Origin of the sequence: Streptomyces sp. NPDC005784 (genome assembly GCF_042871525.1) — a bacterium.
Lineage (GTDB): Bacteria > Actinomycetota > Actinomycetes > Streptomycetales > Streptomycetaceae > Streptomyces.
This window is the reverse complement of the sequence record NZ_JBIAIQ010000012.1, coordinates 57,672-114,475: the sequence shown is the minus strand read 5'-3', so window position 1 is coordinate 114,475 and position 56,804 is coordinate 57,672. Positions and strand designations below refer to the sequence as shown.

The 56,804-nt window shown below is 70.9% G+C and carries 49 protein-coding genes and 2 pseudogenes (2 of these 51 cut by a window edge); 19 read left to right on the top strand and 32 right to left on the bottom strand.

Annotation, left to right across the window (positions count from 1 at the left end; translation table 11 throughout):
* The 3 genes from ACFYR3_RS20940 to ACFYR3_RS20930 form a co-directional block, all read right to left on the bottom strand.
* Positions 1-1,322: the 5' portion of a DUF2252 domain-containing protein gene (locus tag ACFYR3_RS20940; RefSeq protein ID WP_389284274.1), read on the bottom strand. Its footprint begins 109 nt before the window's first position; 1,322 of the gene's 1,431 nt are visible here — the first part of the coding sequence; the start codon lies at positions 1,320-1,322; its stop codon lies off the left edge, out of view.
* A 121-nt stretch (positions 1,323-1,443) separates the two neighbouring features.
* Positions 1,444-1,770 (bottom strand): carboxymuconolactone decarboxylase family protein, encoded by a 327-nt coding sequence (locus tag ACFYR3_RS20935; RefSeq protein ID WP_355840522.1) that lies wholly within the window; start codon positions 1,768-1,770, stop codon positions 1,444-1,446.
* 298 nt (positions 1,771-2,068) lie between these two features.
* Positions 2,069-2,578 (bottom strand): DUF1269 domain-containing protein, encoded by a 510-nt coding sequence (locus ACFYR3_RS20930; protein WP_355840521.1) that lies wholly within the window; start codon positions 2,576-2,578, stop codon positions 2,069-2,071.
* A gap of 313 nt (positions 2,579-2,891) precedes the next feature.
* On the opposite strand from ACFYR3_RS20930, the gene ACFYR3_RS20925 reads away from it, so the two are divergent.
* The 4 genes and pseudogenes from ACFYR3_RS20925 to ACFYR3_RS20910 all read left to right on the top strand — a co-directional run bounded on the left by ACFYR3_RS20925 (position 2,892) and on the right by ACFYR3_RS20910 (position 7,012).
* Positions 2,892-4,715 (top strand): glycoside hydrolase family 15 protein, encoded by a 1,824-nt coding sequence (locus tag ACFYR3_RS20925; RefSeq protein WP_356780786.1) that lies wholly within the window; start codon positions 2,892-2,894, stop codon positions 4,713-4,715.
* Entirely contained in the window at positions 4,708-5,694 is a 987-nt protein-coding gene (locus ACFYR3_RS20920) for a cyclase family protein (protein WP_389284271.1), read from the top strand. The genes ACFYR3_RS20925 and ACFYR3_RS20920 overlap by 8 nt, the downstream gene beginning before the upstream one ends.
* A 57-nt stretch (positions 5,695-5,751) precedes the next feature.
* Positions 5,752-6,201, top strand: a pseudogene (locus tag ACFYR3_RS20915) (NAD(P)-binding protein); the annotation flags it as partial.
* Complete coding sequence (locus tag ACFYR3_RS20910) at positions 6,191-7,012, top strand: hypothetical protein (RefSeq protein ID WP_389284269.1); 822 nt, start codon at positions 6,191-6,193, stop codon at positions 7,010-7,012. The pseudogene ACFYR3_RS20915 and the gene ACFYR3_RS20910, both read left to right, overlap by 11 nt.
* A gap of 219 nt (positions 7,013-7,231) precedes the next feature.
* Here the strand turns inward: ACFYR3_RS20910 and ACFYR3_RS20905 are convergent, their stop codons facing one another.
* The 4 genes from ACFYR3_RS20905 to ACFYR3_RS20890 all read right to left on the bottom strand — a co-directional run bounded on the left by ACFYR3_RS20905 (position 7,232) and on the right by ACFYR3_RS20890 (position 10,662).
* Positions 7,232-8,479, bottom strand: a complete 1,248-nt coding sequence (locus ACFYR3_RS20905) for a ricin-type beta-trefoil lectin domain protein (protein WP_355840516.1) — start codon at positions 8,477-8,479, stop codon at positions 7,232-7,234.
* Between the two features lie 136 nt (positions 8,480-8,615).
* Positions 8,616-9,233 carry a VanZ family protein gene (locus tag ACFYR3_RS20900; RefSeq protein ID WP_356780798.1) on the bottom strand — a complete coding sequence of 206 codons (618 nt, stop codon included), beginning with the start codon at positions 9,231-9,233 and terminating at the stop codon, positions 8,616-8,618.
* 275 nt (positions 9,234-9,508) lie between these two features.
* Positions 9,509-9,874: a cupin domain-containing protein gene (locus ACFYR3_RS20895; protein ID WP_389284266.1), complete on the bottom strand. Its 366-nt coding sequence runs from the start codon at positions 9,872-9,874 to the stop codon at positions 9,509-9,511.
* 137 nt (positions 9,875-10,011) lie between these two features.
* Positions 10,012-10,662 (bottom strand): DUF4230 domain-containing protein, encoded by a 651-nt coding sequence (locus ACFYR3_RS20890; protein ID WP_355840514.1) that lies wholly within the window; start codon positions 10,660-10,662, stop codon positions 10,012-10,014.
* A gap of 388 nt (positions 10,663-11,050) precedes the next feature.
* Between ACFYR3_RS20890 and ACFYR3_RS20885 the strand changes: the two genes are divergently transcribed.
* Together ACFYR3_RS20885 and tuf are read left to right on the top strand one after the other, a co-directional pair.
* On the top strand, positions 11,051-12,004 hold the full coding sequence (locus tag ACFYR3_RS20885; protein WP_355840513.1) for a ribose-phosphate pyrophosphokinase: 954 nt from the start codon (positions 11,051-11,053) through the stop codon (positions 12,002-12,004).
* Between the two features lie 117 nt (positions 12,005-12,121).
* Positions 12,122-13,315, top strand: coding sequence for an elongation factor Tu (tuf, locus tag ACFYR3_RS20880; protein WP_355840512.1), 1,194 nt, complete (start codon positions 12,122-12,124; stop codon positions 13,313-13,315).
* Positions 13,316-13,336: 21 nt separating this feature from the next.
* Here tuf and ACFYR3_RS20875 read toward each other — a convergent pair whose 3' ends face one another.
* Positions 13,337-13,717 carry an anti-sigma factor antagonist gene (locus ACFYR3_RS20875; RefSeq protein WP_356780948.1) on the bottom strand — a complete coding sequence of 127 codons (381 nt, stop codon included), beginning with the start codon at positions 13,715-13,717 and terminating at the stop codon, positions 13,337-13,339.
* A gap of 240 nt (positions 13,718-13,957) precedes the next feature.
* Complete coding sequence (locus ACFYR3_RS20870) at positions 13,958-14,908, bottom strand: NADP-dependent oxidoreductase (protein ID WP_356780801.1); 951 nt, start codon at positions 14,906-14,908, stop codon at positions 13,958-13,960.
* Between the two features lie 71 nt (positions 14,909-14,979).
* Here ACFYR3_RS20870 and ACFYR3_RS20865 point away from each other — a divergent pair, with 71 nt between their 5' ends.
* Complete coding sequence (locus ACFYR3_RS20865) at positions 14,980-15,927, top strand: helix-turn-helix domain-containing protein (protein ID WP_355840510.1); 948 nt, start codon at positions 14,980-14,982, stop codon at positions 15,925-15,927.
* Positions 15,928-16,102: 175 nt separating this feature from the next.
* Positions 16,103-16,957 (top strand): hypothetical protein, encoded by an 855-nt coding sequence (locus tag ACFYR3_RS20860; protein WP_355840509.1) that lies wholly within the window; start codon positions 16,103-16,105, stop codon positions 16,955-16,957.
* Between the two features lie 169 nt (positions 16,958-17,126).
* On the opposite strand, the gene ACFYR3_RS20855 is transcribed toward ACFYR3_RS20860, so the two are convergent.
* The 4 genes from ACFYR3_RS20855 to ACFYR3_RS20840 form a co-directional block, all read right to left on the bottom strand.
* Positions 17,127-17,681 (bottom strand): TetR/AcrR family transcriptional regulator, encoded by a 555-nt coding sequence (locus tag ACFYR3_RS20855; protein ID WP_355840508.1) that lies wholly within the window; start codon positions 17,679-17,681, stop codon positions 17,127-17,129.
* Positions 17,678-18,040 carry a DUF1304 domain-containing protein gene (locus ACFYR3_RS20850; RefSeq protein ID WP_355840507.1) on the bottom strand — a complete coding sequence of 121 codons (363 nt, stop codon included), beginning with the start codon at positions 18,038-18,040 and terminating at the stop codon, positions 17,678-17,680. Before ACFYR3_RS20850 ends, ACFYR3_RS20855 begins: the two co-directional genes overlap by 4 nt.
* A gap of 118 nt (positions 18,041-18,158) precedes the next feature.
* Positions 18,159-19,790, bottom strand: a complete 1,632-nt coding sequence (locus tag ACFYR3_RS20845) for an amidohydrolase (protein ID WP_355840506.1) — start codon at positions 19,788-19,790, stop codon at positions 18,159-18,161.
* A gap of 44 nt (positions 19,791-19,834) precedes the next feature.
* Positions 19,835-21,328 (bottom strand): APC family permease, encoded by a 1,494-nt coding sequence (locus ACFYR3_RS20840; protein ID WP_389284262.1) that lies wholly within the window; start codon positions 21,326-21,328, stop codon positions 19,835-19,837.
* Positions 21,329-21,444: 116 nt separating this feature from the next.
* Here ACFYR3_RS20840 and ACFYR3_RS20835 point away from each other — a divergent pair, with 116 nt between their 5' ends.
* From ACFYR3_RS20835 to ACFYR3_RS20825, 3 genes are all read left to right on the top strand, one after another.
* The gene (locus tag ACFYR3_RS20835; protein WP_355840504.1) at positions 21,445-22,251 is read left to right on the top strand and encodes a helix-turn-helix domain-containing protein; all 807 of its coding nucleotides are present in this window, start codon (positions 21,445-21,447) and stop codon (positions 22,249-22,251) included.
* A gap of 92 nt (positions 22,252-22,343) precedes the next feature.
* Positions 22,344-22,805 (top strand): pyridoxamine 5'-phosphate oxidase family protein, encoded by a 462-nt coding sequence (locus tag ACFYR3_RS20830; RefSeq protein WP_389284260.1) that lies wholly within the window; start codon positions 22,344-22,346, stop codon positions 22,803-22,805.
* Positions 22,806-22,890: 85 nt separating this feature from the next.
* On the top strand, positions 22,891-23,283 hold the full coding sequence (locus ACFYR3_RS20825) for a VOC family protein (protein ID WP_355840502.1): 393 nt from the start codon (positions 22,891-22,893) through the stop codon (positions 23,281-23,283).
* A 46-nt stretch (positions 23,284-23,329) separates the two neighbouring features.
* Here the strand turns inward: ACFYR3_RS20825 and ACFYR3_RS20820 are convergent, their stop codons facing one another.
* The gene (locus tag ACFYR3_RS20820) at positions 23,330-23,635 is read right to left on the bottom strand and encodes a DUF4235 domain-containing protein (protein WP_355840501.1); all 306 of its coding nucleotides are present in this window, start codon (positions 23,633-23,635) and stop codon (positions 23,330-23,332) included.
* A gap of 153 nt (positions 23,636-23,788) precedes the next feature.
* Here ACFYR3_RS20820 and ACFYR3_RS20815 point away from each other — a divergent pair, with 153 nt between their 5' ends.
* Positions 23,789-24,880 carry a cation diffusion facilitator family transporter gene (locus ACFYR3_RS20815; RefSeq protein WP_355840500.1) on the top strand — a complete coding sequence of 364 codons (1,092 nt, stop codon included), beginning with the start codon at positions 23,789-23,791 and terminating at the stop codon, positions 24,878-24,880.
* A gap of 236 nt (positions 24,881-25,116) precedes the next feature.
* On the opposite strand, the gene ACFYR3_RS20810 is transcribed toward ACFYR3_RS20815, so the two are convergent.
* Together ACFYR3_RS20810 and ACFYR3_RS20805 are read right to left on the bottom strand one after the other, a co-directional pair.
* The gene (locus ACFYR3_RS20810; RefSeq protein WP_355840499.1) at positions 25,117-25,560 is read right to left on the bottom strand and encodes a nitroreductase family deazaflavin-dependent oxidoreductase; all 444 of its coding nucleotides are present in this window, start codon (positions 25,558-25,560) and stop codon (positions 25,117-25,119) included.
* 158 nt (positions 25,561-25,718) lie between these two features.
* Positions 25,719-26,351 carry a LysE family transporter gene (locus ACFYR3_RS20805; RefSeq protein WP_355840498.1) on the bottom strand — a complete coding sequence of 211 codons (633 nt, stop codon included), beginning with the start codon at positions 26,349-26,351 and terminating at the stop codon, positions 25,719-25,721.
* 357 nt (positions 26,352-26,708) lie between these two features.
* Between ACFYR3_RS20805 and ACFYR3_RS20800 the strand changes: the two genes are divergently transcribed.
* From ACFYR3_RS20800 to ACFYR3_RS20785, 4 genes are all read left to right on the top strand, one after another.
* A complete protein-coding gene (locus tag ACFYR3_RS20800) occupies positions 26,709-27,935 on the top strand; it encodes a cytochrome P450 (protein WP_356780816.1) in 1,227 nt (408 codons plus the stop codon).
* A 13-nt stretch (positions 27,936-27,948) separates the two neighbouring features.
* Entirely contained in the window at positions 27,949-28,146 is a 198-nt protein-coding gene (locus tag ACFYR3_RS20795; protein ID WP_355840496.1) for a ferredoxin, read from the top strand.
* Between the two features lie 251 nt (positions 28,147-28,397).
* Positions 28,398-28,856 (top strand): nuclear transport factor 2 family protein, encoded by a 459-nt coding sequence (locus ACFYR3_RS20790; RefSeq protein WP_389284256.1) that lies wholly within the window; start codon positions 28,398-28,400, stop codon positions 28,854-28,856.
* A gap of 94 nt (positions 28,857-28,950) precedes the next feature.
* On the top strand, positions 28,951-29,484 hold the full coding sequence (locus tag ACFYR3_RS20785; protein ID WP_355840495.1) for a flavoprotein: 534 nt from the start codon (positions 28,951-28,953) through the stop codon (positions 29,482-29,484).
* 47 nt (positions 29,485-29,531) lie between these two features.
* Here ACFYR3_RS20785 and ACFYR3_RS20780 read toward each other — a convergent pair whose 3' ends face one another.
* The 4 genes from ACFYR3_RS20780 to ACFYR3_RS20765 all read right to left on the bottom strand — a co-directional run bounded on the left by ACFYR3_RS20780 (position 29,532) and on the right by ACFYR3_RS20765 (position 34,221).
* Positions 29,532-31,238 (bottom strand): phospholipid carrier-dependent glycosyltransferase, encoded by a 1,707-nt coding sequence (locus tag ACFYR3_RS20780; protein ID WP_355840494.1) that lies wholly within the window; start codon positions 31,236-31,238, stop codon positions 29,532-29,534.
* Positions 31,239-31,457: 219 nt separating this feature from the next.
* The gene (locus tag ACFYR3_RS20775) at positions 31,458-32,120 is read right to left on the bottom strand and encodes a DUF308 domain-containing protein (RefSeq protein WP_355840493.1); all 663 of its coding nucleotides are present in this window, start codon (positions 32,118-32,120) and stop codon (positions 31,458-31,460) included.
* Between the two features lie 143 nt (positions 32,121-32,263).
* Entirely contained in the window at positions 32,264-32,467 is a 204-nt protein-coding gene (locus ACFYR3_RS20770) for a hypothetical protein (RefSeq protein WP_261707285.1), read from the bottom strand.
* 128 nt (positions 32,468-32,595) lie between these two features.
* On the bottom strand, positions 32,596-34,221 hold the full coding sequence (locus tag ACFYR3_RS20765) for an MFS transporter (protein ID WP_389284252.1): 1,626 nt from the start codon (positions 34,219-34,221) through the stop codon (positions 32,596-32,598).
* A 257-nt stretch (positions 34,222-34,478) separates the two neighbouring features.
* On the opposite strand from ACFYR3_RS20765, the gene ACFYR3_RS20760 reads away from it, so the two are divergent.
* Positions 34,479-37,130: a LuxR C-terminal-related transcriptional regulator gene (locus tag ACFYR3_RS20760; RefSeq protein ID WP_355840491.1), complete on the top strand. Its 2,652-nt coding sequence runs from the start codon at positions 34,479-34,481 to the stop codon at positions 37,128-37,130.
* Positions 37,131-37,186: 56 nt separating this feature from the next.
* Here ACFYR3_RS20760 and ACFYR3_RS20755 read toward each other — a convergent pair whose 3' ends face one another.
* The 10 genes from ACFYR3_RS20755 to ACFYR3_RS20710 all read right to left on the bottom strand — a co-directional run bounded on the left by ACFYR3_RS20755 (position 37,187) and on the right by ACFYR3_RS20710 (position 49,192).
* On the bottom strand, positions 37,187-37,606 hold the full coding sequence (locus ACFYR3_RS20755; RefSeq protein ID WP_355840490.1) for a hypothetical protein: 420 nt from the start codon (positions 37,604-37,606) through the stop codon (positions 37,187-37,189).
* Between the two features lie 489 nt (positions 37,607-38,095).
* Entirely contained in the window at positions 38,096-39,415 is a 1,320-nt protein-coding gene (locus tag ACFYR3_RS20750) for an alpha-glucosidase/alpha-galactosidase (RefSeq protein ID WP_355840489.1), read from the bottom strand.
* Positions 39,412-40,443, bottom strand: a complete 1,032-nt coding sequence (locus ACFYR3_RS20745; protein ID WP_355840488.1) for a carbohydrate kinase family protein — start codon at positions 40,441-40,443, stop codon at positions 39,412-39,414. The genes ACFYR3_RS20750 and ACFYR3_RS20745 overlap by 4 nt, the downstream gene beginning before the upstream one ends.
* 6 nt (positions 40,444-40,449) lie before the next feature.
* A complete protein-coding gene (locus ACFYR3_RS20740; protein ID WP_355840487.1) occupies positions 40,450-41,280 on the bottom strand; it encodes a carbohydrate ABC transporter permease in 831 nt (276 codons plus the stop codon).
* Complete coding sequence (locus ACFYR3_RS20735) at positions 41,277-42,239, bottom strand: carbohydrate ABC transporter permease (protein WP_389284249.1); 963 nt, start codon at positions 42,237-42,239, stop codon at positions 41,277-41,279. Before ACFYR3_RS20735 ends, ACFYR3_RS20740 begins: the two co-directional genes overlap by 4 nt.
* A gap of 48 nt (positions 42,240-42,287) precedes the next feature.
* Positions 42,288-43,580 carry an ABC transporter substrate-binding protein gene (locus tag ACFYR3_RS20730; RefSeq protein WP_355840485.1) on the bottom strand — a complete coding sequence of 431 codons (1,293 nt, stop codon included), beginning with the start codon at positions 43,578-43,580 and terminating at the stop codon, positions 42,288-42,290.
* An 11-nt stretch (positions 43,581-43,591) separates the two neighbouring features.
* Positions 43,592-44,551 (bottom strand): endo alpha-1,4 polygalactosaminidase, encoded by a 960-nt coding sequence (locus tag ACFYR3_RS20725; RefSeq protein ID WP_355840484.1) that lies wholly within the window; start codon positions 44,549-44,551, stop codon positions 43,592-43,594.
* A gap of 228 nt (positions 44,552-44,779) precedes the next feature.
* Positions 44,780-45,277, bottom strand: a complete 498-nt coding sequence (locus ACFYR3_RS20720) for a universal stress protein (RefSeq protein WP_389284246.1) — start codon at positions 45,275-45,277, stop codon at positions 44,780-44,782.
* A gap of 5 nt (positions 45,278-45,282) precedes the next feature.
* Complete coding sequence (locus ACFYR3_RS20715) at positions 45,283-46,515, bottom strand: arsenic transporter (protein ID WP_355840651.1); 1,233 nt, start codon at positions 46,513-46,515, stop codon at positions 45,283-45,285.
* Between the two features lie 301 nt (positions 46,516-46,816).
* Positions 46,817-49,192, bottom strand: coding sequence for a SpoIIE family protein phosphatase (locus ACFYR3_RS20710; protein WP_389284244.1), 2,376 nt, complete (start codon positions 49,190-49,192; stop codon positions 46,817-46,819).
* A gap of 256 nt (positions 49,193-49,448) precedes the next feature.
* Here ACFYR3_RS20710 and ACFYR3_RS20705 point away from each other — a divergent pair.
* Positions 49,449-52,552, top strand: a pseudogene (locus ACFYR3_RS20705) (glycoside hydrolase family 2 TIM barrel-domain containing protein).
* On the opposite strand, the gene ACFYR3_RS20700 reads toward ACFYR3_RS20705, so the two are convergent.
* Positions 52,463-54,154 (bottom strand): cytochrome bc complex cytochrome b subunit, encoded by a 1,692-nt coding sequence (locus ACFYR3_RS20700; protein WP_389284242.1) that lies wholly within the window; start codon positions 54,152-54,154, stop codon positions 52,463-52,465. The pseudogene ACFYR3_RS20705 and the gene ACFYR3_RS20700 sit on opposite strands and share 90 nt — an antisense overlap.
* Positions 54,151-55,122 carry an RNA polymerase sigma factor SigJ gene (gene sigJ / locus ACFYR3_RS20695; RefSeq protein ID WP_355840475.1) on the bottom strand — a complete coding sequence of 324 codons (972 nt, stop codon included), beginning with the start codon at positions 55,120-55,122 and terminating at the stop codon, positions 54,151-54,153. The genes ACFYR3_RS20700 and sigJ overlap by 4 nt, the downstream gene beginning before the upstream one ends.
* Positions 55,123-55,311: 189 nt before the next feature.
* Between sigJ and ACFYR3_RS20690 the strand changes: the two genes are divergently transcribed.
* Positions 55,312-56,804 carry the 5' portion of an MFS transporter gene (locus ACFYR3_RS20690; protein ID WP_355840474.1) on the top strand. The gene runs 121 nt beyond the window's last position, so the window shows 1,493 of its 1,614 coding nt (coding positions 1-1,493); its start codon is at positions 55,312-55,314; its stop codon lies beyond the right edge, outside the window.

The window sequence follows — 56,804 nt, the reverse complement described above, 5'->3', positions numbered from 1 at the left end:
AGGGCCCGGTCGAAGGAGTCCTTCTTCCCGAGGTAGGAGGCGATCGCGATCCGGTCGCCGGACCGTGCGTGCGCGCGGGCGAGGGTGAGGCCGCAGACGCCGCCGAAGGTCTCCAGCTGACCGGGCGACATCGACTCCGGCATCGCGATGCCCTTCCAGTCGCGCAGCTGCCGGACGTAGAAGTCGCGGCGCTTGCCGTCGATACCGTCCACCCGTTCCCAGCCGAGGAAGATGTCGCTCGCCGCCTGCATCAACCGCTGTCCCGCGACCACCCGTTCGCCCTGGTTGCGGTACTGGCTGGCCCCGACGTGGTCGGCGAGGACGGAGGTGTCGGCCTCCTTGGCCTGCAGGAACAGCGGGTCGCGGCCGTCCCGGCCGAGGAGCAGGAAGATCCAGCACCGGGTGCCGACGCTGCCGACCCCGACCACCTTGCGGGCGACGTCCGCGAGTTGGTAGTCGTCCAGGAGGAAGCGCCGGTCGGACGGCAGTGTGATCCCGTACCGCTCGACGAGTCCGCGGAACTGCCGCTCCAGCGTGGCACGTTGGGCATCGGGAAGCAGATCGGCGATGGGCACCAGCAGCGGAGGATCCGGCGCGATCATCGGCCGGCCGTCGACCTGGCGCGTGAGTTTTTCGAAGACCTGCACGGTGTCGCGCGAGCGGGCCTTCGACAGGGCGCGGTCCAGCTTCTTCTGGCCGCCCTTGTTGAGCTGGCCCGTTGTGAGGTCCCTGAGGCGGTCGGCGTCGATCTTCGCGTACCAGACGTCGAGGTTGCTCATGCCGGCGAAGCGGATCATCGCTTCGCGGTACGAGCGCACGGTGCCGCTCACGATGCGGGCGCGCTCGGTGTCGTCGAGGCCGTTCGCCCGGGCGGCGATGACGAAGCTCGCCGACAGTCGCTTGACGTCCCACTCCCAGGGGCCCGGCAAGGTCTCGTCGAAGTCGTTGATGTCGAACATCAACTTCCGCTCCGGCGAGGCCAGCAGCCGGAAGTTGAGCAGATGGGCGTCTCCGCACAGCTGGGCGGTGATTCCCGAGACGGGACTGCCGGCCAGGTCGGACGCCATGATCGCCGCGGCGCCCCGGTAGAAGCGGAACGGGGACTCGGTCATCCGGCTGTACCGGATCGGCACCAACTCCTGTACCCGGGCCGCGGACTGCTCCTCCAGGATTGCCAGCGGGTCCGGTCTCTTCGGGCCTGGTCTGTACACCGCGTGTTCCGACCGTGGAGAGCGGCGCCGTGCCTCCTTGCCGAGCGCGACGCGCTCCGCGGGTGTCGCGTGGGGTGACGTACGCATCGCGGTGGTCGCGTGCTTGGGCATCGTCGGCTCTCCTGCCTGGCCCTGCGGCCCCCGGGACGACCGGGGACACGGCAGCCTTGGCGCTGCCGCGTCCCCCTGGTTGCGGGCCGCGCCGATCGTCTGTTTCTGGTGGCGTCTGTTCTCAGCCCTGGCTTTCGATCTCGGCGTCGGCGACAGCGATCGCGATGCCGAGTGCCGCCGTGATGTTGCCCGCTGCCGTCATGACGCGGGCTGTGCCCACGATGGGTGCGATGGCGACCAGGACGTCCTGCAACTGGGCCGCGGTGACGCCTGTTTCCATGGCGGGGCCGATATGGGCCATGTACGAGATCGGCGGAGCGTCCGAGGCGGCCAGGGCCGCGATACGCGTGAGCATCAGCATGTCCGGGGCCAGCCCGCACCGTTCGATCGAGTCGACCGTCATCGCGGCGAGCGTGTCCAGGACAGGGGTTTCCGACGCAGTGGCCATGTCTGGGTTGCCTTCCCGTTGGGCTGCCGGCGCCGGGTGAGCAACGGTGGCGGAGCATCGAGCATCCGCGAGTGCCGGGCTTCCCCTCAACGGTAGATCGGTCCCGGGTACCCCGCATGGCGGCGCGGGACGCCCCGGTGCGCCAGGGCAACGGCAGCCGGCGCGGGCGCCGCGGGCCACTCACCGGGCCGAATACGACCGCTCCGAGACCCCATGGGCGTACGAGGCCGGGAAGGTTGCGCCACCGGGGCCGGGGGCCGCAGACGAACGGGCGGCCCCGAGGCGGGAACCGGGCGGATCAGGCGACCTCGGTGGCCGCCTGCTGAACGGCCTTGTCGATGTCGTTCGTGCTCACGTCGAGTTCCTTGGCGATCTGCTTCTCGGCCTTCAGCTCGGCCTTCTCCAAGGCCTGCGCGAGCGTGCTCGCACCGACGATGACGAGGGCGGCCTCTCCCTCGTCGATGAGCTCGCCGAACTCCTTGACGTCCGTCCGTGACATGCCACGCCACAGGTGGCCACCCACGCCTCCTACAGCCGCGCCGACGAGCGCGGTGCCGATGACCGCCGGCGGGAACAGCAGGCCGACGACCGCACCGGCGGCGGCTCCGCCCCATGCCCCGTGCCGGGTGGCCGTCTCGTCCTTGTTCACGTGGACCTTGCCGGCCTCGTCCTTGGTGACCACGGAGGCGTCGTAGGTGCCGACCGCACCGGCCGCGTGAAGGTCCTTGACGATGTCGTAGTCGGCTCGTGCCGCGGCTTCGCTCGGGTAGGTGCCGATGTAGATGAAGACTGCGTCGGGCTTGGCCATGATGCTTCTCCCGTCTGTGTTCGCCGTGCTCGCCGGACCACGGCGACTGGGCGCGGCCACGCCGCAAAGCCGTTGCAGGCAGCCACCAACTCGCTCGTCTCCTCATGCTGCGCGCTCCCCACGAGGGCTGCATCCGCTCGTGCACGGCCGGGAACCGGCGTAGGCCTCCGTGGCTGTCACCAGTCGTACCGGCGGATCAAGGCAGCAATCGGGAGCCGCTCACGGCCCGATTCACCCGTCCGCGGCTGGGGAGGCGCCCGTAAACGGCCTGGCAGATAGTGGACCGCGCCGAAACCTCCCGGATTGGACGCTCATGGACCGCTATCCCCCCATCGCCAACCACGGCCTGGTGGGCGACCTCCAGACCGCCGCCCTGGTGTCCTCCGAGGGTGTGGTGAACTGGCTCTGCTCGCCGAGGTTCGACTCGCCCAGCGTCTTCGCCTCGCTGCTCGACCACGATCGCGGCGGGTACTTCCGGCTGGCACCGGAACACTCGGACGTGACATGCAAGCAGCTCTACTACCCGGACACCGGCGTGCTGGTCACGAGGTTCATGTCCCCGGAGGGAGTCGGCGAGGTCGTCGACTGGATGCCCGCGAACACCAGCCGCACCCCCACCGACCGGCACAGCCTGATGCGGGTGATTCGCGTGGTGCGCGGCACCGTGCGGTTCCTGCTGGAGTGCAGGCCGCGGTTCGACTACGGCCGGGCCGACCACGAGCTGGATCTACGGCCCCAGGGGGCGGTGTTCCGGGGCCCCGGGATCGCAGGTCACCTGCAGGCGTCCTTTCCGCTGGTGCGGGACGGGCAGGACGTGAAGGGTGCGGTCACTCTCGGAATCGGCGAGTCGGCCGTCGCCGTCTTCACCACGTGCGCCGCCGACGGCGAGGCGCCGCCACCGCTCACGGTCGAGGGTGCGACAGAGGCGTTGTGGCATGAGGTGGACTTCTGGCAGGGGTGGCTGCACACCTCCCGCTACCGGGGACGCTGGGCCGAGATGGTGAACCGCTCCGCCATCACGCTCAAGCTCCTGACTTACCACCCGACCGGCGCGCCGGTCGCCGCCGCCACCATGGGCCTGCCGGAACAGGTCGGCGGTGAACGCAACTGGGACTACCGGTACTCATGGGTACGGGACGGGTCGCTCTCGGTGCGGGCCCTGCTCGACCTCGGGTTCGCCGAGGAGGCGTCGGCGTTCACCAAGTGGCTGGGGGAGCGGATGCGCGACCGGGCGGACCTGCCCGGTGAGCGCCTGCAGATCATGTACCGGGTCGACGGGGATCCTCATCTGACCGAGGAGATCCTCGACCACTGGGAGGGCTACCGGGGATCGAGGCCCGTCCGGGCCGGCAACGCCGCCGCCGACCAGCTGCAGCTCGACATCTACGGCGAGGCCGTCTACGGGATGGCCGAGGGCATGGACGTGAGCGAGGAGCTGGGCTTCCACGGCTGGAAGGGGCTCGCACGGACGCTGGACTGGCTGTCCGACAACTGGGACCGTCCCGACGAGGGAGTCTGGGAGACGCGCGGGGGCCGTAACGACTTCACGTTCAGCCGGGTGATGTGCTGGGTCGCCTTCGACCGGGGTCTGCGCCTTGCGACGGACCTCAGCCGGCCCGCCGACATCCCGCGCTGGCGCAACGCCCGTGACAGCATCCTCGAACAGGTCATGGACAAGGGCTGGAGCCAGTCCGAGCAGGCTCTGGTGCAGCACTACGGCGGAGACGTCCTGGATGCCTCCCTCCTGCTGATCCCGCGCGTCGGGTTCCTCTCCGCGAAGAGCCCCGGCTGGCTCTCCACCCTGGACGCCATGGAGCGCAAGCTCGTCTCGGACAGTCTCGTGTACCGGTACGACCCGGCCGCCTCCCCGGACGGTCTCCGCGGCTCGGAGGGGACCTTCAGCCTCTGCACCTACCTCTACGTCGATGCCATGGCCCGGGCCGGGCGGGTCCGTCCGGCGCGTTACACCTTCGAGAAGATGCATACCTACGCCAACCACGTGGGCCTGTTCGCCGAGGAGATCGGCCCGAGCGGCGAGCAACTCGGCAACTTCCCGCAGGCGTTCACCCACCTCTCGCTCATCATGGCGGCGTCGACCCTGGACGAGGCCATCGACCGGAAGCGGCAGCGTGCCTGAGCCCGGCCACGCGCAGCCGGGTCAGCGGGCGCCGGACTCCGACGCCCGCCCGCAGAGCCGGGCCGCCTTCGACGCCCTGTACGCGCGCCTGCGGCAGCGGGCAGACGCGACCGGGGCTCCGCCGCCCACCGGCGGCCGCGGGGCACTGGCCGGCATCACGCCCGCGACGGTCCGTGCCGCGGCGGCCGAGGTCCGCTCGGGCCTGACCGTGTCACTGTCGTCTCCGATCGGGACCGACGCGGCTCCCGACAATCCGCACCCGGCCGGTCACCGGCTCACCAGCCGCCCGGAGGCCGAGGCCGCGGCCACAGGACTGCACTTCGCCACCGACCACTTCTCCATGAACGTTCACGGCGACGCCGACAGCCACCTCGACGCTCTGTGCCACGTCGTATACGAGGGCACGCTGTACGGCGGCGTCCCCGCGAGGACCGTAACGGCCGAGGGCGCAACCGCCCTGTCCGTCGACCTCGTGAGAAACGGCATTGTCGGCCGTGGCGTCCTGCTCGACATCCCGCGGCTGCGAGGCGTGCCGTGGCTGGAGCCGGGCGACCACGTCACCGCCGACGACCTGCGGGCCGCCGAGGCCGCCCAGGGCGTGCGGGTCGGTGTCGGCGACATCCTCCTCGTACGGGTCGGTCACCGTCGCAGGCGCGAGGAGGAAGGGCCGTGGGACGCCTCGCGCAGCCGGGCCGGCCTGCACCCGGCCGCGATGGAGTTCCTGGCCGAGCGCCGGGTCGCCGCACTGGGCAGCGACGGCAACAACGACACGGCCCCCAGTCTCACCGAGGGTGTGGACTTCCCCGTGCACGTGCTGGGAATCCACGCCCTCGGGCTGCACTTCATGGACTATCTGCGGTTCGAGGACCTGGTACCGCTCTGCGAGGACGAGGACCGCTGGTCGTTCCTCTGTGTCGTCGCACCCCTGCGGCTCCCCGCGGCCACCGGATCCCCCGTCAATCCCATCGCCATCCTCTGACCGGCGAGCCGGCCCCCCACCCACCCCAGCGACTCACCCATGATCCGAGGCGACCACATGGCAGGAACCGAGCATTACGACGTCATCGTCATCGGCACTGGAGCGGGCGGCGGCACGCTCGCCCACCGCCTCGCCCCTACCGGCAAGCGTGTCCTGATCCTCGAACGCGGCGGATATCTGCCTCGCGAGCGGGACAACTGGGAGTCCACGGCGGTCTTCGTCAAGGGCAAATACCGCGCCCCGGAATTCTGGTACGACAAGCACGGCGAGAAGTTCCCGCCCGAGGTCAACTACTACGTCGGCGGGAACACCAAGTTCTACGGTGCCGCGCTGTTCCGCCTGCGCCCGGAGGACTTCGGCGAACTGCACCACCACGGCGGCATCTCCCCGGCGTGGCCGATCCGGTACGAGGATCTGGAGCCCTACTACACCCAGGCCGAGCGCCTGTACCTGGTGCACGGTCACCACGGCGAGGACCCGAGTGAGGGGCCGGTCAGTGCCCAGTACCGCCGTGAAGAACGCGATCGACCAGGCCAAGATCTACGGCGCGCTGATCCCCGGACCGACATCGACCACGCTCCTCGTCGTCCCCACCCTCAGCGACGTCGCACCCCTCGACCTGGCGGGGAACTTCGAGGAAGCCGCGAAGAAGCTGCGGCAGCCGCTCCACGTCGAGCAGTACGCGCCGCATCCACTGGCCAAGAAGGACCCCTTCGGACTTGTCGAATCGCTGATGCTGGTCCCGCTGCTCGTCGGCGGATACATGGCCGCGACGATGCTCCGAGCTACCACCGGCACCTCGGTCGGCCGCTGGCGCCTGCCCGCACTCACCGGATTCGCCGTCCTCGCCGCGCTGCTGGTCAACCTCGTCGTCTGCACCTGGCTCAAGGGCTACCCGGCACAGAAGTTCTGGATCGTCTGGCCGATCCTCGCCCTGATCATCGCGGTGGTAGCCCTGATCGCCGCCGTCCTGCAAAAACTCCTCGGAGCCGCCGGAACCCTCGTGACCGTCATCGTGGTCATGCTCTTCGGCAACCCGTCTTCCGGCGGAGCCAACGGTGTTCCCTACCTGTCGGCGTTCTGGCGTGCCATCGGACCGTACCTGCCACCCCGCAACGCCTACATCCTGCTCCGCAACACGATCTACTTCGACGGCCACGGCACCACGCAGGCCTTGATCGTCCTGCTGCTCTACTTGGTCGTTCCGGCCGTGGCCCTCGTCCTGCTCTACCGTTTCCGCACCCCGGACAGCCCGGTGACCCCGGAGACGGAGGCCGAGGCCACCGCGCTGACCGTCCCCGTCACGGGCCTGCCGTAGGAGAGACGTCGCGAAACTCAGCAGATGTCGAGGCGCCAGAGGCCGGAACGGAGGTCCGTGCCGGAGTCATCGCCCAGCCCGTCCCCGTTCATACGGCCAGGGCTCACCGAGGCCTCTCCAGCGTTTCCCGTGTTGAACGAACGGCCTCCCGCACGGTGAGGCGCCCCGGTGCGAACGTGTTGACGGCACACGGCACACCGGGGCTGTCCGAGCTGTCCCTCAGCCCACCGTCCACTTCTGGTTGGCTCCGCCGCCGCACGTCCAGATCTGGAGCCGTGTGCCATTGGCCGAGTTGTTGCCCGTGACATCGAGACACTTGTTGGCCTGCGGGTTCACGATGTCGTGAGCCGCGGTGACCGTCCATTTCTGGTTGGGGCCGCCGGTGCAGTCCCACAGCTGGACCGTCGAGCCGTCCGCCGTACCGTTGCCGGTGACATCCAGGCACTTGCCGAGCGCGCGGATCGTGCCGTCCGAGGACACGGTCCACTGCTGGGCGCCGGTGCCGTTGCAGTCGTAGAGCTGTACGGGGGTGCCGTTGGCCGAGTTGGCGGCGGCCACGTCCACGCACTTGCCCGCGAGGCCCTTGATCGGACCGGCGGTGCCGCCCGAGCTGTCGCTCGTCGTCACCTTCACCTCGTCGACGACGAGCTGCTGCGGGAAGGCGGTGGAGCCGTCGGGGTCGCCGGGCCAGTATCCGCCGACCGCGAGGTTGAGGATCAGGAAGAACGGCTTGTTGAACACCCAGGTGTTGCCGCCCACATCGGCGGGCGTCCGCGTCTGGTAGACCGTGCCGTCCACCGACCAGGTGATCGAGTTCGGTGCCCAGTCGACCGCGAAGGTGTGGAAGGCGTCCGCGAAGGCCTGGCCGTTCGGCAGGGAGTACGGGGCGCCGATGCCGGCGGACCCGGAGTACCCGGGACCGTGGATCGTGCCGTGCACGGTGGACGGCTCGTAACCGACGTTCTCCATGACGTCGATCTCACCGGAGTTCGGCCAGCCGACCTGCCCGATGTCGCTGCCGAGCATCCAGAACGCCGGCCACATGCCCTGTCCGCGCGGGATCTTCATCCGGGCCTCGACATGGCCGTAGGCCGTGGTGAACTTCCCGGAGGTGTTCATCCGGGCCGACGTGTACTGGCATGTGCCGTACCAGCACTGGTAGTTGGCCGGATTCTCCTTGCGGGCCGTGATCACCAGATGGCCCTGGCCGTCCAGCGCCGCGTTCTTGTTGCCCGACGTGTAGTACTGCCGTTCGTGGTTGTTGACGTTGTCGCCGGTCTCCATCTGCCACTTGGAGGAGTCGACGGCCGAACCGGCGGGACCGTCGAAGGTGTCGTCGAACGTCACGGCCGCGGTGGCCGCAGCCGGACCCGCGTGGGCGGGAGCGACGACGGCCGAGGCGGAGGCGACGAGCGCGGCGGACAGCGCGGCGAAGAGGCATCTTCGGAGCAGGCGTGGGGAGTCCATGACTCTCATTTCCGTACGGCTTCCCTAGGGCGGGTGAGCCGACTGAGGTGGGGGGTGCATGCTTCGCCTCTTGATTTAAGGAGTGAGGTAACGGGGTGTCAATACTCTGGTCCGGACCAATAGTCGGGGCGTTGCCTCAGGCGCGAAGACGCTTCCTGGGGTGCACCGCCCGGCCGAGCCGCCGACCCAGAAGCAGGTAACCCACCAGCGCCCCGGTCGTGTTGAGGATGACGTCGTCGATGTCGAAGGAACGTCCGGTGATGAGGGCTCCCTGAACGAGTTCGACCAGGAGCATGACCGCCGCGGTGAGTGCGAGGACGCGCAGGATTCCGCGGGTCTTCGGGAACACCACGGGCAGCAGCACGCCGAAGGGCACCCCGAGCACGAGGTTTCCGCCGATCTGCTTGAAGGCGTCGCGCAGCTCCGGCTGGTCGAGATAGGCCCGCAGGGAGCGTCCGGGGTGAAGATTGTTGTGGATCAGGGCCGTGGATGCCGGTGAGGGCTCCAGCGTCAGCCGGGCCAGCGCGACGGCGAACGCCACCATGGCCGCGAAGGCGACCAGTATGGCCAGCAGCCGGAAGGGCAGCGCGAGGGCCCGGGGCTCCCGCTCCGGCGTCGGCGCCGGAGCCGGCGGCGTCCTGCGGCCGAAGGGCCACCGCGACCTCTGCGCCTTCCCCTGCTCGGCCTTCGACGCAGGCTTGCTCCGCTCGGCCTTCGACGCCGGCTTCTTCCGGTCCGATCCCGACTTCGGCACCGGTTTCCTGCTACCGGCTTTCGCGGCACGAGCACGCAACGCGGTACGGACCATGAGACCCTCCCCTTTTCAACTGCTCTCTGGTGCAGCCCGCTTACCCCCGATGCGGCCGAGAATGCCGTGGGGCTCGGTGAAGGGGAGGGCTTCGCGGCAACGGGGAGTGATTTACGGCCAGGGGATGCCCCCGCGGCGCGGCACCTCGGCCGAACCGGCGCTCGGCCGGGGTGTCCACTCCGGGAAAGCCGGGGTGTCCCACTCAGGGAAGTGGAGTGTGTCTAGGCGTCCTTCGCCTTCGCGTAGTCGGTGGCCATGCCTCCCGCGAAGTCGTACACGATGACCTGTTCGTCACCCACGACCCAGGCGTCGTGCCCGGGCGGGCACACGAAGACGTCGCCGGGTCCTATCTCGCCCTCGCCGCCGTCGTCCATGGCGAGGTGCATCCGTCCCTGTACGACATAGCCGTTGTGGTGGACCTCGCAGCTCTTCGTTCCCGCGATCGGGCCGACGGACTCGGTCCAGCGCCAGCCCGGTTCGAAGGTGCCCACCGCGAAGTCGAGCCCGCTCATATGGACCGCTTCGAGGTGGCCGCGCGGGAAATCGCGTCGCTCATCGGGCTTGTCCACCGTCTTGATCTCCAGCATGACGGCTCCCTTCCGTTTCCCTCCTCCATTGTCTGCCCGCCGGCAGGGGACTGCTATCCGGAGGGCCGACTCCGGGACGGCCGCAGGCACCGGGTGCGACCGTGTGGTGGCCCCGGTGCCGTAGGTACCGGCCGGACTCAGGCACCGTAGGTGACCGTCACCTCCTTGAAGCCGAGAGAGCGCAACAGGCCTTCGAGCATGCCGGTGGTGTTCGCCTCGGCCCGCGCGGTGAGCCGGCTGTCCTGCGCGGCCTTGCCGATGTGCTTGGCCGCGAGCCGCTGCACGGCCCGCTCGTCGTTCGGGTTGTCCGAGAAGATGTCGCCGATCCGGTCGAGGAGGCCGCGCTGCTTCGAGACGGCGTAGGAGTGGTCGGGATCGAGGGCGGGCTTGCCCAGCGCCGCGTGCGGCAGATGGAGCGTGGCCGACGTACGGTCGCCGTTGACCGTCACGTCCTTCTGGTCGATGTGCCCGAGATCGACATAGGCGTCGACGGTGCCGGCCCCCACGTACAGCGTGCGGGTGCCGCGGATCGCGTCGGGCAGGTACTTCGCGTCCTTCTCCAGGTCCACGACCACCTGGAAGTTGCCCGACGCGGCGTCGTAACGGCTCATGTCCTGGATGGACTTGAGGAGTGCGGGGCCCGAATTGTCGTGGGTCTCCGTGCCGAAGACATCGCGCAGCCCCGGCAGAACGGCCAGCCGCAGCCCGGCGAAGAGCACCACGAGCACCAGCACGAAGGCGGAGACCACCTTCGCCCAACCGGGCATGCGTTTGTTGGACGTCGTCATGTCGACGGTCCTCCTTTCAACCGTCCGTGTACCCCCCAAGCCCCTTCACAGGCCGACCGGTTGGCGTGTGGATTGCGGTGCCGGGAGGCCGTGGTGCCGTCCGTCGGAAGGCGGGCGGGTGAGTCGTGCGGCGGCCGGTGCACCCGGGACACCGAGCCCCGGCTGCTGTGCCACGATGCGCCGGGGGTTGCGTCGTGAAGGGCGGGCGGCCCGGCCCAGCCGCTCGCCGGGCGGGGTGCGGGCCGGGCCCGGCACCCCGCGACCGGATCCGCAACCGGAATTCCCCCCGGTCGAAGGCCCGAAAGGTGCCCAGTAGCATGAGGTACGCACTCCGGGCCGATCTTGCCAACCGGCGACGCAACCCGGTTCGATCATGCGAGGAGCGGTCGTGCGTGACATCGCCGTGTTCAGCGGTAGTGCCCATCCCGAGCTCGCGGCCGAGCTCTGCGCGCACCTCGGTGTGCCCCTCAGTCCGACCCGGGTCAGCCGGTTCGCCAATGACTGCCTGGAGGTCCAGCTCCAGGCCAACTGTCGCGAGCGTGATGTCTTCCTCGTGCAGCCGCTGGTCACTCCGGTGCAGGAGCATCTCGTCGAGCTGCTGATGATGTGCGACGCGGCGCGCGGTGCCTCCGCCGGTCGGATCACTGTGGTCATGCCCCACTATTCGTACGCCCGTTCGGACAAGAAGGATATGCCGCGGATCTCCATGGGCGGCCGGCTCGTGGCGGATCTGCTGGTGGCGGCCGGCGCCAGCCGTGTCCTCGCGATGACACTGCACTCCCCGCAGGTGCACGGCTTCTTCTCGGTGCCGGTCGACCATCTGCACGCCCTGCGGGAGCTGGCCGTGCACTTCCGGAGCAACGACCTGTCGCGTACGACGGTGGTCTCGCCCGATCTCGGCAACGCGAAGGAGGCCGCGGCGTTCGCGCGGCTGATCGGGGCTCACGTGGCCGCCGGTGCCAAGCAGCGGTTCGCCGACGACCGCGTGAGCATCAGCACCGTCATCGGTGAGATCACCGGACGCGATGTCATCGTGCTGGACGACGAGATCGCCAAGGGCAGCACGGTCCTCGAACTCCTGGAGCGGCTGCGCGAGTTGGGGCCGCGGTCGATCCGGGTCGCCTGTACCCACGGGCTGTTCGCGGCGGGTGCGCTCAAGCGGCTCAGCGAGCAGCCGGACGTACTGGAGATCGTCTGCACGAACACCGTGCCGATACCGGCGGAGGAGTACACCGAGAAGCTGAGCGTGCTGTCCATCGCCCCGGCGCTCGCGGAGGCGGTGCGGCGCATTCACAACGGTGAGTCCGTCAGCGCCCTGTTCGACGCGCCCCGGAACCAATAGACAGGAGGGAGCGGAACTTCCCTCCCGTCCGCTCGGTCACCAGGAGCGGCTGCCGTGCCCGGCCGGGAAGCCGCGGAGCAACGCTCGGCGTCACCCAGGTGATCAGGAGGGCTCGCAGTGGCCAAGGCGAAATTCGAGCGGACCAAGCCGCATGTGAACATCGGCACCATCGGGCACATCGACCACGGCAAGACGACACTGACAGCGGCCGTCACCAAGGTCCTGCACGACCGTTTCCCCGATCTGAACCCGTTCACGCCGTTCGACCAGATCGACAAGGCGCCCGAGGAGCGGCAGCGCGGCATCACGATCTCGATCGCCCATGTCGAGTACCAGACGGAGAGCCGGCACTACGCGCATGTGGACTGCCCGGGGCACGCGGACTACATCAAGAACATGATCACGGGCGCCGCGCAGATGGACGGCGCGATCCTCGTGGTCGCGGCGACCGACGGTCCGATGCCGCAGACCAAGGAACATGTCCTGCTGGCCCGGCAGGTCGGCGTCCCGTACATCGTGGTCGCGCTCAACAAGACGGACATGGTGGACGACGAGGAGATCCTGGAACTCGTCGAACTCGAAGTGCGCGAGCTGCTGAGCGAGTACGAGTTTCCGGGCGACGACGTCCCGGTCGTCCGGGTCTCCGCGCTGAAGGCACTGGAGGGCGACCCGAAGTGGAGCGCGACGATCCTCGAACTCCTCGCGGCCGTCGACGCGTTCGTGCCGGAACCGGTGCGCGATGTGGACCGGCCGTTCCTGCTGCCGATCGAGGACGTCTTCACCATCACGGGCCGCGGCACGGTCGTCACCGGACGGATCGAGCGCGGGGTGCTGAAGGTGAACAGCGAGGTCGAGATCATCGGCATCCACGAGCAGAAGACGCGCACCACCGTCACCGGCGTCGAGATGTTCCGGAAACTCCTCGACGAGGGCCGGGCGGGCGAGAACGTCGGGCTGCTGCTGCGTGGAGTGAAGCGCGAGGACGTGGAGCGCGGGCAGGTCGTCATCAAGCCGGGTTCGGTGACCCCGCACACCCGGTTCGAGGCGCGCGCCTACATCCTCTCCAAGGACGAGGGCGGTCGGCACACTCCGTTCTTCGACAACTACCGTCCGCAGTTCTACTTCCGTACGACGGACGTGACCGGAGTCGTGACCCTGCCCAGGGGGACGGAGATGGTCATGCCCGGCGACAACACCACCATGGAGGTGCAGTTGATTCAGCCGATCGCGATGGAGGAAGGGCTGAAGTTCGCCATCCGTGAGGGCGGCAGGACGGTCGGCGCCGGGCAGGTCACGAAGATCCGGGATTAGGCGGCGGGGTTCGCGGGGCTCTCAGAACAGGTCCGAAGTGGCCTCCGGGTGGCTCAGTGCTTCCTCCAGCGAGGCCGAGGGCGGCAGGATCCGCGAGAGCCCGGTGAGCCGGAACATGCGGAGCGTCAGCGGATGGGTGCAGACCAGGTGCAGTCGGCCGCCCCGGTCGAGGACCCGGCGTCTGGCGCGGTAGAGCAGCCGCAGACCCGAGCAGTCGAAGAACTCGACGCACCGCAGGTCGATCACGACCTGCGGTGCGGGGTCCGAGGTCACCGCGTCCAGGAGAGGGGTGATCTCCGTCGTGGCGAGCAGGTCGATCTCCCCGTGCAATTCCAACACCACATGACCGTGGTCATGGCGGATACGCAGATGCCTGGTGGACGGTGCGGGGTCGCTCGCCACGACGGACATCACCTCCAGCCGACTGTTGACCTGCTCCTGAAGGCAGGAGGGCAGGGTCACCGGGGGCCGGGGCGACGATACGTCAAGTGATCACTGAACACGACCCCGGGCACCGGCGGATGCAAAACCGTTCCTTGCTCTGCAAGTTACCCTCGTTGAAGTGAATTCCAGCATGTTCGATTGACATATGTCTTCGCTGTGTGCGGCGAGTTGGCCATCTGTGCGCGCCGGTCCCATCCGTCAGTCGACCACCAGGACGAGCTTCCCCGCGGTGCGGCCGGTGTCGCCCAGGGCGTGTGCCTTCGCGGCTTCGGCCAGCGGGAAGGTCTCGGCGATCGTGGGGCGCAGCGCGCCCTTCTCGACGAGATCCGCGACCGCCCTCATCCCGGCCTGGTCGGCATCGACGAGCATCCGCACCGCGCGGACCCCGAGCCGCTCGGCCTCCTCGTAGAACTCGTCGGTCCCGACCGGCAGGATGGAGACGACCACTCCGCCGGGGCGCAGCACGCGCAGCGAGCGCAGTCCGGTCTCGCCGCCGATCGTGTCCAGTACGACATCGACGTCGCGCACGGCCTCGGTGAAGTCGACGCCGGTGTAGTCGATCGGCTCGTCCACGCCGAGGGACCGCAGGAAGTCGTGCTTGCCCGCGCTCGCGGTGCCGATCACGTACGCGCCGAGGGCCTTCGCGATCTGCACGGCCACATGGCCGACTCCGCCGGCCGCCGCGTGGACCAGCACCCGCTGCCCCGGCCGCACGTCGGCCTGTTCGGTCAGCGCCTGCCACGCGGTCAGCGAGACCAGCGGGAGCGCGGCGGCCTGCGTGTGGTCGAGCACCGACGGCTTCCGGGTGAAGGCGCGGACCGGACCGGTCACGTACTCGGCGTGCGATCCGTGGCCGAAGGGGTAGGGCAGCATGCCGAAGACCTCGTCCCCGGGCTGGAAGAGGGCGACGCCGATCCCGGTCGCCTCGACCACGCCGGAGACGTCCCAGCCGAGGACGAAGGGCGGCTCGCCGAGGAATCCTCCGGTCTCGCGGTGCTTCCAGTCGGTCGGGTTGACCCCGGCGGCCCGTACCCGGACCAGGATCTCGTTGGGCCGCGGCGCGGGCCGCTCCAGGGTCACTTCCTCAAGAACCTCGGGACCGCCGAGGACGTTCTGGCCGATGGCTCGCATCGTGTTCACAGTGTTCATGGTGAATCAGCCTGCCCGGAGGCTCGCCCTGGGGAAATGGCAGAATTGCCAACCTTCGATAAGATCGTGCCATGCAGCATGTGGAGCGGGTCGTGGTCCTGGCGCTCGACGGCGTCTATCCCTTCGAGCTGGGCATGCCCAGCCGGATCTTCGGCGCGGCGGAAGGCCGCTACGAGGTGGTGACCTGCACCGTCGACGGAGGACCGGTCCGCACCGACGCCGACTTCTCCATCGCCGTCGATCACGGTCCCGAGGCCCTGCGCACGGCGGACACGGTGGTCATCGCGGCAGTCACCCCGTCCCGGGTCACCGCCGCCCTCTCCGACGAGGTCGCCGCCGCTCTGGCGTTCATCCGTCCGGGCACCCGGGTCGTCTCCATCTGCACGGGCGCGTTCGTCCTGGCCGCCGCCGGGATGCTGGACGGGCGCCGGGCGACCACGCACTGGTGCGTGTCGGACGACTTCCGGCGCATGTTCCCGCTGGTCGACCTGGACCCGGACGTCCTGTTCGTCGACGACGGCGAGATCCTCACCTCGGCCGGTGCCGCGTCCGGCATCGACATCTGCCTGCACATCGTCCGCCGCGACCACGGCAGCGAACTGGCCAACCGGGTGGCCCGGCGCTGCGTGGTCCCGCCGCTGCGCGAGGGCGGCCAGGCCCAGTACATCGAGCAGCCCGTGCCGGAGCCCTCGACCGCGAGCACCGCCGCCACCCGCGACTGGGCCCTGGCGCGCCTCGGCGACCCGCTGACCCTGACCGATCTCGCCGCCCACGCCGGAATGAGCCTGCGCACCTTCGCCCGCCGCTTCAACGACGAGGTGGGCCTGAGCCCCGGCCGCTGGCTCATCCAGCAGCGGGTCTCCCGGGCCCGCCATCTGCTGGAGGCCAGCGATCTGCCGGTGGACCGGATCGCGGGCGAGGTCGGGTTCGCGACGGGTGCCTCGCTGCGCCAGCATCTGCAAGCGACGATCGGTGTCTCGCCCCAGACCTACCGCCGCACTTTCCAGACCACACGCTGACCTCGAAGGGGCGCCGCCGCGGGGTCACGCGCCGACTTCGAAAGATCACCCGCGCCGGGGCCCCGCGCCGCCCCCGAACGATCGCCCGCACCAGTTCACGCGCAGGCCGCCGAACGAACGCCGGCACCCGTGCGTCGTAGGAGGGCGAACGAAGGGTGGAGGAACAGGGGTGGGGATGCGCAAGGGGATCGTGGCGGCGGTGGTGCTGGTGGGGCTCGCGGCGGTGGGGTGCGGCGGGGGGAACCGCGACGGCCTGGTGGTCAAGGGCACGTCGCCCGCCAGTCCGTACGCCGGGCGGTTGGACCTGCCGTTCAAGGAGAGCGCGGACGGCGGTGCCCGGGATGCCGACGAGGCTTCGGGTGCGGCCGGCCGGGCACTGGAGTGCGACGGCTCGATCCACGACGGCGACGCGGGCGACGCGTGGGGCAAGGGAGACGGGGGTTCGACCCCCGAGGAGGGGCTGAACGCGTACTTCGACATCTATCAGCCCGAGGTGCCGGAGTACGGCTATCGGGTGGAGCGCCGCGCAGGCGACCGCGTCCTCTTCTCCTTCGACGTCAAGGGCCGGACCAAGGTCGCCGTCGTCGTCGCCAAGGACCAGCCGCAGCGCCCTGGTTGGGGCCTGGAGACCAGCGCGTCCTGCGACCCGTCGGAGCTTCCGGCGAGCTACACCGAGTCGAAGGGCTACGAGATCTGGGAGGACCGGGAAGGCCACCGCGTGCCGACCGCGAAGGTGAGCAGTTCGGCCGGCGCCGAGCACTGCGACTGGCAGAGCGCGCACTTCCTCGACCTGGGCAGCGGCCGCGACTCCCGCCAGTACGTGCGCGATCCACGCGGGATCTTCGGGCGCGAGTCGCTCACGGCCGAGTACGACGGAGACGTCCGCATGCCCGCCGGCGCGCGGGACACCGGCTACCGCTATCGCGACTGGCACCTCTGGCTGGCGCCGGACAAGTCGACGGCGTACGTCCGCACTTCCGACGGGGTGGAGGCGTGGCCTGCGGCGAGGTCGGGTCTCGGGTGCATGTAAGGGGCCGTCGATCCGGGTAGGCGTCCCGGCAGCCGGCTCACGGAACCGGGCATCCCGGCTCACGGAACCGGGCATCCCGGCTCACGGAACCGGGTGTCCCAAGTCATGGCTCCCGGAAGGCTTGCCGCCGGCTCCGGGGCGCTGCCTCGGCGGTCCCTGACCTGAGACGTCACCGGCTCATGTGCAGGGCGACGAGCAGTTGCCAGACCTGGTCCGCGACCGTGTCAGGGGTGCCCTCCAGAAGGCCGTGCAGCCAGTCCGCGAGGACGCCCGCGAAGGTGGCGGCCACCGCGGAGGCGACGAGCGGGGCGTCCGGCGCGCCCGCGAGGGTGCGCTCGGCCAGACTGCGGGCCCGCAGGTCGCGGTGGAGCACGCGGCCCAGCGGGCCGCCGCCGCCCGGACTCAGCAGTGCGCGGTAGAGGCCGGTGTGCGGGGCGAGTTCGGTGAAGAAGGCGCGCAGGGCGGGCGGCGCGGACACCGGGTCGGGGCGGCCGCGCCAGGCGTGCAGCGCCTCCACGGCCTCCCGTACGACATCGGCGCACGCGTCGACCGCCAGTGCCTCCAGGTCGGCGTAGTGCACGTAGAAGGTGGCCCGGCCGACCCCGGCCCGCCGCACCAGCGCGGCGACGCCGATCTCCTCCAGCGGATGCTCGGCGCACTCCGCCAGCAGCGCCTGCCGCAGCCGCGCGCGGGTCCGGGCGGCGCGCGGGTCGTCGGGCGTCATCCGGCGAGCAGGACGGCGGCCAGGGCGAGCGCCCCGGGCAGGGCCTGTGCGAAGAGGATGCGGCGGTTCGCGGTGACCGATCCGTACACGCCCGCGATCACGACACAGCACAGGAAGAAGATCTGCGCGTCGTGGCCGGTCGGGTCCGCCGCCACCAGCCCCCACACCAGGCCCGCGGCCAGGAACCCGTTGTAGAGCCCCTGGTTCGCGGCGAGCGGCGCGGTCGCCCGTGCCATCTGCGCGTCGAGCCCGTGGAGCCCCCGCCCCGGCTTCTTCTCCCACAGGAACATCTCCAGCACCAGGATGTACATGTGCAGTGCGGCCACCAGGCCCACCAGCACGTTCGCGACCGTTTCCATCGTCAACAGGCTCCGATTCGCCTCGTCATTTCTTGGACAGATGTCCACTATAGCTGGACGACTGTCCAAGAAGTGACGGCGGGCGGCCGGGGTCGGGGCGGGGCCGGGGCTGGGCGGTTCAGGCGCCCGATGCCGCGTACACGCGCTCCCCTCCGACGTAGGTGAGCGCGACCCCGGTCTCCTTGATCGCCTCCGGCGGTCCCGCGAAGGGGTCGCGGTCCAGGACGACGAGATCCGCGAGGGCACCCACCCGCACGCTCCCGGTGTCGTCGAGATGGTTCGCGTACGCCGTTCCCGCGGTGTACGCCGTCAACGCGGCGGCCAGATCGATGCGTTCGGCCGGCAGGAACACCGGCCCCGGCTCGTCCGGGCTCACCCGGTTGACCGCGACATGGATGCCCTGGAGCGGGTCGGGGCTGCTGACCGGCCAGTCGCTGCCCGCCGCCAGTCGCGCGCCGGAGCGCAGCAGTGATCCGAACGGGTACTGCCAGGCGGCCCGTTCGGGCCCGAGGAAGGGGATGGTCAGCTCGTCCATCTGCGGCTCGTGGGCGGCCCACAGCGGCTGGATGTTCGCTGTGGCGCCGAGCCGCGCGAAGCGGGGCACGTCGTCGGGGTGCACGACCTGGAGGTGCGCCAGATGCGGCCGGGTGTCGCTCGGCCCGTTCGCCTTCCGCGCCGCCTCCACGGCGTCCAGGGCGTGGCGTACGGCGCCGTCGCCCAGCGCGTGGAAGTGGCACTGGAACCCGAGCGCGTCCAACTCGGTCACGTAGGCGGGCAGCCGGGCCGGGTCGATGAAGCTCTTGCCCCGATTCGCCGTGGCGCAGCCGCACTTGTCGAGGTAGGGGTCGAGCAGCGAGGCGGTGCCGTTCTCGGCGACGCCGTCCAGCATCAGCTTGACGCTGGTCGCCCGGAACCTGCCGTGCTCCAACGCGGCCCGCCGTTCGACGAGTTCGGGGATCTGCTCGGCGCCGCGCGCACGGTCCCACCACAGGGCGCCGACCACCCGCGCGGTCAGTGAGCCGTCGCGGGCCGCCGTCAGGTACGCCTCGGACGGATCCTCCATGCCGAGGAAGGTGCCGACGATCGCGTCCTGCCAGGCGGTGATGCCGAGCGCGTGCAGATGCCGCTGGGCGTGCAGCAGCGCGGCGAGCCGGTCGGCGGGCGTGGCCGCGGGGGTGAGCCGGCCCACCCACTGCATGGCCCCCTCCTGCAGCATGCCGGTCGGCTCACCCGACGCGTCCCGCTCGAACCGCCCGTCGGCCGGGTCGGGTGTGTCCCGGGTGACACCGGCGAGTTCGAGGGCGCGGCTGTTGACCCAGGCGCCGTGATGGTCCCGGTTGGGCAGATACACCGGCCGGTCCGGCACGACCGCGTCCAGCAGCTCCTTGGTCGGCGTACCGCCCGCGAAGGCCTCCATGGACCAGCCGCCGCCCGTGATCCACTCCCGCTCGGGGTGCGCGTCGGCGTACCCGCGGACGGCGGCCACGGTGTCCTTCGCCGTCTTCGCGCCGGTGAGATCGCACTGGGTGAGTTCCAGGCCCGCCGGGACCGGGTGGACGTGCGCGTCCTGGAACCCGGGCAGCAGCAGCCGCCCGGCCAGGTCGACGACCTCGGTGTCCGGACCGATCAGTTCATGGACCTCGGCGTTCCCGACGGCGGTGATCCGCTCGCCTGTGACGGCCACCGCGGTCGCGGCGCGGCCCTCGGGGGTGAACACCGGGCCGCCGGTGAAGAGAAGGTCAGCGTGCATGGTTCCTTTTCCTTGGTCGGAGTGGCCGGAAGCCCTCGGTCGCTTCAATTGGGGGTGGCCAGGAGCTGGGGCGCGTCGGCGTCGGTTCCGCGTCCGGTGGTGAAGTACGGGGATTTGCGGACCCACTTGGCCCACGCGGCGGCCGCGAAACCCGAGACGATCATGGCGCTGGGGGCGAGCAGCAGGAACCAGCCGTTGTCCGGGCTGACCTCCAGGTGATCGGTCGAGGTGTAGAAGGACCAGGCGAGATAGCCGCCGAGGCCCAGCAGCGCCACGGCGCTCAGGGCGGGGAGGACGACCGCGCGTATCCCCTCCCGCCAGTCCTCGCGGAGCAGCCCGCGGAACCGGGCGGCCGCCGCGAGGGCGGTGAGCGCGTACGACAGCGCCACGACGATCCCGACGGCGTTGACCGTCGCCATGATCATGTCGGCGAGCCTGGGAATCACCAGGGACAGCGTGGCCACGACCACGGCCATCGCGCCGATCAGCAGTGTGCCGGTCGCCGGAGTCCCGTACCGGGCGCTGATCCTGGACCACACGGGCCCGAGCGTACGGTCCCGGCTCATCGCGAACATCCCGCGCGCCGTCGGGATCACCCCGGCCTGCAGCGAGGCGACCGCCGAGAACATCAGCGCCACCAGGGGCAGCGCGGCCAGCGGCTGGTCGGCGAGCCGGTTCCCGAGGAAGGCCAGCCCCTCGGCGCCGTGCCCGGCCAACTCGTCTTCGGACAGCACGCGTTGGAACGCGACCGAGCCGAGCAGGAACAGCCCCAGCATGGTCACCAGCGTGATGGTCCCGGCCCGCGAGGCGTCCCGCGGATCACGCACCTCCTCGTTCACGCTGAACGCCGCCTCGAAGCCCCAGTAGCAGAACACCGACAGCAGCAGCCCCTGCGCCAGCGCCGTCGCCGACGGGATCTGGAACGGGTCGAACCAGCTCAGGCTGAAGGGGTGCGGGCCGGCGACGATGCCGTATCCGCAAAAGCCCAGCAGGACGACGTACTCGAAGACCAGCAGCCCGCCCTGGAGCCGCGCGGCGCTTCTGACCCCGGTCACCGCGGTGAGGGTGACGGCGACGAGGACGACGACTCCCACGGCCGTGGTCTGGGCGGTCGAGCCCGGATCGAGCACCAGACCCGCCACCGTGTGCAGACCCGCCTCGCCGGCGAGCTGGATCATCGCCGAACCGGTCACCGCCGTGGTGTACGCGAGGAACGCCACCGTGGCCACGATGCTCACCCAGCCGACCAGGAACCCGAGCCAGGGACTGAGCGAACGGCCCACCCACACATAGCCGTTGCCCGCGTTCGGTTCGACCCGGTTCAGCCGGGAGAAGGCGCCCGCGATCCCTAGGATCGGCAGAAAGGCCAGCAGCATGATTGCGGGCAGATGCAGCCCGACCACCCCGGCGGTCACCCCGAGACCGATGCCGATGCTGGTCGTCGCCGCCGTACTGGAGGCGGCGATGGCGACACCGTCCATGACGCCGAGAGTCTTGCGCAAGGACGGGGGATCCACACCGTACGGCTTCTGCGTCATGGCCTGCTCCGATCGCACCCGGGGCCTGATTCCGGCCCGATGACCGGAATGAAACTGCCCGGGGCCTTAACAGGTCAACGCTGTTGTCATAAGGTGCCCGCACAGGAGGGAGACCCATGACGTCCACGAACGACCGTGTCGTCCCACCCGCCGCCCGGCGGCGCAGACGACCCACCAAGTCCGGCGTCGTCCTCTCCGAGGAGCTGATCGTCGAGACCGCCCTGCGTCTGCTCAAGGAACACGGCGCCGACGCGCTCACAGTCCGCCGCCTCGGCCTCGCCCTCGGCGCCGACCCCAGCGCCCTGTACCGCTACTTCCGCGACACCGACGATCTGCTGCTCGCCATTGCCGACGAGCTCATCGGCCGGACGCTGCGGACCTGGCACCCCACGGGGGACTGGCGGGCCGACCTCAGGGACCTCGGCCTGCGCGTGCACTCCGGGTCGCTCGCCCATCCGCAGGCCGCCGTGCTCAGCTCCTACCGGGTGACCGGCCGGGTCCACGAGATCGCGGCGGTGGAGACGATCATCGGGGTGCTCCGAGGTGCCGGATTCCCCGACCCCGAGGCCGTACGGATCTACCACGCCTTCGTCGACCAGGCGCTCGCGTTCGCCGCCCTGGACGCCGCGAGTGTCGCCCTGCCCCGGGCCGCCCGGGACGCCGAGGCCGGCGTGTGGCGGGCAACGTACGCCCGGCTGCCCGTGGACAGCCACCCGAACATCGCGGCGACGGCCCGCCACCTCGTGCTCGACATGGGACGCAGCGCCTATCCGACGGCGCTCGACATGCTGCTGAGCGCGGCGGCGGCCCGGCTCACGGAAATCACCGGCGGCGGGGACACGACGGGAACACCACAGCGACCGCCCGGCCCTCCGCACCGAGACCCACCGTCGTACCCCGGCCCACCCGTCCCGTCACACTGAGGCATGCTCCGCCGTCATCCCAGCGGGGCGATCCGCTCGCCCTCATCGCGCGTGTGCCGCCCGTACGCCGTCGACCAGGAGGCCGTCCACAGATGAACCCGCCCGCCCGCACCCAGAAGCAGCGCAAGCAGGACACGCTCGACCGACTGGAGAGCGATGTCGACGCCTGGGTGTCGACCGCCGACAACGCCGGCGGAACGCCCTGTCTGGTTCCGCTGTCCTACCTCTGGGACGGGACGACCGTGCTGCTGGCCACCCCCGCCGCCCGTCCCACGGGCCGCAACCTGCGGGCGACCGGCACCGTACGGCTCGGCATCGGGCCGACCCGCGACGTGGTCATGATCGACGGCACCGTCCGGACACTCGAAGCCGGTGAACTGCCCGACGGAACCGGCGACGCGTTCGCGACCAGGACCGGTTTCGACCCGCGGCAACTCACCACCCACTACCAGTACTTCAGTGTCACGCCGCAGCGCGTGCAGGCCTGGCGCGAGGCCAACGAGATCTCCGGCCGCGACCTCATGCGGGACGGCGAGTGGCTGGTGGCCGACTGAATTCCCCGGACCGGGTAACCCGGGACGACAGGGCGGTGGCGGCCGGATGCCGCCCCGTCGTCCCGGAACCCCTCACGGAGGAAACATGGCACTGGTCGCGGCAGCCGTAGTGGTGCTGGACTGCGCCGAGCCCGAGAAGCTCGCCGCCTTCTACAAGGAACTGCTCGACGCCGAGGAGACGCACGCGAGCGCGAACCGCGTCGAGATCAAGGGCACCGACGGCATGCGGATGGCCTTCCGCCGTGACGGGAACGTCACACCGCCCAGCTGGCCCCGTCCCGAGAACGCCTTCCAGGCCCACATCGACTTCCACGTGGACGACCTGGACCAGGTGGAACTCGTGGTGGTCGGCCTGGGCGGCCGGCCGCTCGACACCAAGGACGCGTCCGGCCCGTACGAGGAACGCGGCTACGCCGATCCGGCCGGACACTCGTTCACCGTGCGCTGCGTACGGTCCACGGCCCCCAAACAGGGCTGACCCCGCCCGCGGCCGTACCCGGCCGGGCTCCTCCACGGCGCGGGGCTCAGTCGCGGCCGGACCTGTCGGGGGAGGGCCATACGCCCGTGGAGCGTTCGATGACCTTCGCGCCCGAGCGGTCCACCGCACTGCGCACGACGGCGAAGATGGCGCCCTGGAGGGCGGCGGCGAGCAGCACCTCGCCCCAGCCGCGGTTCTTGTCCAGGGCGTCGGGAGCGTCTTCCTCGTGACGTATCGCCATCCAGGTCTTCTGGAAGGCGAGTCCGGCGAGGGAGCCTCCGGCCCAGCTCAGTACGAAGCCGATCGGCTTGTAGGCCAGGGACAGCTTGCGCTTCTCCTGTTTCTTGGACACCTGATGCTCCTTCTTCTTCGCTCCCGAGGCCGCGGACGTGCGCCGGCCTCCTCCCACCGGGTACGGGTGCCCGATCTGCGGCCCCCGTACCCCTCGGTCCGATTCTGTCGGCCGGCACGGTGTGAGGTGGAGAGCCAGGGGAAACCGGCCGGTGTGACCGGTGAAGAAGCGAAGGAAACGAAGGAAACGACGGATCGCGACCCTTCGACGCGGCAGGAGCGGCCGAAGCGGCAGAAGGAGGACGGCTCGGACAGCAGAACCAGGGTCACCGTGATCGTGGCACTGGGCGCCAACCTGCTGATCGCCGTGGCCAAGGCCGTGGGCGGCCTGATCGCCGGGTCGCCGGCGCTGCTCTCGGAGGCCGCGCACTCCGTGGCGGACAGCATGAACGAGGTGTTCCTGCTGGCCGCGCTCCGCCGCAGCCGCCGCCCCGCCGACCGCAGGCATCCCTTCGGTTACGGCAAGGAACGGTTCTTCTGGTCATTGCTCGCCGCCGTCGGCATCTTCGTCATGGGCGGCTGCTTCTCGTTCTTCCAGGGCTTCGAGGCGCTCCGCAACGGAGCCGACGAGTCCTTCGGGGGTTACATGGTGGGCATCGCGGTGCTCGGTGTGGCGCTGCTCGCCGAGGGCGGCTCGCTGCTGCGGGCGCTCCACCAGATACGCGGGCAGGGCGGCGCCGGCGGGATGCGGGACCCCGCCCTGCGCACGGTCGTCGCCGAGGACGGCACTGCGGTGCTCGGGGTGAGCCTCGCGATCATCGGCATGGTGCTCCACATGGTCACCGGCCAGGTCGTGTGGGAGGCCTCCGCCTCCTTCGCCATCGGGATGCTGCTCGTGTGCATCGCCTTCTGGCTCGGCCGGGACGCGCGCGAGCAGCTCATCGGACGGGCCATCGACGAGGAGCAGAGCGGCCGGATCCGCGAACTGCTCAAGGCGCAGCCAGAGATCGACAGCGTCGAGGCGCTGCTGACCATGGAGCTGGGCCTCGACTCGACCCTGGTGGCCGCCCGGATCGACCTGGTCCCCGGGCTCGACAGCGAGGAGGTCGAGGAGGTCGCCGTCCGCATCAAGCGCTCGGTCGCCCACACCTTCCCCGAGGCCGACCAGATCTTCCTCGACGTGACCGACGCCCGAGCCGCGCGAGCGGCCGCGCGGCGCGGCGAGAGTGGGGCGAGCGACCGGGAGCACACCGGCGACGCGACAGCCGGAAGCCCCGCCGCGACGGGGGGACGCGACGGGGCCTGATGGGCGGCTGCCCGACACCCGAGGATTCATGCACACCGACACCACGGAGATTTGGGAATGTCCAGCGCCGACGGGGTGCCGGACAGGCCGACCGGGTGCCGGACGCCGACCCAGGGAGCCGGCCGTGCCGTCCGCCCCGCCCCGCCCCGCCCGTACAGGGAAAGGGCCCGTACGGCGTGTGTGCCGGTACGGGCCCTTTCCCTTTGTGCGGGTTGCACCCTGGTGTCAGTCGGGGTTCAGTCGGTCGGCTCCAGCACGAAGACGGGGATCTCCCGGTCGGTCTTCGTCTGGTAGTCGGCGTACGGGGGATACGCGGCGACCGCGCGCTCCCACCACTGGGTCTTCTCCTCGCCGGTGATCTCCCGGGCCGTGAACTCCTTGCGCGCGGGCCCGTCCTGGAGCTCGACGCGGGGATCGGACGTGACGTTGTAGTACCAGACAGGGTGCTTGGGAGCACCGCCGAGCGACGCGACCACCGCGTAGCGTCCGTCGTGCTCGACGCGCATCAGCGGGGTCTTGCGGATCTTGCCGCTCTTGGCACCGCGTGTCGTGAGAATGATGACGGGCATGCCGGTGTCCATCAGCGTCGTTCCCTTGGTCCCACCGGAACCCTCGTACAACTCCACCTGGTCCCGCACCCACTGCGTGGGGCTGGGCTCGTACTCGCCCTCAAGTGGCATGACTTCCGTCCCATCGTCGCGTCGGACTGGTCGTGTCTCGGCACGATTCAACACCAGTGCGGACGTGAATCTTCCGCACCGCCGCCCCGCGTGGCTTCCCGCGCGGGGACGATCCCCCGGTGGGGCGTACCGGGCACACACCGACACGCCCCGGGGTCTCAGTGCGGGGCCCCCAGCATGCGTACGGCCAGCAGCATGATCACGCCGCTCGACGCGAGACCCGTCACCAGTCGTCCCCGGTGCCCCGTCAGGGTCCGGCCGAGCAGGGCGCCGCCCCCGGCGATCAGGAGCTGCCAGCTCGCGGACGCGGCGAACGCGGCGAGAACGAACACCCCCTGCTCCAGCGGACGTGCCGCCTCCGCCGCACGGCTGCCGAGCACCAGCGCGGCGAAGTAGACGACCGTGGTGGGGTTGAGCAGGGTGATCCCCAGCAGCGCCAGGTAGGCGCGGGCCGGGTGCGGGGGATCCTGCCCGGTCCGCTCGGCCAGCCGGCGCTCGCGGTACTGGCGGACCGCGCCGATCGCACCGCGGACCGCCAGCGCGGCGAGGACCAGCACGGAGGCCCGGCGCAGCGGGAGGAGTACCGGCTGGAGCTCGGCCGCGAGCGCCGTACCCCCGAGGGCGGCGACGAGGGCGTACAGTCCGTCGGCCGTCGCGACGCCCAGCGCGGCCGAGGCGCCGATCCGCAGGGACGTACGAGCGGTGAGGGAGACGAGGTAGGTCGCGACCGCTCCGACGGGCATGGCGATGCCATATCCCGCGAGAAGCCCCGCGACGAGCGCGGCGGTCACGACCGGGGAAACTCGGGCCTCCGCGGTCGGCCGGGCTGCTGCTGGACCCGCACCGGGCGAACGGCGGTGGAGGTCGGCGGCAGGAGGGCTTCGATCGTGAACATGGGCCGATGTTCGGGCCACCGGACATGCCCGCGCAACCGATTTTCGGAAGGGTGTTCTGGAGGAGTTCGAGCCATGACCGCGCAGGCGGGGCGGGCACGGGGGGCGGTAAGTCCGAGAGAACGGAAGCGGGCCCGTCGTGCTTCGGCCAGATCGTGCGATCGGCTCATCTGGCCGAACTTCGTGTGGCCGCATAGATGCCTGGGGCATCTAATGAAGATCGGCAAGAGGGAACCGTCGCTTGCGAGGTCACTCATGACAGAAGCCCCCCTGACCCGACTCTCCACAACCCACCTCTCTCCACCGGTCGCTTTTCCGCAGGACCGTACGTGCCCCTACCACCCGCCCGCCGCCTACGCGCCGTTGCGTGAGGGGCGTCCGCTCTCGCGGATCTCCCTCTTCGACGGGCGCGGAGTCTGGGCGGTCACCGGTCACGCCGTCGCCCGTGAACTCCTCGCCGACCCGCGGCTGTCCTCGGACCGCACGCTGCCCGCGTTCCCGGCGGTCACCGAGCGGTTCGCGGCGTCGCGCAACCGCCGGGTCGCGCTGCTCGGCGTCGACGACCCCGAGCACCACGTCCAACGCCGCATGCTGGTACCGAGTTTCACCCTCAAACGGATCGGCGCGCTGCGCCCCGGCATCCAGGAGACCGTCGACCGGCTGCTCGACCGCATGGCCGAACAGGGCCCGCCGGCCGAGCTGGTGAACGACTTCGCCCTCCCCGTGCCCTCCATGGTGATCTGCGCCCTCCTCGGAGTTCCGTACGGCGACCACGACTTCTTCGAGGCACAGTCCCGCCGGCTGCTGCGCGGCCCGGCCGCCGCCGACATCGAGGACGCCCGCGACCAACTGGACGCCTACTTCGGCTTGTTGATCGACCGCAAGCAGAAGGATCCCGGGGACGGACTCCTCGACGAGCTCATCCACGATCAGCTGCGCGAGGGAAGGGCGGACCGGCAGGAACTGATCTCACTGGCGACCATCCTGCTGGTCGCCGGGCACGAGACGACGGCGAACATGATCTCGCTGGGCACCTTCACCCTGCTCGGGCATCCGGAGCGGCTCGCCGAACTGCGGGCGGAGCCAGCCCTGATGCCCGCCGCCGTCGAGGAGTTGCTGCGGTTCCTGTCCATCGCGGACGGGCTGCTCCGGGTCGCGACCGAGGACATCGAGGTGGCCGGTGCGACGATCCGCGAAGGCGAGGGCGTGGTCTTCTCCACGTCCGTCATCAATCGTGACGAGCACACCTTCGCAGAGCCCGACGCCCTGGACTGGCGCCGCTCGGCCCGGCACCATGTGGCGTTCGGCTTCGGCATCCACCAGTGCCTCGGCCAGAACCTCGCCCGGGCCGAGATGGAGATCGCCCTGCTGTCGCTCTTCGACCGGTTCCCGGGCCTGCGGCTCGCCGCCCCCGCCGACGCCGTCGCCTTCAAACCCGGAGACACGATCCAGGGGATGCTGGAACTCCCCGTGACCTGGTAGGGGGCTTGTGGGTATGGACGTCGGCATCGCGATCGACAAGGACGTCTGCATCGGCGCGGGCCAGTGCGCCCTCGCCGCCCCGGGCGTCTTCACCCAGGACGACGACGGATTCAGCGCACTGCTCCCGGGCCGCGCGGACGGCGGCGACCCGATGCTGCGAGAGGCGGTACGGGCCTGTCCGGTCGGCGCCATCACGGTGACGGAGGCCTGAGGCACTTCTTCGGCCTCCGTGCGCATGGCGGGCGGCCGACTCGCCGCACGCCACGCGCATCCGCGTGCGGCGGGCGGTGAGCCGGTGGCCAGGACGCCCATTCGGAACTCACCGAACTCGGTGCCTGCCCCGTTCGTTGGCCGTCGGAGACGGAGAACGCCCGTTCTCCCGTGCCTGCATCCGCATCATCCGTGTCCGCACCCAGGTCCGCATCCGCATCCGTGTCCGTGTCCGTGTCCCGAGGAGTCCCCATGACCGACCGACCGCCGCTGCCGCCCTTCACCCGCGAGACCGCCCGCCAGAAGGTCCAGGCCGCCGAGGACGCCTGGAACACCCGCGACCCGCACAAAGTCTCACTCGCCTACTCCGAGGACTCGGTCTGGCGCAACCGGGACACCTTCGTCACGGGCCGCGCCCGGATCGTCGAGCTGCTCACGGACAAGTGGGCGCGCGAGCACGAGTACGCCCTGCGCAAGGACCTGTGGGCCTTCGACGGCAACCGGATCGCCGTCCGTTTCCAGTACGAGTCACGGGACGCCGACGGTCAGTGGTGGCGCTCGTACGGCAATGAACTGTGGGAGTTCGACAAGCACGGTCTGATGACCCGGCGCGAAGCCTCCATCAACGACGTGCCGATCGAGGAGAAGGAGCGCCGGCTCCACGGCGCGCGCCCGGAGTCGGAACGCGGGGAGACCTTCCCCCTTCAGTAGGGGAGCCCTTTCAGCAGGACAGGCCTTTCAGCGGGGGAGACCTTCCCCTCCAGCCCCTCCAGTGGCGCGACCGGATCTTTACTAGGGTTCCCGCGTGAGCGAACCCCCGGAGAAGCCCTTCCTCTACGTCGTCGTCTGCGCGGCGGGCATCGCCGAGGACATCGGCACGTTGATCACCGCGGCGCGGCAGCGGGGCTGGGAGGTCGGCGTCATCGCCACGCCCCAGGGGCTCGGCTTCTTCGACACGGCGGCGGTCGAGGAGCGGACCGGCCGCCCGATCCGCTCCGCCTGGCGGGCCCCCGGCGACCCGCGTCCCTTCCCCGCACCGGACGCGGTGGCCCTCGCGCCGGCCACCTTCAACACCATCAACAAGTGGGCCGCCGGAATATCGGACACCCTCGCCCTCGGAACGCTTTGCGAGGCCTACGGACTAGGCGTCCCGATCGCCGTACTGCCCTGCGTGAACGAGGCGTTGGCGGCTCACCCCGCCTACCGCGCGAGTGTCGAGCGGCTGCGCGGGATGGGCGTCCGCTTCGGCGACCCGTACGCCGGGGAGGTCCAACAGGACGGCGGGCGAAGGGATTTCCAGTGGGAGCGGGTGCTGGATCTCCTCACGCCCGACGCGTGACGACGGGTCGCGTCACGCCCGACCGGTGACGGTGACGTCGGGTCGGTTCACGGCCGGCGGAAGATGGTGATCGAGTGGCCGACCTCCTCGACCCGCCGGCTCGTGGCGAGCAGAGCCTTCAGCGGGGCGTCGGCCTTGTCGATCGAGGTGTCGGACACGACGAGCAGCCCGTGCACCCGGTCCGCGGGCACCGTGCGCGGATCGGCCGCGTCGATGCCGTAGGCGGACGGCACACCGGCGCCCTTGTACACGAACCACACCTTCTCGTGCGGGTAGTGCCCTTCCAGCCGGTCGGCCAGACGGCCGAGATCCTGGCCCCAGTCGACGTTCGAGTCGTGCAGGCGCAGATAGGTCTTCTCCGGGCCGCCGAACGCCTCGTTCGAGTACGGCAGGTAGTACGGGTACGTCAGCAGCGAACTGACGGCGACGAACAGGACCAGCGCCGCCGTGACGATCAGTGCCCGGCGCCGGCGCACGACGACGGCACAGCCCGCCGCGACCGCGAGGAACACCGGCATGAATATCGCGTAGCGCACGCCGAGATCGCGCGAGCCGGTCATCGCCGAAGCCAGCAGCAGCGCCGGAGGGATCAGGAGGTACGGGGCGGCGGGCCGCAGCCGGCGCACGGCGAGCAGCGCGACCGAACCGGCCGTCCACAGCGCCATCATGCCGAGCGGGGTCTTCACCAGCAGCGCGGCCGGCAGGTAGTACCAGAGGGAACCCTGGTAGAGACGGCCGAAGAGGAAGCCCTGCCAGGTCGCGTTCTCGTAGCCGAACTGGACCCGCATCCCGTCCCGGTACGCCTGCGGCACGGGCAGGTGGTCGATGAGCAGCGCGCGCAGTCCGTGCACGTCGGGCATGTCCGCGGGCGCCGTCCAGCGCAGCCGGGGATCGACGGCCAGATACGTCGCCCACACCACCGCGACGGCCACGACGGCCATGCCCGCGGCGGCGGCCGCACCGAGTCCGAGCAGCCGGGCCTTCGCCCGCGTGTCGTTCCACGGCGGCGCCGCGGGGGCGGGGCGGCCCGCGTGCCACACGGACACGACCGCGAGGAGCAGCAGCACCGGAACGGCCGGCAGCATGCTCATCTTCGTCGCCACCGCCGCGCCGAGCGCCACGGCGGCGAGCGGCAGGTACCGGAGCGGCCGCCGCCTGGCCCGCCACACCAGCCACACCGACGTCAGCAGGAACCCCGACGCCGGCACGTCGAGCGTGGCCAGCGAGCCGTACGCGATCACGTCGGGCGAGAACGCGTACAGCCCGAGGGCCACCAGCGCGCCCGCGCGGCCCGCGAGTTCACGGGCGAACGCGAGGACGACGAGTCCGAGCAGCAGCGTCAGGAGGATCACCGGCAACCGTGCCCACAGCATCACCCGCCAGGGATCGTTGCCGGACTCGTAAAGCAGATGCCGCCCGAGCTCCGTCTGATCGCCCTTGAACGCGGGGTCGAGGTGCGGGTGCGCGAACAGCAGCCCGCTCCCGATGATCAGCTTGCCCAGCGGCGGATGCTCGGGGTTGTACCGCAGGTCGTGCTGCTGGACGTAGACCGTCGCCGCGCCCACGTAGACGGGTTCGTCGATCGTCGGCGTCTGCTCCACGGCCGTACTGACCATGGCGACGGCCATCTGGACCAGCAGCAGGACCACGGCCACGAGGAACGCGGCCCGCTTGTGCCGCCGCAGCCGCTCGAAGAACCTCGGCGGCGCCACGGCGCTGTTCACCAGCACGCGGTCGTCGACCCTGCTGGCCATGAATGTCGGCATGCCCTTTGTTACGTCCGCTCCGTACGAGCCTGCTCATCGGCCGGCCCACGGATTCGGGTGCGCGTCGAGGCGCCGACCGGACGATCCGGCCGGCGCCCAGGCAGGGGAGTCACGAGTATGCCCGGCCTTCCGCACAACTCAAGGAATCTCGGGCGGCTGTGTGCGTACGGCAGCGGCGTGCTCGGCCTCCTCCGTCTCGGCCTCTCCTCAGTAAGGAGAGGCCGGGTCACGCGGCCCGACCGAGACCGCCCGGCGCAGGGCGGCCCGCCAGGCGAAGGCCACAGCCAGCTCGACCAGACCGATCAGCACCATCCACAGGCCGAGCAGCCGGGTCAGGGCACGGGCCGACTCGGTCGGCAGTGCCAGCACGACGATTCCCGCGATGATGCCGATCGCCGCCCCGCACAGGACGAAGCCGCGGTGCGGCAGGTCCTTGCTGGCAAGGGCCGTGTACGCGGTCAGCAGGCCGGACACGAGCCAGACGACGCCGACGATCAGGGACAGCGCGGCGATGGTCTGCATCGGGTTGCGCAGACACAGGACGCCGGCCAGTACGTAGAGCACCGAGATCAGCAGTGCGGCGAACCGGTTGCCCTGCTCCTGGTGGCCGAAGACCGACACGAAACGGAACAGGCCGATCACCAGCAGATAGAGACCGAGGAGAACCGCCAGGACGTGCAGGGTCTCCTCCGGCCAGACCAGGACCAGGATGCCCGGGACCAGCGTCGCGACGGCCGAGCCGAGGAGCCAGGTCCAGGAGGCGCCGACGCGGTCCAGCAGCACCGCGGGGTCACCCGGGGGCGGCGGAACCGAGCCCTTGTGCCAGGGGTCCGGTCCGGTGTGCGGTGCCGAACCATGCGATTCGGTCATGGTTCCTCCTCACGCGGTCGAGCGGACCACTGCCGGACCGCCGACGGGACGGTGGGTGGATTCCCGGAATCCAGAGTCCCGTGCGCCGGCGGCCGGCGGGTCACCCCCGACGGGTGATCCTCATGGCAGCTCCCTCCGCACCCTCATGGCTGCTCCGGCAGCTGGCGCATCTCCACGACACGCAGCCCCAGCGACCGGCAGCGGGCCAGCAGTCCGTACAGATGTGCCTCGTCGACAACCGGGCCGAACAGGATCGTCTGGCCGGAGATCAGCACGTGATCCATCTCCGGGAACGCCTCGGAAAGCGTCTCCGACAGATGTCCCTCGACACGGATCTCGTACTGCATGTGGGGCTCCCCCCGGCGAGCGGCCTGGGGCAGGCGGACGGGCCCTTCCCTACGATCATCCGGCGTGCCGCGCCGCCCGCCCTCACCCGCAGAAGGTGAACCTCGGTCCGGGGCGCCGCCACGCGCCTTCACGCCTGCCCGAGGGAGTCGGCCGGGGCGCCGGTGCCGGGGGACTTCTTGGGGCCCGTCCGCCCGGTCGGCAGATGCGTCGTGACGAGGAAGCTGGCGAGCGTGATGCCGCCGGCCGCGAGGATCGCCGCCTTCAGGCCGTTCAGCTGCGCCGTCGCATAGGAGTCCGTGACGGCGGCGACCTCGGCCGGCGGCAGCCCGGCCTGTTCGGCCGCCGAACGCACCTCGTCGGTGGGCACGAAACTGATGCCCGCTTCCAGCGCGACGCCGGTCTGCCGGCGTGCCTCCGGCGACACATCCGGATTGTTCGCCACCTGGGTGGTGAAGGCCTGGGCCAGGGCGCCGATGAGGATCGATCCGATGAGCGCGGTACCGAGCGCGGAGCCGAGATTCTGGGCCGTGAACTGGAGTCCGCCGACCTCGCTGCGTTCCTCCTCGCCGACGGTGGACTGCACCACGTTGCCCAACTGCGAGGCGAGCAGGCCCATGCCGACGCCCAGCAGGGCCATGGCTCCGGCGAACTGCGCGTCGTCGATGACGGGCTTGATGGTGGACAGCAGCCACGCGATCGCTCCGAGGAGGGTCAGAAGGGCCAGCCTGACCACCCGGCGCGGCCCCATCACCCGCCCCAGCCGGGAGGCCAGCACGGAGGCCACCAGCATGGTGACGGACACCGGGAGCAGCCGCAGTCCCGTCTGGAACGCGTCGAACCCCTGCACCACCTGGAGATACAGCGGGATGGCGAAGAACAGCCCCAGCAGGATGAGGTTCTGGCTGAGCAGCGTCAGCAGACCGGAGCGCAGCGGCAGTTTGTGCAGCAGGGACAGATGGATCAGGGGGTCGGTGCCGTGCTCCTCGCGCCGGCGCTCCCACTTGGCGAAGACGGCCAGTACGAGCACCCCGGCGGCGACGACGAACAGCGTCGGAGCGAAGCCGAAGATGGTGAAGGGCGGGTTCCGGGGCTGCACCCAACCCCAGGAACTGCTCTGGAGTACACCGAGCACGCCAAGGCCCAGCCCGGCCGCCGACAGGGCGGAGCCCACGCCGTCCAGCCGGGGGCGGGGATCGGGCCGGGGCGATTCGGCGATCGCCCGGCGGAAGAGGAGCATCGCGATCACGACCACTACCTCACCCGCGAAGACCAGACGCCAGGTCAGGTACGTCGTCACCCAGCCGCCCAGCAGCGGTCCGACCGCGATGCCCGCGCCGGCGAGCCCGCCGATGACGCCGTAGGCGACGGCCCGGTCGCGTCCGGTGTAGGCCTCCGCCACGAGGGCCGCCATGGCCGGCAGCACCATCGCCGCGCCGAGCCCCTCGATCACCGACCAGCCGAGCGTGAGCACCCAGACGGTGGGAGCGACGGCGGTCAGGGCCGACCCGAGGCCGTAGACCATCAGTCCGATGATGAACATGCGACGGCGTCCGAGAATGTCACCGAGCCGCCCGCCGGTGGCCATGAAGGCAGCCATGACCAGGGCGTAGAGCGTGATGACGGCCTGGATGGCGGTGACCTCGGTGTCGAAGTCCTCGACCAGCTGGCTGATGGACACGTTCATGACGGAGGTGTCCAGGACCATCAGGAACTGGGCCGTGCCGAGCACCATCAGGGCGCGCCAGTGCTTCACCGGTAACCACCTCATCGAGTCGGCCCGCGGCGCTGGTGCGCCGAACAGTGGCGTCCGGCCCCTGCTCCGCTCCCATGAGAACCGAAGACGGCGGATCCCGCCTCACCCACCGCGGGCGACCGGAGCCTGCCTTGCGACTTCCGGCACAGCGGGTGACGATCAGTGTGCGGGGGTTACGCCGGGGAGGGAGCTGTGGACCCGGACCACATCGGATCGAACACGTCGCCGCAGCCGATAGATCGCGGAGGCAGAACCCCATGGCCGGGCTGCTGACCCCAGGTGGTGACCCCCTGCTCGCCGTCCGGTTCACCGTTCCGGACCTGACGGAGACCTTCGTACGCAGGCCGCGTCTGGTCGGACGTCTGGCCGAGGGCGTCCAGGGCCCGTTGACCCTGGTGAACGGGCCCGCGGGCGCGGGAAAGACCCTGCTGGTCGCCCACTGGATCTCCACGATGGACCGTCCGGGTGACGTCGCCTGGCTGACCGTGGAGCACGAGGACACCGGCCCCGGCATCTTCTGGACGTACGTCCTGGAATCCCTGCGGCGGCACGGAGCCGTGGTTCCGGACGACATCGGCAGCCCTTCCAGCCCCGGCGACGTGGACCACTCACTGCTGACCCGCCTCGCGGCCTGGCTGAGCGAGCGCGCGGATCCGGTGATCCTGGTGCTCGACGAGTTCGACCGGGTGGGAGCCTCGGCGGAGGTCGCGGACGAGCTCCAATTCGTGCTGCGCCACGCGGGCGGCGGGCTGCGCCTGGTGATCGTCAGCCGTACGGAGCCGCAGCTGCCGCTGCACCGCTATCGCGCCGCCGGAGCGGTGGCCGAGGTCCGGGGCGCCGACCTGGCATTCGTTCCGGGCGAGACGGCGACCCTGCTGAGCCGCCACGACATCCGGCTGTCGGACGACGGCGCGCGGTCGCTGACGGAGTGGACCGGAGGCTGGGCGGCCGGGCTGCGACTGTGCATCCTCGCGGCGCAGAACGTGGACGATCCGGACACGTTCATCAAGAACTTCGAGGCGGGCCAGAGTACGCTCGCGGACTTCCTGCTGGCCGAGGTGCTGGAAGCGCAGTCGGACGAAACTCAGGATTTGTTGCTGCGTTCGAGCATCCTGGAACAGATTCACCCGGATCTGGCCAACGCCCTGACCGGCCGGGACGACGCGGAACCCATCCTGGCCGGGCTTCAGCACGCCAACGCGTTCGTCGAGGCCATCGGCCACTCGTGGTACCGGCTGCACCCCTTGTTCGCGGAGATCCTGCGCGTCCATCTGCGGGTACGCCATCCGGGGATGGAGCCCGAGCTGCACCGGCGGGCCGCCCGCTGGCTGAGCGACGCGGGACTGCTGGCGGAGGCTCTGCCGCATGCGGCGGGGGCGGGCGAATGGGAGCTCGCGGCGGGCCGGTTCGTCGACGAGCTGGCCATCGGGCAGCTGCTGACGGGACTCGACGCCGAGCGCCTCGACGGACTCTTCGCCGCCATGCCGCCGGATGCCGCCGGTCCGGCCGCGTGCCTGGTGCGCGCCGCCCGTGAGCTGGTCCGCCACGACGTCGTCCGGGGCCTCGACTTTCTGCGCCGGGCGGGGGAGAACCTGACCGACGAGGGCGCCGACACGGCGGCGCTGCGGCTGAGCCACGCGCTGCTGAGGGTGTTCGCCGCCCGGCTGACCGGCTCGGCCGACAGGGCGCGGGAGGCGGCCGAGGACATGACGGCGGCGGAGCTGTCCCTTCCGGCCGAACGGCTGGAACAGCACCCGGAGCTGCGGGCGCTGATGCTCACGGACCTGGGCTCGGCACAGCTGTGGGCGGGGCAGTTCGACGCCGCCCGGACCTCGCTGTCCGCCGCCGCTCAGGTCGATGACGGACCGTCCACCGCGTACCCCCGGCACGAGTCGCTCAGCCGGCTCGCCCTGATCGACTTCGTGTGCGGTCGGCCGGGCCGCGCGGAGTCGCACGCGCGGGCCGCGGTCGCCGAGGCGGAGCGCTCCGGCCTGCCCCCGGCCGCCCGGACGGGGGTCGCCCAGCTCGTGATGGCGGCGGTCGCCGTCGACCGTGACGATCTGGCCGCCGCGCAGACACACCTGGACCAGGCGACCGCCTCCAGCACGGCCTCGCACGATCCCGTCGCGACGGCGGGCCTCGGTCTCCTGCGTTCCCGGATGCTGCTGGCCAAGGGGCATCCGAAGGAGGCGTTGCGCGTCCTGCAGGAGCTGAAGCGACCCCCGCACGGCGTCGAGCCCTCGCCGTGGGTCAGCGAACGGGCCGCGCTGGTCATGGCCGCCGCGCATCTGGCCCTCGGCGATCCGCTTGCCGCGATGGAGGTACTCGTGGAGGAGGGGGCCACCGGGCCGGAGGCCGCGGCCGCCGCCGCCCGCGCCCGGCTCGCGACCGGCGACCGGGAAGCGGCACGCGCCCTGCTCGACGAACTCTCCACCGAACCGGACGACGGGCCCGGCATCGCCGTCCGGGTGCTGCTGGCACGGGCGCAGACCGCGGACGCGCTGGGCGACGACTCCACCGCCCAGCGGCTGGTGGCGCGGGCCCTGCGCCTGGCCAGGCCGGAGCATCTGAGACGGCCGTTCGTGGAGGCCGGTCCCTGGCTGCGGACATTCGTACGACGCCGGCCCGTGCTGGCCCAGGGCCATGAATGGCTCCCGGTGATGGCCGCGGTCCGGGGCACCGGGCCCGCCCCGCGACCGGAGCACACACCGGTGATCGAACCGCTCAGCGATCGCGAGCAGGAGGTGCTGGAACGCCTGTCGCAGATGATGTCGAGGGACGAGATCGCCGCCGACCTGCATCTGTCGGTCAACACGGTCAAGACCCACCTCAAGAGCGTCTACCGCAAGCTGGCCGCGACCCGCCGGGGCGAGGCCGTACGACGGGCCCGCGACCTGCACCTCCTGTGAGCCGCGGGCCCGTGCCGTCCGGTGTTTCCGCCCGGTGCCGTGCAGTGCCGTCCGGGCTATTCGGTGTCCGTGTCCGGTCGTGCCACGCAGAGCGCCCAGATGACGAATCCGTACAGGGCTATCAGCGTCAGCGACCAGACGGGGTAGTACGGGATGTCGAGGAAGTTGGCGATGATCAGCAGCGCCGCGATGCCCACGCCGATCACGCGTGCCCAGGTGGCCGCCGTGAACAGGCCGAGGCTCACGACCACGGCGACCGCGCCGAGCGCCAGGTGGATCCAGCCCCAGCTCGTCAGGTCGAACTTGAAGACGTAGTTCTGGCTGGTGACGAAGACGTCGTCCTCGGCGATCGCCATGACGCCCCGCAGGATGTCCAGGACGCCGGCGACGAACAGCATCACCGAGGCGAAGATCATCAAGCCGCCGGCCGCCGTCAGGGCGGTCTTGGAGCGGGTGTGATGCTGGGTGGTTGCCATGGCAGAAACCTCCGTTGCAGGGGCTGCGACCGCAGCCACTCACCACCGAGCCTGCGACAGCCGGCCCCCCTCCGGCCTCACCCCCTGAGGGTGACGATGAACGGACCCGGTCCGCGGGACCCGGGACCAGGAGCCCGGGACCAGGAGCCCGGGAACCGGGATACCAGGGGCCTGTGTACGAGGGGAGAGGCCGAGGGAGGGGACGGGTCCGGCCGGCCCGGCACCGGGCGCTTCCGCCCTTGCCGGGGGTTCGCGGGCTCGGGCGGACGGCCGCTGTTGCCCGTGTCGGGGATCCGCGGCCCGGCCGGACTGCTGCCGCAGCCCGTGCCGGCCGGGGATTCGCGGGCTTGGCCGGATGGCCGCCGCTGCCCGTGGGTCGGGGGTTCGCGGCATGGCCGGACGGCCGCCGCGCTCCATGCCGGGGGTTCGCGGGCCCGCCGGACCGGCGCCCCGCGCCCCGGCCGCTCCCTCGGGCCGAGAGCCGCAGACTCAGTGGCCCAGCAGCACCCTCAGCTCGGGCTGGAGCAGATCTCCGTGGGCCCGTACGAGGTCGTCGCACAGGTCCCAGATGCGCTCGACGGGGAGGGCGGCGGCCGTCGCGGGGTCGGCCATCGCGGCGTGCCGGATGTGGCGCGGCTCGTGATCGGTGGCGGCGCGGACCACCAGGTCGTTGACGGCGACGTACGCGCTGTTCAGCGCCGCGCACTGCGGCGGCAACGCGCCGACACGGGTCGGCTGCACCCCCAACGCGTCGGTCAGGCAGGGGACTTCGACGACACAGTCCGCCGGGAGGTTGTCGATCAGACCCCGGTTGGGCACATTGCCGTAGATCGTGCGCGGGGTGCCGGTGAGCGTGCTGTGGATGATCTGCGGGGCGTACTCCAAAGTGCCCTCGACGGGGAGGGGCGCCCCGGAGGCGAGGGCATCGCGGGTGCGCCGGTAGCTCGCCGCGTTCTCCTCGATGATCTCCAGATAGGCGCCCACCGGCAGCCGGAGCCGCTCGATCTCGCTGTCGTGGTGGAGGTACCACGGCACGTACTCGGAGGAGTGCTCGCTCGTCTCGGTGGGGTAGTGGCCGAGGCGGCGGTACATGTCCACGCGGACCCGGCGCAGCAGTCCCGGGTCCTTGGCGATGGCCTCGTCCAGGAGGGGGTAGAGGTCCTGGCCCGCGCGCTCGAAACGCAGCACCCACGCCTGGTGGTTGACCCCGGCGGCCAGATACGTGACCTCCTCGAAGGGGATGCCGACGAGCTGGGCGAGGTCGTGCATCGTCCAGTACACCGAGTGGCACAGGCCGGTGACGCGCAGGGCGGGGGCGATGCGGCTGAGATGGAGGACGTTCATCGCCATGGGGTTGGTGTAGTTCAACAGCAGGGCTTCCGGGCAGAGTTCGGCCATGTCGGAGGCGAGCGCGCGGAGCACCGGGAAGGTGCGCAGGGCGCGGAAGATGCCGCCGATGCCGAGCGTGTCGCCGATGGTCTGGCGCAGTCCGTAGCGGGCGGGGATGTCGAAGTCGGTGCGGGTCGCCCCGTCCATGCCGACCTGGACGATGTTGATGACGAAGTCGGCGTCCGCCAGGGCCGCGCGGCGGTCGAGGTGCGCGGTGATCGTGGGCTTGGCCCCGCGTACGCCCGCGATGTACCGGGCGGCGCCCTCCGCCGTGGTGAGCCGCTCCGGGTCGATGTCGTGCAACGCGATCCGCGCGTGCGCGAGTTCGGGGAAGGTGAACAGGTCGGCCAGCAGGCCCTGGGTGAAGACCACACTCCCGGCTCCGATGAAGGCGATCTTCGCGGGGGTGACGTCGTTCATGTACGGCTCCTGGTGTCGCGGGTGCGGGGGGCTTCCGAAGTGCCCGGGTCTTCAGCGGTGTTCGGGGCGTTCGCGCCGGGAGGGACGCCCGGGATGTCGGCACGGGCCGCGACGCGGGCCTCGTCCCAAGTGGGCTGGGCCGCCGTACCGCCGTGCGCTCGTGTCGACAGCGAACCGCAGGCGGCGGCCATCGTGAGCGCGGAGCGCAGGTCCAGTCCCCGCAGGGTCGCGGCGACGAATCCGGCGTCGAAACTGTCGCCCGCGCCGACACTGTCCACGGGGTCGACGGGCACGGCCGGCGCGCGCGACAGCTCTGTCCCCGCGCAGGCGAGGGCGCCGTTCGCGCCGTCCTTGACGACGACCGTAGGTCCCCGGCCCGCCAGGAAGGCGGCGGCCGCGACGAGTTCGGGCTCCCCGGACAGCGCGCACGCCTCCGCCGCGTTGGGCAGCAGGAAGTCGGTGAACTTCAGTACCGGGTCCAGGAGTTCGTGGTCCCATCGGCCCGCGGGGTCGTCATTGGTGTCGAGCGACGTCGTCGCGCCTGTCTCCCGTGCCAGGCCGAACACCGAGGCCAGCGAACGCGCCAGACGGGGCATCAGGAAGAACGAGGCCGCGTGCACATGCCGGGAGGCCGCGATCAGGTCCCGCGGCACGTCCTCGGGACCGGTCGCCGTGAGGCAGCCCGGCGCGGTGAGGACGGCCCGGTCCCCGTCCCCGGCCGTGACGACCGTCGTGAGCGGCGTGGGCAGGACCGGGTCCGTGACCAGGAAGCCGACGTCGACGCCACGCCCGGCGAGCGCCTCGCGCACGAAGGCACCGGCGGGATCGTCACCGACCCGGCCCGCGAACGCGACCCGCAGCCCGAGCCGCGCGGCCCCGCACGCCATGATCGCCGCCGAGCCGCCCAGCACCAACCCGGCGTGCTCGACGAGCTGTTCACGCTGCCCGAACCGCAGGGGGCCGCGCAGCGGGCCGACCACGACATCAGGATTGGCGTCGCCGACGACCAGGAGATCGAAGGATTTCATGGTGGCCTAGCCCTTCAGACCGCTCGAAGTCAGCGACTGGACAAAGGTCTTCTGCGCGAGCAGGAACGCGACCAGGACGGGCAGCACGGTGATCACATTGCCCGCCATCACCGCCGACCACTGCGTGTGGTGCTGTCCCTGGAACGTCGTCAGACCGAGTTGCAGCGTGTACTGGGTGTCGTGGTTGATCGCGATGAGGGGCCAGGACAGGTCGTTCCAGGTGCTCAGGAACGTCAGCACCGCGACCGTGGCCAGCGCCGGCCGGGCCAGCGGCAGCACGATCGAGAACAGCACCCGCAGCCGCGAACACCCGTCGATCCAGGCCGCCTCTTCCATCTCCCTGGGCAGCGCGAGGAAGAACTGCCGGAACAGGAAGACCGCGAACGGGGTGACGAGCGACGGCACGATCAGCGCGCCGAGCGTGTCGATGAGACCCAGTTCCTTCATCACCAGGAAGGTCGGGATCATCGTGAGCTGGAAGGGGATCACCATCGTCGCCAGCATCAGCCCGAGCAGCGCCCGCGACCCCGCGAACCGCATCCGCGCGAAGGCGTAGCCGCCGAGCGCGCCCAGGAGCAGATTCGACAGGACGGCCACGCCCGCGACGATCAGTGAATTGGCGAACCAGCGGGGGAACATCGCGTTCCCGAGCACATACCGGTAGCCGCCCAGGTCGATCCCCTTGGGCCACAGCGCGGGCGGGAACCGGTTGATCTCCGCGTTGGACATCACCGAGCTGAGCGCCAGCCACACCAGCGGCAGCGCGAAGCACAGGGTCAGCGGCGCCAGCAGCAGGTGCCAGCCGCTCGGCCTGCGGGAGGTCGCGGGTGAACTCATCGGGCCGCTCCTTCGATACGTCCCTGGCGGCGCCGTGCGAGGTGCAGCGCCCCGCCCGCCACCAGCAGGGCGACGGCGAGGACGTACGCCGCCGCGGCCCCGTAGCCCGCGGTGAACATCTGGAACGCCTGCTGCCAGACGAAGTAGACGACCACGCCGGTCGATCCGAGCGGCCCGCCCTTCGTCGTCACATAGATGAGGTCGAACACCTGGAGCGCCGTGATCAGTTGCCACAGCAGCAGGAACACGGTGACCGGGGTGAGGGTCGGCAGGATGATGTGGCGCAGCACCCGCCAGCGGCCCGCCCCGTCGATCCGCGCGGCTTCCACGAGTTCGGGCGGGACGTCCTGGAGCGCGGCCAGATAGACGACGACACAGAAGCCGACGCCGCTCCACAGCGAGATCAGCACCAGCAGATAGATCGCCTGGTCCGGGTCGGTCAGAAAACCCTGCGGGGAGAGCCCGACCTTGTGCAGCAGGGAGTTCGCGACGCCGAACTCCGGGTCGAGGATGAACGAGAACAGCACGCCCTGCGCGGTCGCCGACACCACGAACGGAACGAAGACGAGCGTGCGGTAGAGGCCGATGAACCGGATGCGGCGGTTCAGCGCCAGGGCGAGCGCCAGCCCGCCGACCAGGCTGAGCGGCACGTACAGCGCGGTGTACAGCAGCGTATTGCCCACGGCGGTACGGAAGTTGGGGTCCTGGAACAGTGCCCGGTAGTTGTCGAGGCCGACCCAGCGGCCCGGGGTGACCAGGTCGTCGGCGCGGAAGGAGAGGAGCAGCGACCACACGACGGGCACGATGCTCAGACCGAGGATCACGACGACCGCCGGGCTGATGAACGCCCAGGCGGTGGACGTCTCGCGACGGGTACGGCGGCGGGCGGCGCGCCGCGCGGCGGCCGGGACCGGCGCGGCGCCGGGTGCGAGCGTGAGGGCGCGGGGAAGGGTGGACATGACGGCCTCCTTCAGCTGGAAGTCAGCTGGGAACGTCTGAAGTCGAGGTCACCGGGGGATGAGCAGGGCCGCGTCGGCCGTGTCGGCGCACCGGCGGATGGCGTGGGCGGGGGAGTCCCTGCCGAGCAGGACCGACACGATCGCCTCGCCGAGAGCCTGGGAGATCTGCGGGTAGGCCGCGTGCACGGGCCGGACCCGGGCAGTGGTCAGCGTGTCGGTGAACACGTCGAGTCCCGTGGTCGTCGCGGAGTGCTCGCGCCACTCCGGCCGCCGGGCGGTGGCCGAGCTGAGCGGGAGGCTGCCTTCCGAGATGCCCCAGCGCGCGTCCTGGGCCGGCTGGATCATCCAGCTCACGAATTCGACGGCGGCCCGGGAACGGGCGGAACCGTTGTCGAACACGGTCCAGGTGTCCGGTCCGGAGATGGTGATCGGCCTGCCGTTGTACGTCGGCAGCGGGACGACGTCGTAGTCGATCTTCGCGGTGATGATGTCCGGCAGCTCCCAGGGCCCGGTCGCCACCATCGCCATCCGGCCGCCCAGGAAGACCTGGTACATCTGCTCGCTGCCGGGTTTCGGGTCGACGTACACGCTCTTGTCGTGGGCCAGCTGGGCGAGGGTCCCAAGGGCCTCGCTGCCCTGCTCGGCGAAGCCGATGCCCTTGCCGCCGTCGGCGACGACCTCGCCGCCGAGGTCCCAGATCATCGGCCACAGCCGCCAGACGGTGTCCTCGTCGCCCGTGCCCGGCCAGCCCGTGCCGAACACCCCGCGCCCGGGGTCGGTGAGCCTGCGCGCGGTGTCGACGAACTCGTCCCAGCTCCAGCCCGGCTTCGGGTAGGGGACCCCCGCTTGCCGGAACAGTTTCTTGTTGTAGACGACGGCCAGCGAGTCGAGCACCGCCGGGGCGGCGCGCACCTTGCCGTTGACGGTGACCGCGTCCCGTACCGGCGCCCAGAAGGAGTTCCAGGGCGGGGTGCCCTCGCGCAGCGCGGTCGTCAGGTCGACGACCCGGGGGCTGCGCGCGACGCTCGCCAGGTCCGAGCCGAAGATGTAGGCGATGTCGGGGTACGAGCCGGCGGCGAGCGCGGCCGTCACCTTCTGGAGCATCGCGTCGGCCAGCACCCCGCCGCCCGAAGCGTCCACGCGGATGCGCGGATGTGTGCGGTTGAACTCGGCCACCATCGCTTCCACGACCTTCCTGGCCGTGTCGTTCTGTCCGTGCCACAGCTCGACGGTCACCCTGCCGTCGGCGCCGACGCCGTCCGAGGGGCCGCCGCAGCCGGCGAGGGCCCCGGCCGCCGCCGCGCCCAGGAGCAGCCGGCGCCGCGCGATCGCGCGTGTCATCCCGGCCCCCGTCAGCGGGTCTTGCGGACGTAGTCCGCGTTGCCGGGTGTCGAGACCATGACGTCCCGGCGCACGATGCTCAGCCGGTCACCGAAGGCCGAACGGGCCTTGCGCAGACCGCTGTCGGAGTACTCGATGACGACCACGCGGTCGTGGAACGCCTTCGCGTACTCGCCGCACTCGTCGTACTCGCCGCACTCCTCCGCCACCGCGAAGTCGAGTCCGGTCCGCGACCTGAGCCCCGCCAGTTCGACGGTGTTCTTCTGCGCGATGGCCAGATGCCGGGCATGCGCGTGCCGCGACAGCAGGGTGATGAACGCGGTGGCGTCGTCCGGGGTCAGCAGCTTCCGGGAGCGGGTGTAACTGTCGTAGTTGTCCGGTTCGATCGCGTCGAATCCCTTTTTGGCGCACTCGTCGATCCACCGGTCGACGCGCGCGGCCACCCGCTCGCGCTTGGCGGGGGTGCGGATGTCGAGCAGTGCCTCGTTCCAGTCCTGGTCGACGACGACCTTGCCGTGCGTGTCCCGCAGCAGCAGGTCGCCGGGCCACTGCCCGCGTTCCTCCGGCTGGGCCTGGAAGGCGTTGACGTAGCAGATGTTGTACAGGCCGGGCGCCGGGGACGACGAGCGGTCGCGGCTGACGATGCGCACACCGGCGGCCGGGGGGTAGGCGCCGCCGATCTGGTAGTCGAAACCCGCGTGGAGCGGGGGGAGTTTCACGGCGGTCGGTGTCGGGTCGGGCCGGGGCGTCGGTTTCGGCGAGGTGGACTCCGCCTCAACGGGCGCCGAGGGGTCGGCCGTGGTCCCTGAGGGCTTCGGCGACGCGGCGGGGGTCTTGGACGGTGTGCTCGGGCGCTTCGACGAGGCGCTCGTGTCCTTGCCCGCATCGCAGCCCGCGAGCGTCAGAAGGCCGGCCAGGGCCGTGGCTGTGCCCAGAACTCCCGCGCGGAGAACACGTTTGACGGGGGGCATGTCCGCTCCATCAATCGCGAGTACGTCCCCGCCTCGGACGCTGCGAGCGTTCCTGGCGACTTTGGCCGGACTTGAACCTGGTCCGTTACCGGCTGGGCGTACCTCTGCGTGCCGGGTCGCACCACGGCACGCCAGGATCAAACCGTGCATGCCCGACTACGTCAAGTGCCGTCTCCGGCAGGGGCATTCTCCGGCCGCTGTTCCGCGGGCCGGGGAGCGGGTCGGGTCCTATGGGCGAGGCGGATGCGGGGGTGGCGGCGGCAACGTCGTGACGTCCGGTGCCGGTTCGGGCCAGACGAGCAGTACCGGGCAGGGCGCGTGGTCGACGACGAAACGACCGGCCGGTCCGAGGCTGTGCGGGCCGAGCCGGCTGCGGTCGCCGTCGCGGGCCAGTACGAGCAGACCCGCGCCCTCGGCCGCGGCGACCACCTCCCGCTCGACCCGGCCGGTGCGCTCCAGCCGCGTCGCCGGGCCCGCGAGCCGCTCGGCCGCCGCGTCGAGGAGCTCGGCGCCAGAGGTCGTACCGAGGGTTTCCAGGAGGTCCCCCGGATCGGGTTCGGAGCGTCCGCGGCCGAGGAGCCCCGCGAAGGCGCCGTGCGCGAGACCGGGCACCCCGGGGTCCGCGACATGGAGCAGCACCACGTCCGTCGCGCCGGGAGCGTGCGTCCGTACGGCGTCCACGCACGCGGGCCATGTTCCCTCGACCAGCCAGACGACCACCCGCATGCCCATCAGCCTCCGATGACGTGGAGCGAGAACCACAGCGCCAGTACGGCGGGAACCAGTGCCGCGGGTACGGCGATCAGGCCCAGCCGGGTGAACTCCTTGAGGTCGACGCCGTGTTCGTGCTGATGCACGATACGTCGCCACAGCAGCGTCGCCAGGGAACCGGCGTACGTCAGATTGGGCCCGATGTTGACGCCGAGCAGCACGGCCAGCACGGCGCCCGCGCCCGAGTCGGCGGCCAGCGGCAGCAGGACGAGGACCGCGGGCAGGTTGTTGATCAGGTTGGCCAGCACGGCGGCGATCACCGCGATGCCGAGCAGGGCCGACAGCGAGCCGCCCTCCGGGAGGAGGTCGTCGAGGGCGCCGGCGAGACCGTTGTCGACCACCGCGCGGACGACGATGCCGAGTGCGAGGACGAAGGCGAGGAAGGACGGCGCGGCGGCGCGCACCACGGTGAGCGGGGTGGTGCGGCGGCGGACGAGGGCGCGGGTGGCCAGGACGAGCGCCCCCGCCGCGGCGGACCAGGCCGGATCGATGCCGACCGCCGAGGCGAGGACGAAACCGGCCAGGGTGCAGCCCACGGTGATCAGCGCGAACAACGGCAGGTCCGGCGGTTCCTCGGCCCGCCGGGGGAGCGCGCCCGCCCCGAGGTCACGCGCGAAGAAGCGCCGGAAGACCACGTACTCGGCGCCGATCGCGACCAGCCAGGGCAGCACCATCAGCGCCGCGAAGCGGGTGAAGCTCAGACCGCTGGCGGTGAACGCGAGCAGGTTCGTGAGGTTGGAGACCGGCAGGAGCAGCGAGGCGGTGTTCGACAGGTGGGTGCACGCGTACACATGCGGCTTCGGGCGGGCCCCCATCCGCGCGGCCGTCGCGAACACGACGGGGGTGAGCAGCACGATGGTCGCGTCCAGACTGAGCACCGCCGTGATCGCCGAGGCGAGTGCGAAGACCGCGGTCAGCAGGCGGCCTGGCTGTCCCGCGGCCCAGCGGGCCATCCACGCGCCGCAGGCCTGGAAGAGCCCCTCGTCGTCGCAGAACTTGGCCAGGACGAGGACCGCCGCGAGGAAGCCGATCACCGGACCCAGATGTGCGGCCTCCGCCCGGACGTGGTCCCAGGAGATCGCCCCCGTGGCCAGGACAAGACCGGCGGCGGGCACGGCCACCACCGCCTCGGGCCAGTTGAACGGCCGCACCACCGCGCAGACCAGGACGGCCGCGAGGAGGACGACGGACAGCGTCTCGGCGAACGGGCTGCCGAGTGCTTCGGCGAGCGGCGCCGCGAGGCGCGTGGCGACATGGGTGCCGGGCCCGGTGGAGAGCGTTCCGGCGAGGGGATTTCCGGGACCGGGGGAGGGCGCCCCGACGAGCGGGGTGCCGGTCGCGCCGGAGACGGCTTGGACGAGCGGGCTGTTCAGGATCGGATCCTCCGGGCGGTGATGGTGGCGCCCTCCATCACATCAGACACCCCACCGCCCGCCCGCGTACGCCCTGCCCCCGCGTCACCGACCCGCTCCGCAGGTCACCCCCGAATGGCTCTCACTCCTCGCCGAGAAGCGACAGCTCCGCCCAGATGGTCTTGCCCTCCGGGGTGTGCCGGCTGCCCCAGCGCTGGGTGAGCTGGGCGACGAGGAGCAGCCCGCGTCCGCCCTCGTCGAAGGTCTTCGCCCGGCGCAGATGCGGCGCGGTGTGGCTGCTGTCCGAGACCTCGCAGATCAGGGTCTCGGCGTCATGGATGAGCCGCAGCCGGATGGGCGGCTCCCCGTAGCGGATGGCGTTGGTGACCAGCTCGCTCACCACGAGTTCGGCCGTGAACGTGGCCACGGTCAGCTCCCAGACCTCCAGCTGATCGGCGACCTGCTTGCGGATCGGCGCGACGAGGGCGGGGTCGGCGGGGATGGCCCAGGTCGTCACGTCGGAAGGGGCGAGGCCATGGGTACGGGCGAGGAGCAGCGCCACGTCGTCCGGGGCGCCGCCCGCGGGAAGCAGCGCCTGGAGGATCGCGTGGGCGGCCCCTTCCAGGGACCGCGAGGACTCCTCCAGCGCCCGGCAGAACAGCCGGAGGCCGGTGTCGACGTCCCGTTCGCGGCTTTCGAGCAGACCGTCGGTGTACAGCGCGAGCACCGTGCCCTCCGGCAGGTCGAGCTCGACGGACTCGAACGGCAGCCCGCCCAGGCCGAGCGCCGGACCGGGCGGTACGTCGATCTGCCGGGGCGGGCCCTCCGGCGGCAGGACGAGGGGCGGTGGATGGCCGGCGCTGGCGAGGGTGCAGCGCCGGGCGACCGGGTCGTACACCGCGTAGACGCACGTGGCGCCGACCTCCCCGGTGGTCCCCTGGGACCCGGCCTCGGAGGACAGCCGTACGACGAGGTCGTCGAGGTGGGTGAGCAGCTCGTCCGGCGCCAGGTCGATGTCGGCGAGGGTGCGGACGGCGGTGCGCAGTCGGCCCATCGTCGCCGAGGCCTGGATGCCGTTGCCGATGACATCGCCGACAACCATGGCGACCCGCATCCCGGACAGCGGGATCACATCGAACCAGTCGCCGCCCACCCCGGCGCGCGCCGCGGGCAGATAGCGAGACGCCGCCTCCAGGGCCGCCGTCCGGGGGAGGGACTGGGGGAGCAGACTGCGCTGGAGGGCCAGCGCGGTCTGGCGCTCGCGGGAGAACCGGCGGGCGTTGTCGATGCAGACGGCGGCCCTGGCCGTGACCTCCTCGGCGAGCAGTACGTCGTCGGCGGTGAAGGGTTCGGGCCGCCGGAACCGGCTGAGTACGGCGACCCCGAGGGTCCGGCCGCGGGCCCGGACGGGTACCGACATGGTGGCGTGGATGCCGTACTCCCGGACGTGCTTGCCGCGCAGTCCGTCCCAGCTCAGCCATTCCTCCAGCGTGCCGGTCGCGTTCGGCGCGACGAGCGGCCGGCCGGCGATCAGGGAGTCGGCCTGCGGGGAGGACGCGGGATAGACGTCGACGTCGCCGGGTTGGACGACCGCTTCAGGATCGCCGGTGTGCACCGACCGGTGGGCGGCGCGGCGGAGCATGACCGGGGCTGTCGGCGGTTCGACGCGGTACTCGGCGCCGTTCTCAGGGGGGTCCAGCAGATCGACGCTGACGAAGTCGGCGAGCGCGGGGACGCAGACGTCGGCCAGTTCCTGGGCCGTCCGGGTGACGTCGAGGGTGGTGCCGATGCGCACGCTCGCCTCGTTGACGAGCTGAAGCCGCTTTCGGGCCCGGTACTGCTCGGTGAAGTCGTGCGCGGCCAGACACACGCCGAGCACCCGCCCGTGGGTGTCGGTCAGCGGGGCGATCCGCGCGAGCCAGTGGTGCGCCCGCTCCTCACCGCCGCTGCGCGCGTAGGTCTCCACGTCACGCCCCCGGCCGGAGGCGAGGACCGCGGTCATCTCGCGCTCCAGCTGCTCGCCGGCCCGCCGGTCGCCGATCTCGGAGATCCGCAGGCCCCGGATGCGGTCCTCCGGGAGGCCGACCACCTCGGACATCGCGTCGTTGATGCCGTACAGCCGCAGCCGTTCGTCGTAGACGGCCATGGCGCAGGGCGCCTGGGCGAGGACCGCGCGGATCAGCGGGTCGTCCACGGTGCGCGGCTCCCGGCCGTCCAGCGGGGTGAGCACGAGCCATTCACCGTTCCGCTCGAGGCGGTGGGCGAGCAGCCATACGGACAGGACCCGGCCGTCGCGGTGGCGCAGGGCGAGCACCCCGTTCCGGCGGTCGCCGGTGGACTCCAGGGGCGGGGCGGTGTCCGCGGGTGCGAGGAGATCCGCCGCCGGGCGGCCCTCGACCTCCTCGGGTGCGTAGCCCAGGAGCCGCCGGGCGCCCTCGCTCCAGCGGATCAGGGTGCCGTTCCCGTCGATGACCGCCCGTGCGGTGGCGGCCTCGTCGAGAGGGTGGACCGGGCTCATCGTCGCCACTTTCCCTTGTGCACACTCACCGTGAACAAGCGCGTCGTCCGGGTTCCAGCCTAGTGGCTGGGAGTCTCGCGCACCCCCGAACATGGACGGCTCGGACAGCCATTCGTGCGGCGGGTTTTCGGCCGCCGAGGCTCGCATTGCGGAAGTGACGGCCTGACCCTTGACGCCAACGTGTGTCCCTCCGTCAGAATCTGTTTGTTCACGATCAGTTGTGATGACTTATGGGCCCTGATGAGGGAGAGCCGCCGTGACGGTCACTCGAAGATCGGTAGTGATCGCAGGAACGGCCGTACCCGCCGTGGGCGCGCTCTCGGGCGCCGCCGACGCCCGGCCGGCGTCCGCCGGGAACGTCGGGGGACGCCGGACACTCGCGCTGCGCGACGGCTGGCGCTTCGCGCTGGTCGACCCGGGCGGCATCACCGACCCGACCGGCGCCTACACGGGGGCCGAGCGGCCCGGCTACGACGACTCGGGGTGGCGAGCTGTGGTGGTGCCGCACGACTGGAGCATCGTGCGGGCCCCGACCACGGAGTACGGCACCACCAGTGGCACGGGGTTCTTCCCCGGTGGCCTGGGCTGGTACCGCACCGCCTTCACCCTGCCGTCCGCCCTCGCCGGAAAACGGATCTCCGTGGAGTTCGACGGGGTGTACGTGACTCCTCCCCAACGGATAAATCCGTGGGGCTTCACGTCAGCCTCGCGGCTGACCCCGGACAAGCCCTGCCCGCTGCCGAAGCAGGCGATCAGTGTACAACGGACGGCAGCACCGCGAACGTCATCGCGGTCCAGGTGCGCAACCAACTCCCCAGCAGCCGCTGGTATTCGGGCAGCGGCATCTACCGCGACGCCCGTCTGGTCGTGACGGAGGCGATCCATGTCGCGCGCTGGGGGACTCATGTCACGACGCCGGACGTCGACGGGGAGCGGGCGGTCGTCCGGGCCCGGACCGCGGTCGTCAACGAGACCGGCGCCCCGGCCGACGTCCTGGTGATCTCACGGATCGTCGGCCCCGACGGCCGGACCGCCGCCAGCACGGCCACCACGGTCACCGTCGCCGAACGGACCGACGAGACCCACGAACTCACCGTCGACAGACCGAGGTTGTGGGACTTCGCGACCCCGGAGCACCGCTACACCCTGGAGACCGAACTGCGCGTCGGCGGCGCCGTCGTCGACACCTTCCGTACGCCGTTCGGCATCCGCACGTTCCGCTTCGACCCGGACGAGGGATTCCACCTCAACGGCTCATACGCCAAGATCAAGGGCGTCGACCTGCACCACGACCAGGGTGCCCTGGGCGCGGCGATCAGCATCGACGCCGTACGCCGCCAGATGACCATCATGAAGTCGATGGGCGTCAACGCCTTCCGCACCTCCCACAACCCGCCCTCGCCGCAGATCGTCCAAGTCTGCGAGGAGTTGGGCATCGTGATGATGGTGGAGGCCTTCGACTGCTGGCGGACCGGCAAGACGGCCCACGACTACGGCCGCTTCTTCGACGAGTGGTGCGAGAAGGACGCCGGCGAGATGGTCCTCGCGGCCCGCAACTCGCCCGCCGTGGTGCTGTGGTCCATCGGCAACGAGATCCCCGACTCCACCTCCACCGCAGGGCTCGCCATGGCCGACCGGGTCATCGGCGCCATCAGGGCCGCGGACGACACCCGCCCGCTGGTCATCGGCTCCGACAAATACCGCCGCCTTCCCGCGAAGGGTTCCGCGGCCGACCTCATGCTCGCCAAGCTCGACGGCCTGGGCCTCAACTACAACACCGCCAAGTCGGTGGACGCCCTGCACGCCGCCTACCCCCACCTGTTCCTCTTCGAGTCCGAGTCGTCGTCCGAGACCTCGACCCGCTCCGCGTACCAGGAGCCGGAACACCTCAACACCGGGGAGAACCACACGCCGGGCAGGCGCGCGGTCTCCTCCTACGACAACAACCTCGCCTCCTGGACGATGAGCGGCGAGTACGGTCACAAGAAGGACCGGGACCGCAAGTGGTTCGCGGGCGAGTTCCTGTGGTCGGGCATCGACTACATCGGCGAGCCCACGCCGTACGACGTCTTCCCGGTGAAGGCCTCCTTCTTCGGCGCGGTCGACACGGCCGGCTTCCCGAAGGACATGTACCACCTGTTCAGGAGCCAGTGGACGAGCGAGCCCATGGTCCATCTGCTGCCCATGAGCTGGAACCACACGGTGGGGGACACCGTCGAGGTCTGGGCCTACGCGAACGTCGACACCGTCGAACTGTTCCTCAACGGGAATTCCCTCGGCACGCGGACGTTCGACACCAAGAAGACCACCGACGGGCGTACGTACCTGGAGACCACGGAAGCGACCGCCGACGACAAGACCTTCACCGACGGCCCGTATCCCGGGAGTTACACGAGTCCGAACGGCAGGGCGGGCAAATTGCATCTACTCTGGAAAGTCCCCTACGTGCCGGGGGAGTTGAAGGCGGTGGCCCGGCGCGACGGCAGGGCGGTCGCGACGGACGTCCTGCGCACGGCCGGGGCCGCGCACGCGATCCGTCTGACGCCGGACCGCACCTCGTTCGCGGCGGACGGCCGTTCGCTGGTGTTCGTGACCGCCGAAGTGGTCGACGCCTACGGTGTCGTCGTGCCCGACGCGGAACACCCGATCGCGTTCGACGTCGACGGCGGATCGCTCGCCGGCCTCGACAACGGCCGCCAGGAGAGCGCCGAGCGCTATCAGGCGAGCACCCGAACCGCCTTCCACGGCAAGGCACTTGCCATCGTCCGCTCCGGGGCGAGGCCGGGCGCCCTGAAGGTGACCGCGCGGGCTCCGGGACTGTGTACGGGCTCCACGACCGTACGCGCCACCCCCACCGGGTCCGGGGCGACCACCCCCGCGACGCCGTTCCCGCCCGACCACCCGGCGGCCCCCGACTACCCATACGCGGACGCCGGTTACTCGGGCCGCCCGGACTCGCTGCCGGCCGCGATGCTCGACGGCGACGCGGCCACCGGCTGGTCCAACGCCTTCTACAAGTCCGCCACGGCCCTGCTGCCCGCGTTCAGTGGGGCGCGCCCCCAGGACTGGGTCTCGGTCACCTGGGCGCGCCCCCGCCGCGTCGACCGCGTCGAGGTCTCCTTCACCGTCGACGCGACCCACACCCGCCCGGCCGGCATCGAGGTGTCGGTCTGGGACGGGAGCGGGTACGAGCCGGTGCGCGGAGCGGCCGTCGACTGGGCCACGACGTCGGACGCGCCGACCGTGATCACCTTCGACGCGGTACGCGGCTCACGGCTGCGTCTCGTCCTGGCGAGCGGTCACCCGGGCGCCGCCGACGGCGGACTGCGGATCAGCCGGCTGGAGGTCCCGGTCGTCTGACGGGCCGGGGTCGAGGCGCCGCCGCTCGTGCTCGGTGAGCGTGTGGAGCTCGCCCGGCCCGAGCGGACGGTGCACCTCGACGTACTCGCCGTGCGGCAGGCGCCTGACGACGCCCGTCGCACGGCCGTGCGCCACCAGGTCGCGGTCCCGCAGCTGCAGACCCAGACAGAAGCGCCGTGTCACGACGAACACGACGACGGGAACGACCAGCAGGGAGATCCGCACCGTCCACGTCACCGTGTTGATCGACAGATGGAAGCGCGTCGCGACGATGTCGTTGCCGCCGCCCGCGAGCAGGATCAGATACAGGCTGATCCAGGCCGCCCCGAGCGCGGTGCGCACCGGCCGGTTGCGGGGCCGGTCCAGCAGATGGTGCTCGCGCCGGTCGCCCGTGATCCAGGCCTCGACGAACGGGTACACGCCGATGGCGACCAGGAGCAGCGGGAACACGAGGACGGGGACGAGCACGCCGAGCACCAGGGTGTGGCCCCACAACGTGATCTCCCAGCCCGGCATCACCCGCACCAGCCCCTCGGCGAACCCCAGGTACCAGTCCGGCTGGGCGCCCGTCGACACCTGGTCGGCGCGGTAAGGGCCGTACGCCCAGACCGGGTTGACGGTCGCGACCGCCGCGATCAGTGCGAGGACGCCGAACACCAGGAAGAAGAAGCCGCCCGCCTTCGCGAGGTAGACCGGCATGAACGGCGTTCCCACGACGTTGCGTTCGGTCCTTCCCGGCCCCGCGAACTGGGTGTGCTTGTGGTACACGACCAGGATCAGATGGGCCACGACCAGCGCCGCCATGATGCCCGGGATCAGCAGGACGTGCAGCGCGTAGAAGCGGGCCACGATGTCATGCCCCGGGAACTCCCCGCCGAACAGGAAGAAGGACAGGTACGTGCCGACGACCGGCGTCGCGAGGAGCGCCCCGTTCACGAACCTGAGCCCCGTCCCGGACAGCAGGTCGTCCGGCAGCGAGTAGCCGAACAGGCCCTCGAACATGCCGAGGAGCAGCAGCGTCCAGCCGAAGACCCAGTTCACCTCGCGGGGCTTGCGGAACGAGCCCGTGAAGAAGTGCCGCATCATGTGCGTGAGCATCGCGGCGAGGAAGACGAGCGCGGCCCAGTGGTGGATCTGCAGGATGAGCAGCCCGCCGCGCACGTCGAAGCTGATGTCGAGGGTGGAGGCGTACGCCTCGGACATCCGGATGCCGTTCAGCGGGACGTAACTGCCGTGGTACACCACCTCGTTCATCGATGGATGGAAGAACAGGGTGAGGTAGACGCCGGTGAGGACGAGGACGACGAAGCTGTAGAGGCATATCTCGCCGAGCAGGAAGGACCAGTGGTCCGGGAAGACCTTGCGCAGATACCGCCTGCCGAGGGAGTGCAGACCGAGGCGCCCGTCGAGCCAGTCGGCGACCCGCTCCCCGGAGGATGCCTGCTCCCCGGAGGGAGCGCGCCCGCCGGAGGGCGCCCGTTCCCGGGAGGTCGCCTGCTTCCTGGAGGTCGCCCGCACGCCCGAGGCCGCCCGGTCCCCGGAGGCGACCCGCTCGCCGGAGGCCGCCCGTTCGCCCGTTCCTCCGGTGCCGGTGGCCGTCATGCGTGCCTTCCCTCCGCCGCCTCGCTGAACCCGTCCGCGTCGGCTTCCTCGTCGCGCCTGACGTGGGTCAGCTTCTCGGGATTGGTGACGATGTAGACGTCGGACACCTGCTCGCCGTCCGGGGTGAGGTCCATGACCATGACCGCGTAGGGCGACGAGCCGTCGAAGACCACCGCGGAGTCGTCCCCGTTGACCCGCCGGTAGCGGACGTCCAGGCCGGCGCCACGGCGGGTGGCGTAGCCGGCCAGCAGACGTGCCGCCTTGTCCCGTCCGCGCACCGGCCGCAGACCGGCCGAGCGGGCCTTGCCGCCGCCGTCCGTCCACACCGTGACGTCCGGCGCGAGGATCTCCATCAGCGCGGTGATGTCACCGCCGAGCGCCGCGTCCACGAAGCGTTCGGTCGCCTGTCTGCGGACACGGGGATGGGCCCGGTAGAGCGGACGGCGGGCGTGCACGTGTTCCCGGGCGCGGTGCGCGAGCTGGCGGACCGCCGCCGGACTGCGGTCGATGACCTGCGCGATCTCGGTGTGCGGATAGCCGAACACCTCGTTGAGGACGAACACCGCGCGCTCCAGCGGGGTCAGCGACTCCAGGACGACCAGCATCGCGAGCGAGACGGACTCGGAGCGCAGGGCGCGGTCGTCGGCGCGCTCGGCGGCGGCCGGTTCGTCGACCAGGGGCTCCGGCAGCCAGGGGCCCACATAGGTCTCGCGCCGGCGGGTGATGGCGGCGCGCCGGGCGAGCGCGTGGTTGACCGCGATGCGCACGAGGTAGGCGCGCGGGTTGCCGATGTCCTCGACGGGAGAGCGGCGGGCGCGGCCTGTCCATGACAGCCAGGTCTCCTGGAGCACGTCCTCGGTGTCGGCGACGGTCCCGAGGATGTTGTAGACGATCGCGAACAGCAGCTCGCGGTGCTCGACGAAGACCCGCGTCGGGCCGTCGACGACGGCCTCGGGACTTTCGGACATGGCTCGCCTCCCTTGATGCGCTCACTACTGCGAGGGGAGGAGGGGGCCCGAATGTGACACCCGACGGCCGAAATGTGACGTACGTCTCATGTCGGGTTCCGTGCGTCACACCCGCCGCGCCGGACGCCCTCTTGAACGCGAGTCCGCCTACGCGGCGCTCCGATGCCCCGGAACAAGGAGACACGCATCGTGTTCAAGAAATGGCACGGCAACCCCTGGGCGATCCTCGTCACGCTCTCCCTCGGGTTCTTCATGACGCTCCTGGACCTGACGATCGTGAACATCGCGATCCCCGACATGGGCCAGGACCTGGACGCCTCCCTCGACGAGATCCTGTGGGTCGTCAACGCCTACACCCTCGCCCTCGCCGTCCTGCTGATCACCGCGGGACGCCTCGGTGACCTGCGCGGCAAACGGAACCTGTTCGTCGCCGGCGTCGCCCTCTTCACCCTCGCGAGCCTGGCCTGCGGCCTCGCGCAGAACCCGGCGCAGCTGATCACGTTCCGCGCGGTCCAGGGCCTCGGCGCCGCGCTGCTCATGCCGCAGACCCTGTCGATCATCGCCGAGGTGTTCCCGTCCGACCGGCGGGGCGCGGCGATGGGCGTGTGGGGTGCCGTCGCGGGGATCTCCGGCGCCCTCGGGCCGATCATCGGCGGAGCGCTGATCACTCATCTCGACTGGCGCTGGATCTTCTACGTCAATCTGCCGCTCGGCGTCCTGGTGCTGGTCCTCGCCCTGGCGATCATCCCGGGCTCGCGACGCTCGGTACGGCACCGTTTCGACACCTTCGGCGTCGTGCTCGCCTCGGGTGCCCTGTTCTGTCTGGCGTTCGGCCTGACCGAGGGGCAGCGCTACGACTGGAACGGCTGGATCTGGTCGCTGTTCGGCGCGGCGGCGGCCTTCTTCGCCGGGTTCCTCGTCCATGAGCGCGGCCGGCAGACGCGCGATCCGCTCGTCCCGTTCTCGCTCTTCAGGGACCGCAACTTCACCCTCATCAACTTCGTGGGCGTCACGGTCTCCTTCGGCGTCATCGGGATGTTCCTGCCCCTGACCATCTACCTGCAGTCCGTTCTCGGCTTCAGCGCGCTCAAGTCCGGACTCGTTATGCTGCCGCTCGCCCTCGGCTCGTTCGTGATGGCCGGACCCGCGGGCGTCCTCGCGGACAGGATCGGCGGCAAGTACATCCTGATGACCGGGCTGCTCGCCTGGGCCGCCGCCCTGGTCTGGATCGTGGCCGCGGCCGACGTCGGATCGAGCTGGACGGCGGTCGCCTTCCCGCTCTTCCTGGCCGGGCTGGGCGCCGGCTGCACTTTCGCGCCGATGGCCACCGAGGTCATGCGTCATGTCCCGGCGCGGCTCTCCGGCGCCGCCTCGGGCGTGAACAACGCGCTGCGGCAGGTCGGTTCGGTCCTCGCGGGCGCCGTCGTCGGGGCCGTGCTCCAGGCGCAGCTCGCGCACTCGCTGACCGACCAGGCACGGCTGCGCGCCGGTCAGCTCCCCGCCGGCTACCGCGACGGCTTCGTCGCGGCCTTCTCCCGGGCCGAGTCCGACGTGTCCGCCCGGCAGACGACCGGCGCCCCGGCCGGCGTGCCGCACGACATCGCCGACCACATGCGGGAGCTGGGCGGCCAGGTGTTCGGCCACGGCTTCGTGGACGCGATGGGCCCCGCCGTCCTGGTCTC

Excerpts from the sequence above, each read along its gene's own strand:
- ACFYR3_RS20755 (WP_355840490.1), bottom strand. The coding sequence starts at position 37,606 with ATGGCAACCACCCAGCATCACACCCGCTCCAAGACCGCCCTGACGGCG.
- ACFYR3_RS20750 (WP_355840489.1), bottom strand. The coding sequence starts at position 39,415 with ATGAACGACGTCACCCCCGCGAAGATCGCCTTCATCGGAGCCGGGAGT.
- ACFYR3_RS20780 (WP_355840494.1), bottom strand. The coding sequence starts at position 31,238 with ATGGCCAGCAGGGTCGACGACCGCGTGCTGGTGAACAGCGCCGTGGCG.
- ACFYR3_RS20860 (WP_355840509.1), top strand. The coding sequence starts at position 16,103 with ATGCGCAAGGGGATCGTGGCGGCGGTGGTGCTGGTGGGGCTCGCGGCG.
- ACFYR3_RS20700 (WP_389284242.1), bottom strand. The coding sequence starts at position 54,154 with ATGACGGCCACCGGCACCGGAGGAACGGGCGAACGGGCGGCCTCCGGC.
- ACFYR3_RS20840 (WP_389284262.1), bottom strand. The coding sequence starts at position 21,328 with ATGACGCAGAAGCCGTACGGTGTGGATCCCCCGTCCTTGCGCAAGACT.
- ACFYR3_RS20790 (WP_389284256.1), top strand. The coding sequence starts at position 28,398 with ATGACCGACCGACCGCCGCTGCCGCCCTTCACCCGCGAGACCGCCCGC.
- ACFYR3_RS20905 (WP_355840516.1), bottom strand. The coding sequence starts at position 8,479 with ATGGACTCCCCACGCCTGCTCCGAAGATGCCTCTTCGCCGCGCTGTCC.
- ACFYR3_RS20810 (WP_355840499.1), bottom strand. The coding sequence starts at position 25,560 with ATGCCACTTGAGGGCGAGTACGAGCCCAGCCCCACGCAGTGGGTGCGG.
- ACFYR3_RS20730 (WP_355840485.1), bottom strand. The coding sequence starts at position 43,580 with ATGACACGCGCGATCGCGCGGCGCCGGCTGCTCCTGGGCGCGGCGGCG.
- ACFYR3_RS20740 (WP_355840487.1), bottom strand. The coding sequence starts at position 41,280 with ATGAGTTCACCCGCGACCTCCCGCAGGCCGAGCGGCTGGCACCTGCTG.
- ACFYR3_RS20735 (WP_389284249.1), bottom strand. The coding sequence starts at position 42,239 with ATGTCCACCCTTCCCCGCGCCCTCACGCTCGCACCCGGCGCCGCGCCG.
- ACFYR3_RS20895 (WP_389284266.1), bottom strand. The coding sequence starts at position 9,874 with ATGCTGGAGATCAAGACGGTGGACAAGCCCGATGAGCGACGCGATTTC.
- ACFYR3_RS20795 (WP_355840496.1), top strand. The coding sequence starts at position 27,949 with ATGGACGTCGGCATCGCGATCGACAAGGACGTCTGCATCGGCGCGGGC.
- ACFYR3_RS20925 (WP_356780786.1), top strand. The coding sequence starts at position 2,892 with ATGGACCGCTATCCCCCCATCGCCAACCACGGCCTGGTGGGCGACCTC.
- ACFYR3_RS20935 (WP_355840522.1), bottom strand. The coding sequence starts at position 1,770 with ATGGCCACTGCGTCGGAAACCCCTGTCCTGGACACGCTCGCCGCGATG.
- ACFYR3_RS20760 (WP_355840491.1), top strand. The coding sequence starts at position 34,479 with ATGGCCGGGCTGCTGACCCCAGGTGGTGACCCCCTGCTCGCCGTCCGG.
- ACFYR3_RS20845 (WP_355840506.1), bottom strand. The coding sequence starts at position 19,790 with ATGCACGCTGACCTTCTCTTCACCGGCGGCCCGGTGTTCACCCCCGAG.
- ACFYR3_RS20725 (WP_355840484.1), bottom strand. The coding sequence starts at position 44,551 with ATGCCCCCCGTCAAACGTGTTCTCCGCGCGGGAGTTCTGGGCACAGCC.
- ACFYR3_RS20710 (WP_389284244.1), bottom strand. The coding sequence starts at position 49,192 with ATGAGCCCGGTCCACCCTCTCGACGAGGCCGCCACCGCACGGGCGGTC.
- ACFYR3_RS20775 (WP_355840493.1), bottom strand. The coding sequence starts at position 32,120 with ATGACCGAATCGCATGGTTCGGCACCGCACACCGGACCGGACCCCTGG.
- ACFYR3_RS20850 (WP_355840507.1), bottom strand. The coding sequence starts at position 18,040 with ATGGAAACGGTCGCGAACGTGCTGGTGGGCCTGGTGGCCGCACTGCAC.
- ACFYR3_RS20930 (WP_355840521.1), bottom strand. The coding sequence starts at position 2,578 with ATGGCCAAGCCCGACGCAGTCTTCATCTACATCGGCACCTACCCGAGC.
- ACFYR3_RS20770 (WP_261707285.1), bottom strand. The coding sequence starts at position 32,467 with ATGCAGTACGAGATCCGTGTCGAGGGACATCTGTCGGAGACGCTTTCC.
- ACFYR3_RS20825 (WP_355840502.1), top strand. The coding sequence starts at position 22,891 with ATGGCACTGGTCGCGGCAGCCGTAGTGGTGCTGGACTGCGCCGAGCCC.
- ACFYR3_RS20865 (WP_355840510.1), top strand. The coding sequence starts at position 14,980 with ATGCAGCATGTGGAGCGGGTCGTGGTCCTGGCGCTCGACGGCGTCTAT.
- sigJ (WP_355840475.1), bottom strand. The coding sequence starts at position 55,122 with ATGTCCGAAAGTCCCGAGGCCGTCGTCGACGGCCCGACGCGGGTCTTC.
- ACFYR3_RS20890 (WP_355840514.1), bottom strand. The coding sequence starts at position 10,662 with ATGACGACGTCCAACAAACGCATGCCCGGTTGGGCGAAGGTGGTCTCC.
- ACFYR3_RS20830 (WP_389284260.1), top strand. The coding sequence starts at position 22,344 with ATGAACCCGCCCGCCCGCACCCAGAAGCAGCGCAAGCAGGACACGCTC.
- ACFYR3_RS20720 (WP_389284246.1), bottom strand. The coding sequence starts at position 45,277 with ATGCGGGTGGTCGTCTGGCTGGTCGAGGGAACATGGCCCGCGTGCGTG.
- ACFYR3_RS20870 (WP_356780801.1), bottom strand. The coding sequence starts at position 14,908 with ATGAACACTGTGAACACGATGCGAGCCATCGGCCAGAACGTCCTCGGC.
- ACFYR3_RS20855 (WP_355840508.1), bottom strand. The coding sequence starts at position 17,681 with ATGACGCCCGACGACCCGCGCGCCGCCCGGACCCGCGCGCGGCTGCGG.
- ACFYR3_RS20800 (WP_356780816.1), top strand. The coding sequence starts at position 26,709 with ATGACAGAAGCCCCCCTGACCCGACTCTCCACAACCCACCTCTCTCCA.
- ACFYR3_RS20835 (WP_355840504.1), top strand. The coding sequence starts at position 21,445 with ATGACGTCCACGAACGACCGTGTCGTCCCACCCGCCGCCCGGCGGCGC.
- ACFYR3_RS20745 (WP_355840488.1), bottom strand. The coding sequence starts at position 40,443 with ATGAAATCCTTCGATCTCCTGGTCGTCGGCGACGCCAATCCTGATGTC.